General features: G+C 37.0%; 42 protein-coding genes and 3 pseudogenes (1 of these 45 only partly in view). 13 read left to right on the top strand and 32 right to left on the bottom strand.

What is annotated here, in order from left to right; all coding sequences use genetic code 11:
• From JOE23_RS06535 to JOE23_RS06550, 4 genes are all read right to left on the bottom strand, one after another.
• Positions 1-2329, bottom strand: the 5' portion of a protein-coding gene (locus JOE23_RS06535; RefSeq protein WP_204436763.1) for a beta-glucosidase family protein. Its footprint begins 134 nt before the window's first position; 2329 of the gene's 2463 nt are visible here — the first part of the coding sequence; the start codon lies at positions 2327-2329; its stop codon lies off the left edge, out of view.
• Positions 2330-2676: 347 nt separating this feature from the next.
• Positions 2677-5559 (bottom strand): glycoside hydrolase family 3 N-terminal domain-containing protein, encoded by a 2883-nt coding sequence (locus JOE23_RS06540; protein WP_204436765.1) that lies wholly within the window; start codon positions 5557-5559, stop codon positions 2677-2679.
• A 441-nt stretch (positions 5560-6000) separates the two neighbouring features.
• On the bottom strand, positions 6001-7314 hold the full coding sequence (locus JOE23_RS06545; protein WP_204436768.1) for an ATP-binding protein: 1314 nt from the start codon (positions 7312-7314) through the stop codon (positions 6001-6003).
• Positions 7311-8021, bottom strand: a complete 711-nt coding sequence (locus JOE23_RS06550; protein ID WP_204436770.1) for a LytR/AlgR family response regulator transcription factor — start codon at positions 8019-8021, stop codon at positions 7311-7313. The genes JOE23_RS06545 and JOE23_RS06550 overlap by 4 nt, the downstream gene beginning before the upstream one ends.
• 814 nt (positions 8022-8835) lie before the next feature.
• On the opposite strand from JOE23_RS06550, the gene glf reads away from it, so the two are divergent.
• From glf to JOE23_RS06565, 3 genes are all read left to right on the top strand, one after another.
• Positions 8836-9936 carry a UDP-galactopyranose mutase gene (gene glf / locus JOE23_RS06555; RefSeq protein ID WP_204436771.1) on the top strand — a complete coding sequence of 367 codons (1101 nt, stop codon included), beginning with the start codon at positions 8836-8838 and terminating at the stop codon, positions 9934-9936.
• Positions 9937-10020: 84 nt separating this feature from the next.
• Positions 10021-10860 (top strand): MFS transporter, encoded by an 840-nt coding sequence (locus JOE23_RS06560; RefSeq protein ID WP_338021897.1) that lies wholly within the window; start codon positions 10021-10023, stop codon positions 10858-10860.
• A 456-nt stretch (positions 10861-11316) separates the two neighbouring features.
• Positions 11317-12687: an alanine/glycine:cation symporter family protein gene (locus JOE23_RS06565; RefSeq protein ID WP_204436773.1), complete on the top strand. Its 1371-nt coding sequence runs from the start codon at positions 11317-11319 to the stop codon at positions 12685-12687.
• 141 nt (positions 12688-12828) lie between these two features.
• Here JOE23_RS06565 and JOE23_RS06570 read toward each other — a convergent pair whose 3' ends face one another.
• The 10 genes from JOE23_RS06570 to JOE23_RS06615 form a co-directional block, all read right to left on the bottom strand.
• Positions 12829-15111 (bottom strand): glycoside hydrolase family 2 protein, encoded by a 2283-nt coding sequence (locus tag JOE23_RS06570; RefSeq protein WP_204436774.1) that lies wholly within the window; start codon positions 15109-15111, stop codon positions 12829-12831.
• Positions 15112-15409: 298 nt separating this feature from the next.
• A complete protein-coding gene (locus JOE23_RS06575; RefSeq protein ID WP_204436781.1) occupies positions 15410-16687 on the bottom strand; it encodes a PTS sugar transporter subunit IIC in 1278 nt (425 codons plus the stop codon).
• 87 nt (positions 16688-16774) lie between these two features.
• Positions 16775-17080, bottom strand: coding sequence for a PTS sugar transporter subunit IIB (locus JOE23_RS06580; protein ID WP_204436783.1), 306 nt, complete (start codon positions 17078-17080; stop codon positions 16775-16777).
• A gap of 98 nt (positions 17081-17178) precedes the next feature.
• Positions 17179-17490, bottom strand: a complete 312-nt coding sequence (locus JOE23_RS06585; RefSeq protein WP_204436785.1) for a PTS lactose/cellobiose transporter subunit IIA — start codon at positions 17488-17490, stop codon at positions 17179-17181.
• A 187-nt stretch (positions 17491-17677) separates the two neighbouring features.
• A complete protein-coding gene (locus JOE23_RS06590; protein WP_204436787.1) occupies positions 17678-18532 on the bottom strand; it encodes an SDR family oxidoreductase in 855 nt (284 codons plus the stop codon).
• Positions 18522-19595: a mannonate dehydratase gene (gene uxuA, locus JOE23_RS06595; RefSeq protein WP_204436791.1), complete on the bottom strand. Its 1074-nt coding sequence runs from the start codon at positions 19593-19595 to the stop codon at positions 18522-18524. The genes JOE23_RS06590 and uxuA overlap by 11 nt, the downstream gene beginning before the upstream one ends.
• Positions 19596-19607: 12 nt before the next feature.
• Positions 19608-21014 (bottom strand): glucuronate isomerase, encoded by a 1407-nt coding sequence (gene uxaC, locus JOE23_RS06600; protein ID WP_204436797.1) that lies wholly within the window; start codon positions 21012-21014, stop codon positions 19608-19610.
• Positions 21015-21040: 26 nt separating this feature from the next.
• The gene (locus JOE23_RS06605; protein ID WP_204436799.1) at positions 21041-22060 is read right to left on the bottom strand and encodes a sugar kinase; all 1020 of its coding nucleotides are present in this window, start codon (positions 22058-22060) and stop codon (positions 21041-21043) included.
• A gap of 1 nt (position 22061) precedes the next feature.
• On the bottom strand, positions 22062-22703 hold the full coding sequence (locus JOE23_RS06610; protein WP_204436801.1) for a bifunctional 2-keto-4-hydroxyglutarate aldolase/2-keto-3-deoxy-6-phosphogluconate aldolase: 642 nt from the start codon (positions 22701-22703) through the stop codon (positions 22062-22064).
• 327 nt (positions 22704-23030) lie between these two features.
• Positions 23031-23753, bottom strand: a complete 723-nt coding sequence (locus tag JOE23_RS06615; protein WP_204436803.1) for a GntR family transcriptional regulator — start codon at positions 23751-23753, stop codon at positions 23031-23033.
• A 549-nt stretch (positions 23754-24302) separates the two neighbouring features.
• On the opposite strand from JOE23_RS06615, the gene JOE23_RS06620 reads away from it, so the two are divergent.
• The 4 genes and pseudogenes from JOE23_RS06620 to JOE23_RS06635 all read left to right on the top strand — a co-directional run bounded on the left by JOE23_RS06620 (position 24303) and on the right by JOE23_RS06635 (position 28069).
• Complete coding sequence (locus JOE23_RS06620; protein ID WP_204436805.1) at positions 24303-25019, top strand: YebC/PmpR family DNA-binding transcriptional regulator; 717 nt, start codon at positions 24303-24305, stop codon at positions 25017-25019.
• A gap of 45 nt (positions 25020-25064) precedes the next feature.
• Positions 25065-26873 carry a M3 family oligoendopeptidase gene (locus JOE23_RS06625; protein ID WP_204436807.1) on the top strand — a complete coding sequence of 603 codons (1809 nt, stop codon included), beginning with the start codon at positions 25065-25067 and terminating at the stop codon, positions 26871-26873.
• Between the two features lie 71 nt (positions 26874-26944).
• Positions 26945-27135: pseudogene (locus JOE23_RS17865) on the top strand (IS3 family transposase); the annotation flags it as partial.
• Between the two features lie 406 nt (positions 27136-27541).
• On the top strand, positions 27542-28069 hold the full coding sequence (locus JOE23_RS06635) for a hypothetical protein (RefSeq protein WP_204436809.1): 528 nt from the start codon (positions 27542-27544) through the stop codon (positions 28067-28069).
• A gap of 265 nt (positions 28070-28334) precedes the next feature.
• Here JOE23_RS06635 and JOE23_RS06640 read toward each other — a convergent pair whose 3' ends face one another.
• From JOE23_RS06640 to JOE23_RS06675, 8 genes are all read right to left on the bottom strand, one after another.
• Complete coding sequence (locus tag JOE23_RS06640; protein ID WP_204436811.1) at positions 28335-29243, bottom strand: ROK family protein; 909 nt, start codon at positions 29241-29243, stop codon at positions 28335-28337.
• A gap of 44 nt (positions 29244-29287) precedes the next feature.
• Positions 29288-29938, bottom strand: coding sequence for a DUF624 domain-containing protein (locus JOE23_RS06645; protein WP_204436814.1), 651 nt, complete (start codon positions 29936-29938; stop codon positions 29288-29290).
• A gap of 32 nt (positions 29939-29970) precedes the next feature.
• A complete protein-coding gene (locus JOE23_RS06650) occupies positions 29971-30798 on the bottom strand; it encodes a carbohydrate ABC transporter permease (RefSeq protein ID WP_204436815.1) in 828 nt (275 codons plus the stop codon).
• Positions 30795-31637 carry a carbohydrate ABC transporter permease gene (locus JOE23_RS06655; RefSeq protein ID WP_204436903.1) on the bottom strand — a complete coding sequence of 281 codons (843 nt, stop codon included), beginning with the start codon at positions 31635-31637 and terminating at the stop codon, positions 30795-30797. Before JOE23_RS06655 ends, JOE23_RS06650 begins: the two co-directional genes overlap by 4 nt.
• Positions 31638-31795: 158 nt before the next feature.
• Entirely contained in the window at positions 31796-33073 is a 1278-nt protein-coding gene (locus JOE23_RS06660; RefSeq protein WP_204436816.1) for an ABC transporter substrate-binding protein, read from the bottom strand.
• A gap of 60 nt (positions 33074-33133) precedes the next feature.
• The gene (locus tag JOE23_RS06665) at positions 33134-34219 is read right to left on the bottom strand and encodes a response regulator transcription factor (RefSeq protein WP_204436817.1); all 1086 of its coding nucleotides are present in this window, start codon (positions 34217-34219) and stop codon (positions 33134-33136) included.
• A gap of 2 nt (positions 34220-34221) precedes the next feature.
• Positions 34222-35961 carry a sensor histidine kinase gene (locus tag JOE23_RS06670; RefSeq protein ID WP_204436818.1) on the bottom strand — a complete coding sequence of 580 codons (1740 nt, stop codon included), beginning with the start codon at positions 35959-35961 and terminating at the stop codon, positions 34222-34224.
• A 136-nt stretch (positions 35962-36097) separates the two neighbouring features.
• Positions 36098-37432, bottom strand: coding sequence for a glycoside hydrolase family 30 protein (locus tag JOE23_RS06675; protein WP_204436821.1), 1335 nt, complete (start codon positions 37430-37432; stop codon positions 36098-36100).
• Between the two features lie 194 nt (positions 37433-37626).
• Between JOE23_RS06675 and JOE23_RS06680 the strand changes: the two genes are divergently transcribed.
• From JOE23_RS06680 to JOE23_RS06695, 4 genes are all read left to right on the top strand, one after another.
• The gene (locus JOE23_RS06680; RefSeq protein WP_204436823.1) at positions 37627-39639 is read left to right on the top strand and encodes a beta-galactosidase; all 2013 of its coding nucleotides are present in this window, start codon (positions 37627-37629) and stop codon (positions 39637-39639) included.
• Positions 39640-40072: 433 nt separating this feature from the next.
• Positions 40073-41056 carry a hypothetical protein gene (locus JOE23_RS06685; RefSeq protein WP_204436825.1) on the top strand — a complete coding sequence of 328 codons (984 nt, stop codon included), beginning with the start codon at positions 40073-40075 and terminating at the stop codon, positions 41054-41056.
• Between the two features lies 1 nt (position 41057).
• Complete coding sequence (locus JOE23_RS06690; RefSeq protein WP_204436827.1) at positions 41058-42110, top strand: hypothetical protein; 1053 nt, start codon at positions 41058-41060, stop codon at positions 42108-42110.
• A 1-nt stretch (position 42111) separates the two neighbouring features.
• Positions 42112-42795 carry an ABC transporter ATP-binding protein gene (locus JOE23_RS06695; protein ID WP_204436829.1) on the top strand — a complete coding sequence of 228 codons (684 nt, stop codon included), beginning with the start codon at positions 42112-42114 and terminating at the stop codon, positions 42793-42795.
• A gap of 213 nt (positions 42796-43008) precedes the next feature.
• On the opposite strand, the gene JOE23_RS06700 is transcribed toward JOE23_RS06695, so the two are convergent.
• The 5 genes from JOE23_RS06700 to JOE23_RS06720 all read right to left on the bottom strand — a co-directional run bounded on the left by JOE23_RS06700 (position 43009) and on the right by JOE23_RS06720 (position 47819).
• Positions 43009-44025, bottom strand: coding sequence for a Gfo/Idh/MocA family oxidoreductase (locus tag JOE23_RS06700; RefSeq protein ID WP_204436832.1), 1017 nt, complete (start codon positions 44023-44025; stop codon positions 43009-43011).
• 185 nt (positions 44026-44210) lie between these two features.
• Positions 44211-45122, bottom strand: coding sequence for a PTS system mannose/fructose/sorbose family transporter subunit IID (locus JOE23_RS06705; protein WP_204436835.1), 912 nt, complete (start codon positions 45120-45122; stop codon positions 44211-44213).
• 17 nt (positions 45123-45139) lie between these two features.
• Positions 45140-45940 carry a mannose/fructose/sorbose family PTS transporter subunit IIC gene (locus tag JOE23_RS06710; protein ID WP_239585313.1) on the bottom strand — a complete coding sequence of 267 codons (801 nt, stop codon included), beginning with the start codon at positions 45938-45940 and terminating at the stop codon, positions 45140-45142.
• 40 nt (positions 45941-45980) lie between these two features.
• Positions 45981-46949, bottom strand: coding sequence for a mannose/fructose/sorbose PTS transporter subunit IIA (locus JOE23_RS06715; protein WP_204436839.1), 969 nt, complete (start codon positions 46947-46949; stop codon positions 45981-45983).
• Between the two features lie 498 nt (positions 46950-47447).
• Positions 47448-47819 (bottom strand): DUF956 family protein, encoded by a 372-nt coding sequence (locus tag JOE23_RS06720; protein WP_204436841.1) that lies wholly within the window; start codon positions 47817-47819, stop codon positions 47448-47450.
• A 767-nt stretch (positions 47820-48586) separates the two neighbouring features.
• Here JOE23_RS06720 and JOE23_RS06725 point away from each other — a divergent pair.
• Together JOE23_RS06725 and JOE23_RS06730 are read left to right on the top strand one after the other, a co-directional pair.
• Entirely contained in the window at positions 48587-49303 is a 717-nt protein-coding gene (locus JOE23_RS06725) for a hypothetical protein (RefSeq protein WP_204436843.1), read from the top strand.
• Between the two features lie 216 nt (positions 49304-49519).
• Positions 49520-50072, top strand: a pseudogene (locus JOE23_RS06730) (flavodoxin family protein).
• A gap of 553 nt (positions 50073-50625) precedes the next feature.
• On the opposite strand, the gene JOE23_RS06735 reads toward JOE23_RS06730, so the two are convergent.
• The 5 genes and pseudogenes from JOE23_RS06735 to JOE23_RS06755 all read right to left on the bottom strand — a co-directional run.
• Complete coding sequence (locus JOE23_RS06735) at positions 50626-50970, bottom strand: DUF7957 family protein (protein ID WP_204436845.1); 345 nt, start codon at positions 50968-50970, stop codon at positions 50626-50628.
• Between the two features lie 60 nt (positions 50971-51030).
• Complete coding sequence (locus JOE23_RS06740; RefSeq protein ID WP_204436846.1) at positions 51031-51204, bottom strand: hypothetical protein; 174 nt, start codon at positions 51202-51204, stop codon at positions 51031-51033.
• A gap of 139 nt (positions 51205-51343) precedes the next feature.
• Positions 51344-51496: a hypothetical protein gene (locus tag JOE23_RS06745; protein WP_204436847.1), complete on the bottom strand. Its 153-nt coding sequence runs from the start codon at positions 51494-51496 to the stop codon at positions 51344-51346.
• A 137-nt stretch (positions 51497-51633) separates the two neighbouring features.
• The gene (locus tag JOE23_RS06750; RefSeq protein ID WP_204436848.1) at positions 51634-52110 is read right to left on the bottom strand and encodes a hypothetical protein; all 477 of its coding nucleotides are present in this window, start codon (positions 52108-52110) and stop codon (positions 51634-51636) included.
• Between the two features lie 17 nt (positions 52111-52127).
• Positions 52128-52616 (bottom strand): annotated as a pseudogene (locus tag JOE23_RS06755) (hypothetical protein); the annotation flags it as partial.

Here is a 52616-nt window from a genome sequence, read left to right on the forward strand (position 1 = left end):
CACCGTCAACCATCGGCATATTGATTACACCACCTGTCATTCGTGCATAACCACGAAATGGCATATGATAGACAGACATCATAATCAAGTTTGCTGTATCTCTTTTTCCTAACTTCCATAATAATTTATGAGAAAATTTAATCAGTCTAAATACAAATCGAGCAAACCGCCCCTTCGCATATTGACATTGCGCAATGGTATCGTTATAGTCAAGTGGCTTGGTCCTATCCCATTTAGGATTTGGCACCTTATGGCCAAGTAGTGCCTCAAACTCTTCAACACTAACTTGATTTGCTTTACCAGAATAATAGGTAGGCAGCGTATCTTTATTATAAGGAAGTGGCGCTTCGGTTCCTTCCACAAAAATAGTATCTTCTAACCGAATATCATCACTTGCTGCACCAATCATAATTTTATAATCAGCTGATTCGATCTCCCATTGGTTGGTTTTCACATTAAAATATCGAAACGTCTTATCATCAAATCGTATAGTTACTTTTTTTGTTTCACCAGCATTTAAGGCGACTTTTGTAAAGCCTTTTAATTCTTTTTCCGGCCTAAAGATCGCTCTCGACTGACAGCCCACATATAATTGAACCACTTCTTTACCGGCCACTTTACCTGTATTCGTAATGTTAAGGGTAACGCCGTCTTTAGACAGTTGCATATCTGAATACGCAAACGTTGTATAACTTAAACCATAACCGAACGGGAAAAGAACATCAACATCATCAGCTCTATCATAATAACGATAACCAATATATGGACCTTCCCTGTACTCCACACTGACTTCTTTACCAGGGAATTGATGATAGGCTGGCGTATCTTCATATTGAAGGGGATAAGTTTCCGCTAGCTTCCCTGAAGGATTGACTGCCCCTGTAATGATTCTTTGAACAGCTTTTGCCCCTGCCTGACCACTTAAATAGGCATGGACTAATCCTTTTACCTTAGTAATCCATGGCATTTCTACTGCTGCACCACAGGAAAGAACAACAACAATGTTTGAATTCACCTCATACAAAGCATCCAATAATTCGATCTGATTCGCAGGAATTTCCATACTTTGGCGATCTAAGCCTTCTGCCTCTGTCACTTCATCCAAACCGATATACAATAGCACAACATCAGCTTGTTTTGCTAATGCACAGGCTTTATTTATTTTTCTTGCACTTCGCTTTCCATAGCGATCAAATCCTTGCTCATAACCAATACTATTTAGTTCAGGTTCTTCTAACAAATCTAACGGATGATCTAAAAACGTTGGATTAACAATTGACGAACCTGCCCCTTGGTATCTTGTTTCTTTGGCAAAATCACCTATGATAGCGACTTTTTTATCCTGCTGAAGCGGGAGAATATTTGCTTCGTTTTTCAAAAGAATAATCGACTCTTCTGCGACAAGTTGTGCCATCTGATGATGTGCTGTTTTATCAACCATTTTGGGTTCTTGGTTAAATGCTTCCTCTGTTGTGAAAATTAAGTCTAGTAACCGATCAACACATTGATCTAATACGTCTTCTTTTATTTTCCCACGCTCAATAGCTGTGACGATTTCTTGATTGGTTTCACCAGCAGCTGTAGGCATTTCTAACTCATTCCCTGCAATTAAACCAGCAACCCGATCGTTACTTCCACCCCAGTCTGTAACAACAACCCCATCGTAATGCCACTCGTCACGCAAAATCTCTTTCATTAAATGAAGATTTTCGTTCGTATATTCACCGTTCAACATATTATAAGCTGACATAACAGCCTTTGTTTCACCCTCTTTAACAGCAATTTCAAATGCCGTTAAATAAATTTCCCTAAGGGTTCTTTCATCGACAATGGTATCAATCGACATCCGCCGTTCTTCTTGGTTGTTGACTGCAAAATGTTTGACACAAGCCGATATGCCTTGTGATTGGATCCCTTTAATCATTCCAGCCGCTAGTTTTCCAGCCAAATACGGATCCTCACTAAAATATTCAAAATTACGCCCCGCTAATGGACTTCTCTTCATGTTAATTCCTGGCCCTAATAGCACATTAACTTTTTGATCAACAGCCTCTTTTCCTAGGTGAACACCCATCTGCATGGCAAGCTTCTCATTCCAACTATTCGCTACCGTTGCAGCTGTTGGAAAACAAGTTGCCGGGATACTTTCATTAAGGCCTAAGTGATCCGCCGCTTCTGCCTGCTTTCGAATACCATGTGGACCATCGGCTAGAAAAATACTTGGAATCCCCAATCTTTCTATGTCCATCGTTTGCCAAAAATCTTTCCCGGACATCAAAGAGGCTTTTTCTTCTCGCGTCATCTCGCTAATTATATCTCTGTATTTCATAGACATCCCTCTTTTTTAGAAATTGGTGGCACGATGATTAAGTGCCACCAAACTCGTTTTTACTTTTGCTACACATTCGAACCTTCAATCAGTGGGCGGAGGGCTACAGGATGTAGGTTATGCAGACGTGGCCACAGGACGTGGCGGTCTTAGTCTGTAATCCTTCTTAAAGATGTGGTGATTTTAGCCTACGATCTTACCCGTCCACTGATGGTTAGTTGAGATATTAGCGTCCGTTATCACCCAACTCAATCGATTAACCTATTTTGAGGTGGGTAGTTGACAGACGATTATCTGTGATAAACTTCAAATTCGAGTTGTTGCAATATTTTACCTAGATAACACCTTTAAATCGTTGACGCATTCACTTCAACATTGCCAGCCTTATTTCTCTTACGAAAGATAAAGTAAAACCCAGCAACTATACCTAACACGAGAAGAATATCAACAACAATCGTAACCTTTATCCAGGTTGGCATGACACTACTCATAATGTTCTCCATACCATTACTATTAGCTACCGTATATAAGATGTTCTTAGAGGCATCTCGCATTGCCCATAACGTATCATTACTTTCTGTATTTACTTCAGGTGCCCCATGAGGCGCTGCACCCGTTAAATAAAGGTCATTGCCATTACGAATCCCTAAGTCATAGATCATATATGGATAGGAATTGATCATGTAGAAGTCAGTGATGACCATACCAGTGAAGCCCCATTCATTACGGAGCACTTCATTTAAAAGACCTGAACTTGCACCAGCCCATGTATGTCCGATGCTATTAAAGGATGACATGACACCAGCTGCTTCACCTTCTTTAACGGCAATTTCAAATGGTTTTAAATAGTTTTCACGAATGGTTTGCTCATTAGCCCATGTCAAAACACCAAGTGTCCGATTTGTTTCTTGGTCGTTTAATGCATAGTGTTTGATATATACATAGCCGCCATGGCTTTGAAATCCATTTGTAACAGCGGCACCCATTTTTCCTGATAAGAAAGCATCTTCAGAATAATATTCAAAGTTTCTACCAGAAAACGCTGTGCGATGAATGTTAACACCAGGGGCATACCAGCCAGTTACACCATATGCAACTGCTTCAGCAGCAACATGCGAACCCATTGCTTCTGCAAGTTCTAGATTCCATGTCGAAGCAATCATCACTTCAGTTGGAAATGCAATACCAGATTGTCCTTCAGCAGCCATATTCATATTATTAATGGCAGCAGGGCCGTCATAATCAAGGGTGGCTGGTTTCCCTACAGAATTAATTTCTACAGTCCTGTAACCACCCAGTGTCGTTAAATCCACGAGATCTTCGACTGTAAGTTGGTCGAGTAGCTCTTCCCAAGATGCATCATTATAATCAACACCAATGTAATCGTTAAGATCTTTGTTATTATTAGCACCAGTTACTGGTGCTTCATCATACGTCTCAGCAGGTACATCATATCTCATACTATTAATTGTGTTAACAAATTCAGCGCCAATTAATTTACCTTCTACTTCCTTAGTACCTTCATCAGTAGTTACTGTATACGTTTCAGTTGTATCAATTTCTTCTAAATTTTCGAATCCATTAGCTCTTGATAAATACGTTGTAAGGCTTCCTTCACCAGTAACCAGATCATCAAATTGATTGACTGGAATTTGTTCATCTGTAGAGCGTCCATCTTCAAAAACGACTAGCGAAAGGTTTTCCGAGCCGATATCAGCAATTTTTTCGTGAGAATTATGCATTAAATAAAGTTCATATTGTCCTGCTTCGAGCACATATGCACCGGATTCACTGTAAACTTTATCATAATCAAAAGCAGCCATATCTTCTATTTCAAAAGTAATGGTAACGGTTTCGGAATTACCCGGTTCAATGATATCTGTTTTGTCAAAAGCGGCTAAGTCTACCGCTGACCGTTCAATATTTCCGGTGTATGGTGCGGAGAAGTATATTTGCACGACTTCTTTACCCGCTACTGATCCTGTATTGGTTACGTTTACATCAAACGAGATCGTTTCTTCTCCCCAACTCAAACTGTCCGGAACAACTTCTTGTTCAAAGCTTGTGTAACTCAATCCATAGCCGAATGGATATATTACTTTTTCATCATAGTCGAGTGCACCTTCAATTGCCGCTGTTTCATAATATCGATAGCCTAAATAGATACCTTCTACATAATCTATATACTTTAACGGTACACCCTCAGCATCAACGGCTTGGGAGTATGTCTCATCACCGTTATCAAGGACATAGTCAAGGTCTCCATAACTTCTCATGGCAGGTGCATCCAAAAGATCTGTGGCGAATACGTTTACGGTTCTTCCAGAAGGATTAACATCACCAGCAATGATTTTTCCTAGAGATGCAAATCCATTTTGTCCCGGACCAGCAACATTGATGACACTCTTAATTTGGCTATAGTCTTGAACCCAACCTAGTTCAAATGTATTTGAAACGTTGACAACTAAAACAACTTTGTCAAAGTTTTCTGTAACAGCATCAATCATCCCTTGTTCTCTATTTGTTAATTCGAGGTAATGCTTGTTTGCATCCAGATCGTCTTCGTGTCCAAACTTTTGTCCTGCTCCACTAAATCCTTCTGTAGGATCAAATGTATCTGGACCATCCATGCTTCTTGGTAAATCGGCCCCCTCACCACCGGAGCGAGCGATGAAAATAACAGCGGTATCTGAGAATTCCTTTGCTTGTTCCATTCTTTCTGTTGTATAGAATTCTTCAGGCTTTGGTTCTGGAATCGACCAGTCTTGCCCATCCATCATTACAAGCGGTCTTTCTATACCCGTATCTACATAATCATTGTATAATTGCTCATTTATGACTAAACCAGCAGCTTCAAAGCCGGCCCTTGGGGTAACAGCAGAAGATGCATCAGATTCTCCTGATCCAGTCCCACCATATATAGGATTAGTAAAGCTCCACCCAAAAACATTCACCTTTACATCGTTATCATTTGTCGCATCAACCGGTAAAAAATCTTCATTATTTTGTAAAAGGATGATACCTTCATCGGCAATTAATTCAACAACTTCTGTTGAATTATTACGTGCCTCAACCGCTTCTGGACTCTCTAAATCGATCTCAGAGAAATATGCTGTAATAACATCAGAATAATAATATAACGCGATGTTCGCTGCAACTCCTAGGATTAATAAAAGTGATAGTAAAGAACTCATTATAATACGAAATTTTTTCTTGCTTTTACCTGACATTTTTCTACCTCCTAATAATCATTTTAGTGATTGCTTAATGCCTTTACTCCCTTTTTAAAGTGAGTAAAAACTTCAGGGGAAATTTAAAGAAAGCATTCAACTTACCTTTATCATCGCTACATACTCATTCTTTTTGTAAAGGCATTCATTTTTTTAGATCCTTTCTTTTCCCCATATATAATAAAAACTTAACATGGTATTCTCACACTTATATTCAGCTTACATAAATGGTAGGTTTTTTTGCATGAACAGTAAAACCCCCTAACTTATTAGGTAAGTGAGTTAGCCATTAAATGCTTCACTTTAGTCTGATCCGTTCTGTAAAAACAAGTGCACTAAAATAATCCGAAACGCATTTCCATTCTAACTAGGAGAATGTAAACACGCATTCGGATTACTTAGCAAGACAGCTGTAGTCTGTTTACTTTGTTTATTCATTTTCTAGCTAACTTTATTGGCGGGAATCAACACTTTCAACTCAAACCAATTATTTTCTTGATTTACATTGACCACACCATCGTACTTCTGTACAGTATAGCGGATACTCTTTAACCCATAGCCATGGCTATAAGTATCATTCTTTGTGGTTGGTGGTAAACCTCCCTCTAATGTAAGACCATCTCCTTCAAAGTAATTCTCAAATCGAATCATCAAAAACCCTTTTTGGGCAAAAACAGAAACATGAATTAATCTTTTTTCTTCATCTACTTGCTTCTCATATTCAATGGCATTGTCCAGTGCATTACCAAAAATCGTACATATGTCCATCACATCCATATCATTTAGCAACGTGCCATCAGCTACGCATGTTAACGTAATGTTATGGTTCATACAATACATATTTTTACTTGCAAGCAATGTATCTAACACCTGATTTCCTGTCTTATTCTGTGCTTCAAAAGCTTTGATCTCTTCTTCCATCTTTGTTAAAAAGGCATGCCTTTTCTTCGGATCCTCTTCAGCCCTTAGCGCAATAATTTGATGCTTTAAATCATGATATTTATAATTGATAATTTCAATACTCTCTTTTGATTGCTGATATTGCACATATTGATTTTTAAGGATGTTTTGAACCGCTTCTAATTCATGTTTTATTCTTATGTCGTTGATCTGTATATGGTAGGCATATAAGATAGCAAAACCACCCAAATCGACTAAGGTGCGAATATTAAGAATCTCTTGGGCATACTGACCACTAAACGGGGTTCGAGACGTGATAAAGCTTAAATTACTAATTCCGAAGACAGCAACACCTGTAATAACTGTTGCCCATAGTTCACGCTTTCGAATATTTAATTTCCCATCATCAGGTATATATCTTTTTTCGAGTAACCAGATTAATGAAAAAACACCGCCATACATAACCACTAATAATAAAACCTCAAGTAACTGAACACCCTGCTCCCCATATCCCAAATAAAATTGCACTTGCCAATGCAATGAAGCCACTAATTCTGCAGCAACAAATGCCTTGACCGTAAAATAACCTGCCTCAGTCGCCGTAATATGACAACTTATATAAATGAATAAAAACATCATTCCAATAGCTACAAGCATACTAGGAATCCAAAAACCAATAGGTAAGTCTCTTGTTACCACTAAAAAAACAGATTGCAGACAAAGTGCGAGTCCCGAGACAGCAACAAGTCTCCAACCTGTTAAATACTTCTTTAGTATCGAGATATAAACCAAACAAGCTAACCATTCCGCCAAGGCAGTATATAGCCTTGGAATATCAGGAAACACATCTGTCATTTTAACACCTCTCCCCAATGGTTAGAGACCGCTTCCATAAATGCTTTTCTTCTATTTCGACTGACAGGAATCTCTTCACCATTCACAATCGCACAGCTATCATTGACACCATCAACATGTTCTAAATTAATCAAAAAACCTTTATGTCCACGAAAGAAAGGCAGATCAGACAGTTCCTTCTCTAACTCTTTCATCGTCCCAATCGTCGTTAACGCTCCCTCTTTTGTAAAAAAAACAAGCTTATGCTTCTGACTTTCAACATAATAAATTTCTGAAATATTTAGGCGCCTTACACCACCCTTTATCCTAATCGTAACAAATCTAGCTTCTCTTTTTTTCATACGATTAATGGCGCGTTTCAACCGTTCTGAAAACGAAAAATATGAGATCGGTTTCAACACGTAATCTAGTGCATCAACGGCATAGCCTTTAATCGCATACTGCGTCATATTGGTTATAAAAATAATTACCACTTCTGAATCTATTTTTCTTATTTCTTCAGCTGTAGACATCCCGTCCATCAAAGGCATCTGTATATCCATTAAAATAAGATCAAATTGAGCTTTATAATGATTAATAAATGCATCACCATCTGAAAACGTCTCTATGTCAATCGATTCTTCCCTTTCCTGTTCAAATCGTTCAATATATTCAATCAACTGTTTTTGATAATTAATTTCATCTTCCACAACTGCAACGCGCATCATAAAAAAAGCCTCCTTTTGAAGCATTCTTAAGCTTCTTTTGTCATTAATTGTAACACGCGCACGTCTATTTCTCACGATGGATTTTCATCATAATATTTAAATGATAGCATTCAAATAAAGGTTCTATCAACTAGAATAACTTGCTTGTCCATAACACATCTTACCATTTGACAGTGTGACTTCCCACTTATTTCTCACCTATCAATCACTGATCTGATTATATTTTAATGATCAATCGTATTGCCAAACCTTTATTATTGTGAAAAAATTAAAAACGTGAGTCAATTTCATAATGCATATTTACACAGAAATCCACGAACATTAAAATTGACTGTTGGATTTTTGAACGTATTTCCCTGTAAGTAAACACATGTAAAAGAATCCATTAACGGGTGGCGTGTCGCATTGCAGAATGCTTAACGATGAGTAGGCTCATCCCTTCCTTTATTTGTATGAGCGTAGGTTGAAAGATTAAAACCTTTAAATATGTCTTAGGATTATCCATTGACAGCGCAGACACCTAATTAGACCTACATAATTGAGTGGAGGAAGCCAATGGGCGAGACTCCTGAAGGAACAGCATCAGTCGAAGATCCACTTGAGTAGCGTTTTTTGCTACGCAAGTTAGCTGAGGCGATGCCTTCGGAAAGCGAGCCCATTAGCTGTCGGAACGCATCAACGTTCTCGTTTTGATCGTTACCACGGTGATGGACTGTCGCTTTTTTAATATTCGGATTTTCATCTCTTATCAGTAATTATGAAATTGAATCACGTAATAAAACAATAATTAGAAGATTAATAAGGAGACCTATCAATGTACGATTACTTAATAGTTGGAGCCGGATTATTCGGATCTGTATTTGCATATGAGGCAAATAAAAGAGGCAAAAAGTGCCTCGTTATTGACAAACGTGGACACGTCGGTGGTAATGTTTATACAGAAGAAGTTGAAGGCATCCATGTTCATAAATATGGAGCCCATATTTTCCATACAAATAATAAACAAATTTGGGATTACGTTAATCAATTTGCTGAATTTAATAGATATACGAATGCTCCTGTGGCTAATTATAAAGGAGAAATCTATAATCTTCCATTTAATATGAACACATTTAATAAATTGTGGGGAGTGACGACACCAGAACAAGCTAAACAAAGAATTGATCAGCAAAGAATAGCAGCTAAAGTTGAAAATCCGACAAACCTAGAAGAACAAGCCATTTCTCTCGTTGGCACTGATATCTATGAAAAATTAATTAAAGGCTACACTGAAAAACAATGGGGAAGATCGGCAAAGCAATTGCCCGCTTTTATTATTAAACGACTCCCTGTTCGGTTTACTTATGACAATAATTATTTTAATGATCGTTATCAAGGGATTCCAATCGGTGGCTACACGGCAATTATTGAAAAAATGCTTGCAGGCATTGACGTTAGATTAAATGTCGACTTTTTTAAAGAAAGAGAGCAATTAGAATCGTTAGCAGATAAAGTGGTGTTCACTGGCATGATCGATCAATATTTCGATTACCAATTTGGTGTGCTCGATTACCGAAGTCTGCAATTTGAAACACAAGTGTTAAGCACCACTGATAACTTTCAAGGGAACGCGGTTGTAAATTATACCGATCGTGAGACCCCTTATACGAGAATCATAGAACATAAACATTTTGAGTTTGGCAAACAAGATCATACCGTCATTACTAAGGAATACCCTATCGAATGGGAGTACGGACTTGAACCGTACTACCCGATCAACAATGCTGAAAATAATGCTATATACAAGCAATATAAAACACTAGCTGAAAAAGAATCTACTGTTCTTTTTGGTGGAAGATTAGCTACCTATAAATATTATGATATGCACCAAGTGATTGGAGAAGCATTAACTACGGTTACCAAAGAATTTGAATAGTAAACGATTAAAAGCGTAGCACAAAACTATGAGTAAACTTTTGTGCTACGCTTTCGTATATATACCATACATTTCTTATAACGAGTGGTTGTCTTTATCCTTGACCTTTCCGAATTGCGCCTTGTAAACCATCAACACAAGCATGTTAATCATCGTTATTTCCGTTTAATATTTTCCATTATAATCCGACTTTTTGGGATGCTTGGCATGTCCACCTTTACCCTAATTGGAGATCATACAAAAGCAAACAAGGCCGGCAAGGCGATGGCTTTCTCTGGTGCGACCATCGGTTTATCAGCCCTTATTGGGCCAGCATTCGGTGGTGCAATGGCTGCTCGCGCGCAAATTGAGACCGTCTTTATGATTGTCGCTGGTTTATTTGCTCTTACTGGGGTATTGTCCATTTGGTTCGTCAGTGAATCTTACAAAAAAAGCGAACGTGGCCAAGTACAGCTAAAAGACCTTTCGCGGTTATTAAGAAATCGTCCGCTTATTCAAGCATCTATTGCTGCGTTTAGCTTAATGATGAGTAATGGCACTCTATCTTTTCCACTCCCACTTCACCTAGAATCAGTCGGTTTTACTACATCAATCACTGGTGGATTAATGAGTTTATTTGCAGGTGTTGCGTTAATTATTTTTTTAACACCGCTTAATAAAATCTATAATAAGCATGATCCGATGTCATTAGTCACCACTGGCTTGCTGTTCATTACGATAGCCTTATTGTTTCTAAGTCAGGTAGCTACATTAACCTACCTAGGATTAGCGATGGTCATTTATGGGATTGGCTTTGCCTTTGTCTTTCCATCAATGAACCAACTGGTAACATTAATTTCTACGCAGAAAGAACGCGGCAAAGCTTATGGCATTTTTTACGCTCCATTCTCTCTTGGGGCTGTCGCTGGATCCAGCTTAGCTTGACTTACAACCCATTGGGTGCCCAACCCTTTTTTAGTTAGCATCCTTACACTCACCGCGTCCATTATTACATTAAAGGCAATTGAATTGCCTATTCGACCTTATTATCAAAATAAAGAAACACGATTCTTTTTCAAAAATTTTTAGTATTTACAAATCAAACATATAACAGCTAACAACCATACATTACATCAAATTTTAACGTTCCCTCACTAAATTTTTTAAAATACGTTCACTAAATGCTCACCATTTAACATGTTTTTTGTTTAATAATCTTCCAAATCACATGATTTTGTGCTAATTTATTGTAAGAAGTTTCTGTATATTCCGCCTTTTTATTAATTATGTGTCCTTATACAATCAGCATTGACTTTGTTTTGCTAAGCCACTCGCCAATAAACGATCATTTGATTGGGTATTATAATTAAGAAACTTTTAGAAAATTTAAAGGAGAAATAAATGGATTTTATCAAGATTATTGAAGATATTAACAGTATTTTATGGGGACCGATTATGTTATTTCTTTTAGTTGGGACAGGTGTCTTGTTCACCTATCGACTAAAAGCAATACAAATCAGAAAGTTCAAACAAGCTTGGAGGGAAACTTTCGGCGGTCTGTTTAAGAAGAATAATAACGACAATAAAGATGGAATATCGTCGTTTCAAGCCTTAACGACCGCCATTGCTGCACAAGTGGGTACAGGCAACTTAGCAGGTGTCGCAACAGCCGTTGCAGCCGGGGGGCCTGGTGCTATCTTTTGGATGTGGGTGAGTGGTTTTTTTGGAATGGGGACGATCTTCGCCGAGGCGATACTCGCTCAGCTCCATACTGAACGGTTAGATGGTGAAATCACCGGTGGTCCGGCTTACTATATTAAAAAAGGATTAGGTAGTAAGTTTCTTGCTGGCTTCTTTGCCATCTCGATCATACTAGCACTTGGTTTAATGGGAAATATGGTTCAATCAAGTTCAATTGCTGAATCCGCTCAAGTTGCCTTTAACATTCCAAATATAATTACCGGTTTTATTATTGCTTTGCTTGTCGGTTTAATTATTATTGGTGGGATTAAACGGATTGCCTCTTTCACAGAAAAAATCGTTCCTATCATGGCCGGCTTTTATATCGTTGGTGCACTAATTATTATTTTTATGCATGCTGACATGATTTTGCCTTCATTTCGAATGATTTTCCATGGGGCTTTTAATCCATCAGCAGCGACTGGTGGCATTATTGGTGTATCGATCAAAGAAAGTTTTCGATATGGTATTGCCCGTGGGTTATTTTCGAATGAAGCAGGGATGGGTTCCACCCCACATGCCCATGCTGTAGCTAGGGTCAACCACCCGGCGCAACAAGGTCTTGTTTCATTTATGGGTGTTATTGTCGATACAGGCGTTGTTTGTACCTTGACAGCGCTCGTTATTTTAACAACTGGCTCTTTCTCAACAGGTCTATTTGGTGCACAACTTACACAAGAAGGCTTTACGATTGGATTTGGAAACTTCGGCTCGACGTTTATTGCAATTTGTCTCTTCTTCTTCTCTTTATCAACAATTATCAGTTGGTATTACTTTGGCGAGGCGAATGTCAAGTTTCTGACGGGTAAAAAAGGCATTACTTTCTATCGAGGGATCGTGCTCATTTTTATCGTTATTGGCACAACGATTAATGCTGAAGTAATTTGGGAGCTTGCCGACATCTTTAACGGGCTGATGGTCATCCCAAACTTGATCGCACTCCTTGGCTTAGCCTCACTCGTTATTAAAGTAGCTAATGATTACGAGGATCGTTTTATTAAAGATAAACCATCTAAATATCGCCGAGATTAATAGATCGTTAGCACCATTAGCCCACATCTCTTTCAGATGCGGGCTAATTCACGTTCAATTATTTATTCAACTTTATCGACAAAAAACAGATGAAGCAAATACAAATGCTTACCTATCGTTATATTGTCCGTCCTCGTTCATTTAATTGCTGTCATCATTTAGTGGAATAACATTTAATTCACTATTGATGACGCCAAGCAATTCTTTTGGAATCTTAAAACGTGAACGTTTTGACATACTTTCAATGGTCATCAATCCGGTCATTAAGCGCATGGTGTCATTCTCCATTATGTCCCCAAAATACTTTTTAAAGACAGCTTTCGCCTTTTGATTTTTATATAAATCTTCTATAGTGTCAAAAATCGAATAATAGCCTTCTTTTACATTGACTTCTTGTACTTCTTTTAAGTCAAATTTTTCAAACCAGTTCGTTACATTACTTTTTTCTTCCGCCTGAACAAAGGTATAGCCTTTGTCTTGTTCCTTAACGTGATGAATTCGCATGTCATCTTGATACTGATTCCCATCTTGATCATAGCCGTTTACTAGGATGACATTCTCCCCTAATGTTAATGCGATATCCTTAATCGTTTCCATAGGTTTGGTCACCGCTTGCTCAGCAACTTTGCTACCGTTAACCAGTAACTCCACTCGGGACAGGTTTGATAAAATAACGATGTCATTATTTTTTCTATGGCGATTTACAAACCTACTCCCCGCTAATTTTACAAATGGATCACCTGACCAATAGGCTTTACACAAATAAAAAGCATCTTTTTTTGTTTGTCTATCAATGGTGACGAGCCCCTTTTGGTTAATGCCCTTCGCTCCACCCTCGTTTCTAATTTCACTGCCAAAATCAAACATAGCCCATACATAACCACCAAGAACATAAGGCCGTTCTTCAAAAGTTCGTAAAGCGTTATCTTGAAATAACAATTGGTACTCTTCTGTATAATCTTTTACCTCTGGATGATAGCTATGGAATTTAGGGTTTGTATCAACCCCATATTCTGAAACGAGGACAGGTATATTTGGTCTATCTTTGTTAAACGCATCGAGCCTTTCACCTAGGCCACCCATCTCACCATAATACCAGCCATAATAAAGATTATAGCCAACTATATCTGTTAACCCATTTAAGTAACTCTTGTTATTGACGGAGTGAATATTAGCTTGGGCAATGATTCGGGTTGAATCCAAATGTCGAGCCAAATCAACAAGCTCTTCCACTAACTCATAAATTCTCTCATTTTCCACGGCGATAGTTATTTCATTTTGCACACCCCAACAGTAGATTGACGTGTGATTGTATGCTTGTTTAATCAGCCTTTCAAGCTGTTCTTTTGCATTTTGATTTTCTTCGTCAGTTGTAGTTGGGACACTAATAAAAGGGATTTCTGCCCAGACCAATAAACCAGCTTCATCACAAAGTGTGTAAAAATAGTCATGATGTTGATAATGGGCCAATCTAACTGAATTTGCACCTACCTCTTTTATTAAAGCAAGGTCCCTTTCCATATGCTCTTTCGTTAAAGCATTGCCTATTTGAGAAAAATCTTGATGGCGACTAACACCATTTAACTTAAGTGGCTCTCCATTTAATAAAATACCTTGATCAGCGGTTACTTCTATTGTTCTAAATCCAATTGATAGCTGTCTCTTATCGATAAGATTGCCATCGGTATATAAGCTTACTTGTAGTTGATAGAGATAAGGGTCTTTTACCCCTTGCCAAAGATGAGGACTTTCAATCTGTTCAGTGAATTTGAAACTTAATTCATCTTTACACTGATCGAGTTTCTCCCTTTTCAAAGTACAATTATTCTCACGATCAAATAATTCAATTGCAATGACGACGTCATCAGATGCGTGTCGTTCATTGATAATCGTTCCTGTTATTGATAGTTCAAAAGCGTCTCCATTTAATGCTTTCTGAGCAACATAGATCCCGTCTTTTCCATTATCCATCAAATCAAAGTGCACGTGGTCTACTTCAATTAATTTAACATCCCTATATAATCCACCATAAAATGAGAAATCCGCCATTAAAGGATACACATCATCATGTTTGGCGTTATCAACAAAAATAGTGATGGTATTTTCACCCTTAACCAAATACGGCGTTAGATGCACTCTAAACATAGAAAATCCACACCGATTGAGACATACGTAGTGATCGTTCACATAAACCTCGGCAACTAAACTTGCTGCACCTACCTCAAGAAAATAGTAATTAGAAATCTGGTTTAAGGTTATTTTCCTTTGATAACGACACTTCCCTTTAAACATGCCTTCTCCACTCTGACCATCTTTAGCATTAAAGCAGTGTGGTAAATCCACACGTGTTTCCTTATGATCAGCTGAACTTTCATATGCTTCAGTAAATAACCAATCTTGATTTAGTTCTTTAACATTTATCATACAATCCCCCTCTACTAAAACATCTACTAACGTTTATCACAGATAACCGTCCGTCAAAACCCCACCTTAAAATAGAAAACAGCGGTCAATCGATTAAGGTGGGTGATAACGAACACTCATGTTTGGATTCACTCAATGAACCTGCAAGCAGTGGGTGAAGAACGAACACGCCCACTGCTTACAGATTCGTTTTATACTTCCGTGATTTTATGTCTTTATTTAAATCGTTTGATTAACAATATATTGATGAAACGATAGCTTTTATCACGGTTTAAATACAATATCATAGTCTTGTTGATTAGACCGTTTCTGCTGCCAATTCCTCATCTTGCTCTTTTTTAAAGGCCGCCCGGTCTGCCTTTTTAAAGAATGGATACCATACCAAGACTTGCAAGGCAACTAACCCTATTTGTAAAGCAGCAATTCGCCAACTTCCTCCTATAAAGCCTCCGATAACAATCGGCATTCCTGTTATCGGTGCAATTCCATTAACTCTTGGTATCAATTCGATAAAGGTTAGAAAATAGGCAACAGATATACTAATAGCATTCATAAAAACAAAAGGAATTACAAATTTAAAATTGAATACTAAAGGAACACCAAATACTAAAGGCTCCGAAATACCGAAAAGGGCTGGAATCGTTGTCAATTTTCCTAAAGCTTTATATTGCTTACTCTTTGCCACAAATAACATCAATAGAGTCAAACCGATGGCACTAGCAGACATTGTATACGTACTAATAAATGCACGTCCAACAATATTTGGTAATGGGTCACCCGCAGCATATGCTGATAGTTGAGCTGCATCCATTGCTGTGAAAATTGGTAATACCACCGAATAAACAACCAAGGTTCCATGAATCCCAAAAAACCATAATAGCTGTGCAATTGTCCACAAAATAATAACAGAGAATACGTTCGCACCTAGTCCTTCAAGCGGAATCTGCAGAAATGTATAGATTAAATCATGAAGTGAACCTAATGGTGTTGCTTCAAAAATGACCGATACGACAGCAAAAAACATAACAGCGATAATACCAGGTATTAAACTACTAAAGCTATTTGAAACAACTGGTGGTACACTAGAAGGCATCTTAATCGTTATTCCTTTTTGTTTTATTACTACATATATTTTAGTTGCCACCAATGCAACAATAATCCCCGTAAAGATACCAAAACCGCCTAGCCAGTGCATAGGAATAGCTATCCCCTCTGCGTCTATTACTGGTGTGACAATAAAGAAACTCATCAAGGTTATTAGACTTGCAATAACACCGTCCTCACCAAGTTGTTTAGCATAATTACTTGCAATCGCGACCGCAAAAATGACAGCTAAGAAATCAGTAGAAAACATAATAACAACTTCTAATACAGAACGGATACCACTCGTATCAATGAAACTTTGCCAAAATCCTAATGGTAAATTAATAAATAGAGCCGCAAACGCACCGACCAGCGTAATAGGCAAGGCACCCATCATACCATTTGTTATCCCATTTACGATTTTACTTTTTTGAATTTTATTAACTTTTTTTGATAGCTTCTTCGAAAACTCTTGTGAATTAAACTTTCCCATTATAACCCTCCTCCAATTATTTAACCCTTATTATGTGTAGTCTGCTCAAGCTTCTAAACATGATTAACCCTTAATGGGGACAGTTGATTAGTCCATTAATGCAATGGCTTCACGCAAAACCTTTTCTCCATTCATCATTCCATAATCGGACATGTTAATTACGTTTACTTTCATTCCTTGTGGTTCGTATTTTTCCTTTAGTTCATCCTCAAGATAAGAAATTTGTGGACCGAGCAACAGAATATCCGTTTTCTCTGTATACTCTTCAAATTGAGTTTCTGACATCGCAATAATTTTTGCATCAATATTTTGCTTTTTTGCACTTTCTTTCATCTTCGCCATTAACATAGATGTCGACATCCCTGCTGCACAAACTAATGTAATATGAATCATATAATCACCCTTTTTCATTATTTTTATTTTTCTCAAATCCACTAACTATTTAGGAAACGCATTAAAATCAAACTGCCCCGCAAAAATGCTATCTCTTTTTACATTGCTTCTAATTTTTCACTTAGTTTAATCACATATTTGGCTAGATCCCTTACCGTTATAGCATTCATAAGATGATCTTGCGCATGAACCATTAAAAGCGATAGTTCTGTTTGCTCACCTCTTGATTCAGCCTGAATTAAATTAGTCTGAATTTTATGGGCTTTATTCAACTCTTCATTTGCCTCAGAAACTAACTTGTTTGACTCTACTAATTCATTTTCTTCCGCTTTCTGTAAAGCCTTCATCGTTAGGCTTTTAGCATTTCCAGCATGCATTATAATGCCCATAATAAATTCTTGATTTACCATACGTGATGCCCCCCTCATTTTCGAATGCGCTTTCTTCGATGCAAGTATACTTACATATTTTTATTTCAAATTTCTCTTATAAATAAATTTTGTGTCTGAGTAAATGGTTAATAATTTTACGTTACATTTGCAATCATAGCTTAAATCATTTTCTTAATAATAGAATTAACCAGTCACATCGCGCTCACTAAACACCCGAGTAGCTAGAAAAACCACCATCCACCGGAACGACCACTCCAGTCACAAAACTTGATAACCGGTCATCTGCAAGGAATAGTACCGCTCCCACTAATTCTTCAGGCTCTCCAAAACGCCCCATAGGTGTAGCGCTTAAAATCTTCTCCGCGCGTAACGTATAACCCCCCTCTTCATTTTTTAATAACTTCTCATTCTGTGTCGTAATTAAAAACCCTGGGGCAATAGCATTTACGCGTACGCCCACTTTAGACATATAGGTAGCCAACCACTGCGTAAAGTTACTAATAGCTGCTTTTGCACCACTGTATGCCGGGATCTTCGTTAAAGGCGTGAAAGCATTCATCGATGAAACGTTAATGATCGTTGCACCCTCTCTTTTGGCCATACTTTCACCGAAAACCTGTGAAGGTAGTATGGTTCCCATCACATTCAAATCCATAACAAAACCCATGCCTTTTGGATCTAAATCAAAAAAAGTCTTTACATTCTGGTTTTGCTTATTAGCATCGACACTGTAAAATTCATCATCCGTTGTACCGTTAGGATGATTTCCTCCAGCACCATTTATGAGAATATCGATCTCACCTAACTCGCTTTCAATGATCGCTTTTGCTTCCTTCAAGTTATCGATGTCTAAAACATTTGAAGCAACACCTAATGCTGTACCTCCTTCCTTAATAACTTCATCCGCAATTTTTTGAGCGGATTCCTGTGATAGATCGACTACGGCTATTTTCGCCCCTACTTTTGCTAAAGCTTTGCAAAAATAGCTACCTAATACACCTCCACCTCCTGTTACAACAGCAACCTTTCCTGTTAGATCAAAACCATAGTTATTCAGCATTTTTATCCTCCTTTTGAATGAAACGGCTTTTGACTTCAGCTTCCCATAATCCATTTAAATATGTTGCTCCTAACGCACGATCAAATAGGCCATAACCTGGTTTTCCTGTTTCCCCCCAAATCATCCTTCCGTGGTCTGGACGAATCGGCCCTTGGTAATCAAAGTCACTTAAGGCACGAATAACTTGGTACATATCAATTGAACCTTCTTTTGATAGATGAGCCGATTCTTGGAAAGAATATTGGCCCGAACGTTTAATATTTCGAGCATGTACAAAATTCACACGCCCTTTCTTTCCAAAATAACGAAGCATTTCATAAAAATCATTGGTTGATACAGCACCAAGTGAACCACTACACATCGTTAATCCATTATAAGGACTGTCATAGAGATTAATAAAACGCTCTAAATTGTCTTTATTCGTTATAATTCTAGGTAAACCAAAAATATCAAATGGTGGATCATCAGGATGAATGGCCATCTTCACATCTGCATCCTCTGCGACAGGCAAGATTGCCTTGATAAAATACTCAAGATTTTCCCACAGTTTCTCATGATCAACCTTTTTATAATGACTAAATAGTTGACTCAATTCATCTTTCTCATAGCTAGCATCCCACCCCGGCAATGATAGCTCTCCACTTAATGGATCCATCTTTTTCACAATGTCTTCCTCAAAGATCAATGTTCTAGAACCATCAGCTAACTCATGATCAAGTGACGTTCTGGTCCAATCAAAGACAGGCATAAAATTATAACAAACAACTGGAATCCCACATTTACCTAAATTAATAAGGGTTTGCTTGTAATTTTCAATGTACTTATCTCGTGTTGGCAAACCTATTTTAATGTCTTCATGCACGGGTACACTCTCAATTACTGATAAGCTTAAACCATGCTTTTCAACTTCCTGCTTTAACGCTTCTATTTTATCTAAAGGCCATACCTCTCCAACTGGGACATCATAAATTGCCGAAACAATCCCCCTCATACCAGGTATTTGACGAATATATTCTAATTTAACCGGGTCACTATTCCCGTACCAGCGAAATGTCAATTCCAATTAAAATTCCCCCTAATCGCATTTAAAATATCTTTTTGCATTATAGTAGCTTATATTTTCGACTAATCTTTTTAGTAGATTTTCATTATTCGGAAGTTCACCTTCCTCTACCCACTGTCCGATTAAATTGGCAAGTATACGTCGAAAGTACTCATGCCTACTAAATGAAAGAAAGCTACGTGAGTCAGTTAACATACCAACAAAGTGCATTAATAAGCCGTGATCAGCTAATGTCGTTAGCTGTCTCTCCATCCCTTGTTTTGTATCATTAAACCACCACCCAGAGCCAAGTTGGACTTTCATCTTTATTCCGGGTTCAGTTTGAAAGTTCTGAATCGTACTTCCTACAAGATCGTTATAAGTAGGATTTAAGTTATATAAAATCGTTTGCGGTAAGCCATCGTTTTTCTCACACTGATCCAATAAACCATTTAGTGAAGCCCCAAGATCTGGTTGATCAGAAATAGAATCAAAACCGGCATCTTTACCGACTCTTCTAAACATTTTCGTATTATTGTTTCTAATCGCTCCAAAATGAAGTTGCATCGTCCAACCTTTTTCTTTATATTTTCTTGCAAGCGCAATCATCATAGCCGTTTTAAACTTACGCTCTTCTTCACTTGAGATAGATTCACCTACTAGCGATTTTTTGAAAATAGCTTCAATCTCTGTATCTGTAAAGTTTGAAAAAGGCACTTCAGCTAACCCATGGTCCGAGAGTTTACAGCCCATCTCATCGAAGTAATCGATTCTTTCTTCTAAAGCTTCAATATAACTTTGATATGTTTGAATGGAGCGATTGGTAATAGTAGATAGTTTATCAATAAAATGATGAAAAACAGATTTGGTTATTGCCACGCCATCATCAGGTCGAAAAGTTGGTAGCACCTTAACGTTAAAGTTATCCTGTGCTTTGATCTGCTTATGATAGTCTAAGTGATCGACAGGCGAATCCGTTGTACAAATGCTCTCAACATTTGAACGTTCAATTAATTTTTGTACGGAGAAATCTGACTGTGCTAGTTTTTCATTTGCCCTTAACCAAACATCTTCCCAATTATGTTCATCCAATAAAACATTAATATCGAAGTACTTTTTAAGCTCTAAATGTGTCCAGTGATACAATGGATTCCCAATCGTATTTGGCACGGTTTGAGCCCAAGCTCTAAACTTATCTTTAGCGCTTGCATCTCCAGTAATATAACGCTCATCAACACCATTCGCTCGCATCGCTCTCCATTTGTAATGATCACCTTCAAGCCAAATTTCAGTAAGATTTTTAAATTGGCGATTTTCAGCAATATCTTTAGGCGATAAATGACAATGATAATCAATAATAGGAAGGTTCTTTATATAGCCATACAATGTTTTAGCGGTTTCATTTTTCAACATAAACGTTTCATTAATAAATCCCCTCACAGTAAAGACCTCCTTGTTTAAGTGGATTAGCGAATAATAGATAAGGGATGGTCTGCGTTCATAAAATGCAGTATGTCACTTAAATCTAAGATGTTCGCATCGCCTTCAATGGTATGTTTCAATGCAAAGCTTGCCGTAGCAAAATCTATTGTTTTTTGCATGGAATCAAATTGGAGCAAGCCATAAATCATACCAGCGGCGAAAGCATCTCCTGTTCCTACTCGATCAACAATCTGAACATCAACTGTTTTTGATTTTAAAAAACCTTGATCGTCCAAAACGATCGCACTAATTTCGTTCTCATTGACTGATTTCTCTCTCCGGAAAGTATGAACAATTTCGGTAAATTGATACATTTCTTTTAATTTAGACATAATTTTTTTAATCATTTCCTCAGAAAAGGGCTTTTCACATATATCTTTATAATCTTGGTCATCATGTGTTGGCAACTCGAGTGGTTCAATTCCAAAGCACACATCAATATTTTTCATTAACATGGACATCTTTGCTCGAGCCGATTTAAATGACCACAGTGATTTCCGATAATTCAAGTCACAACTCGTTTTTACGCCTTTCTTTTGGGCTATTTCTAAAGCGGCTAGACTAATCTCAAACAATTCTTCAGATAGAGCAGGTGTGATACCACCTAGATGAAACCAATCTACATTTTCAAAAATCGTATCGAAGTCATAGTCATCAATTTTCGAGCAGGCAAAGCTTGATTGCTCACGATCATAAATAACACGTGTCGGTCTAATAGAGTAGCCTTTTTCTAAAAAATAAAGTCCCAATCGTTGCTCATCGTACACGACATAATCTGTTTTAACACCGTAATAATTGAGGAATTGCATGGCAGACCTACCCAGGGCATGTTTAGGAACCTTAGATACAAAATTTACATTAAAGCCATATTGAGCAAGCGCCATCGCTACATTAGCCTCACCCCCACCAAATACACCATCAAACGATTGCGACTGTTTAATTGTCTGGTAACCAGGTGTAGTCAATCGAAGCAAAATTTCGCCAAACGTTACAACATTCTTCATATCATCCCCCCCTAATTCGCGCCAGTTCTTGTGTGAATGCTTTTGAAACTTCTGAAATGGATTCATATCCACTTTCCTTCACCTGCTTCGTTAAAGCGCTGCCAATTCCTACTGCAAATGCCCCCCTATTAAACCACTCTTTCAGATTGGTAATATTAACACCTCCAGAAGGCATCAGTTCAGCATTTGGAATCGGACCTTTAATATCATTTATAAAAGCTGGACCAAATAAACTACCTGGGAACAGCTTTACAATATCAACACCTACTGATAACGCTGTCACTATTTCTGTAACAGACCCACAGCCAGGTAAATACGGGATAGAATAACGGTTACATATTGTCGCTATCGCTGGATCTAAGTGCGGACTTACCACATATTTTGCTCCATTCAAGATAGCAATTCTCGCTGTTTCTGCATCTAATACTGTACCCGCCCCAACAATCACACGCTCATCACTCCATGTGGAAAGCTCTTTAATAACTTGATCCGCCTGTGGTGTAGAAAAAGTAATCTCTAAAGTAAAGATCCCCCCCTCATAAGCTTTCTCAGCTATTTGTACAGCTTCAAAGTTTGTGTCACCTCTTATAACTGCAACGAGATAGTTTTGATGAATAGCTCTCAATATTTCATACTTTTGCAATGTTTTCTCACCCCATTTTATTCTTCTATACTTGTATACTAGCATTTCAATATTTGAATTTCAATTGTTTTTTACAAATTTCTTGATTTTTTTCAAAACTGAATTTATATTTACCTAAATAAATGCAAACCCTGTCGATATTTATAAAACAAAAAAAGAGCGTTGCATCTATTCGATGAACACTCAAAATTTGTATATCTTTTTAAATTACTATTAGATATTTTTGTCACAGGCTAAGCTTGTCCATTCCGTTTCTTACCGCTTTTAGTATCATTAAAAACAGCAAAAAGAAACGTAATATAACAATATTTCTTGATTAAATCTCAATTAATCTAAATTAAAGACAGAAGTTGAAAGCGCTCGCTCAAAATAATCTGAAAACGGACTATCTTCTTGATAAAGATCTTTCCAAACTTCCATTGGTTTCAATATATGTTCATTTATAATTAATTGGACTTGATTAACTGCTTTTGTTTCAATCACATCTATAATTCTTTTATGTTGAATAACTGCATCTTCAAAACTAAATTCTAGTTCCGATAATAAACGAATCCGATTATAGTGCGTACTAAGTCTTGTAATAGCATTCCATACATTTTCTTTATTATTACCCTTAAAAATCATGTAATGGAACTGCTTGTCCAATTCGTGGAATTGTTGATTTGACTTATTTTGTTTTAGAAGCTTTTCTTGCTTCATGACATTGTGCTTTAATTCGAATAGAAGATCGTTTGGAAAATGCTCACAAGATAACTTTAATATCTCTTTCTCCAAGGTTACTCGCGTAAACACCGCTTCTTCCACCAACTGTGGTTTAATTCTAGTTACATATGTTCCTACTTGAGGCTTCACCTCTACTAAATTTTCTTCTTTTAATCTTGCAATAACTTCCCGTATCGGGGTGCGTGATACATCAAGCCTTTTTGCGATTTCAACTTCACTTATGATTTGACCCGGTTTCAGTTCAAGTGTCATTATTGCATTTTTAATAACACGATAAGCATAGTCTCGATTTCTTTCATTTGGCAATCTATCAAGGACAGCAATCATAACTCCACTCCACATTTTTTATAAATTTTGTTCATTGACTTGCGCATTAATTACTTCCCACTAATTTGAAAGTATATTTTTTATATACGACCCTTCAATCAGTAGACAATTTTGTTTCGCCATTGATCGATAGTTAAGTGAATCAGGACATTAGCGTCCGTTATTTCACACTTAATCAGATGATATCTACACTTTATTTTGAGGGGGGGTTTAGGGAAGTTTATCTGTGACAAATAGCTGATATACACTTCACAAAACCACTGACATACTTGTATTTTAATGTTTTCTAATTAAATTATCAATGCTTTTTCTGTTAATTTTTGCATTTCACAGTTAAAATGCTTCTTTATGTAATAAACCTAGACAAAAGAATAGGTGGTTATTAATAAAGATAACTACCTCTCTTCGAACAAAACTAAAATAATACTGCACAACTGCCTATTAATTCTTAAGATCTATCCCCTATTTCATTCCAGTTCTATCAAAATCGTGTATAATAGAAAAGCAAAGCAGTCTAACAAAATTATAAATAGGAAGTGAGCTTGAACAATGGGACGTAAATGGAACAATATTAAAGAAAAGAAAGCCAACAAAGACAAAAACACGAGCCGCATTTATGCCAAATTCGGGCGAGAAATTTATGTAGCGGCGAAACAAGGCGAACCAACCCCCGAGTCAAATCAAGCGTTAAAATTTGTTTTGGAACGCGCGAAGACATATAGTGTTCCCAAACATATTATTGACCGTGCGATTGAGAAAGCAAAGGGGGGCGGTGATGAGAATTATGATGAGTTGCGTTACGAAGGGTTCGGTCCCCATGGGTCAATGGTGATCGTTGACACGTTAACGAATAACGTTAACCGTACCGCTGCAGAAGTACGTGCCGCCTTTAACAAAAACGGAGGCAATATGGGGACAAGCGGTTCAGCGGCTTACATGTTTGATGCTACCGCTGTACTGGGCGTTGAAAACCAAACGGTTGACGACATCTTAGAAATGCTATTGGAAGCTGACGTTGATGTCCGTGATTTGGTTGAGGAAGATAGTGCTGTGATTATTTATGCTGAACCTGATCAATTTCATGCCGTGCAAGAAGCATTAAAGCAACAAGGTATTCAGGATTTTACTGTCGCAGAATTAACAATGCTTCCGCAAAACGAGCTTCACTTAAGCGGTGATGACTTCATTCAATTCGAAAAACTAATTGATGCATTAGAAGACTTAGAAGACGTGCAGCAGGTTTATCATAACGTTGAAAACGATTGATAATTTTCGAAAATATTAAATATATTCAATGAAAGGACGGATTCGGTGGCCAAGAAATATAACGATACGTGGAATCTTGATAACATATTTGTTGGAGGAACAAAGTCAGCTACGCTTCAAACTAAATTAGAGGGTGTTAGTCAACTAATTAATAACTATCAAACTTCACTTCACAATTGGAAGAACACCACACCTCATACAGATGTATTTATTGACTTACTGACACAACAAGAAGCCATTGAAAAAGCGCTAGGACAAGTGGCTACATTTATTAATATGTGCCATGATGCTTATACCAATGATACCCATGCCATTGTAGTCAAGGGGCAAGTCATGACACAATACAGTGAATTGAAAAAACTTTTAAACCAGTTTACCAAGAAAGTTGTAGCCATCCCAGCACCAGATTGGCATATGCTTTTAAAACATAACAAACTGGCAAAAATCGCATTTCCATTAAATGAATTACGTAGCAAAGGATCTCGCTTGCGATCAGAGGCCGAAGAAGCATTGATAGCAGAATTACATAAAGACGGTCTATCTGGATGGAGTGACCTTTATGCTACTGTCGTTTCGACCATGACAATCCCGTTTACCGACAAACAAGGCGAAACAGAGACGCTTTCTGTTGGTCAAGCCATGAACCGGATGTATGCCGATCCTGATCCAGCAGTTAGACAACAATTGTTTAACAATTGGGAAAACGCTTGGCAAAAGCAAGCCCCAATTTTTACTGATATATTAAACCACCTAGACGGCTATCGTATCACACTACAAAATAAGCACGATTACAAAGATCATCTAGAAGAACCACTGGAATATAATCGCATGACGAAAGCAACCTTAGACGCCATGTGGCAGGCAATCGACAAACATAAACAGCCGTTTATTGATTTTCTTAATAAAAAAGCCGAGCTATTTGGTATGGAGAAGTTAGGCTGGCAAGATGTTGAAGCCCCGTTAGCTCTCGATGATGATCAAGCAAAATCGTTTAGCTATGATCAAGCGTGCGACTTTATAATTGAACATTTCAGCTCTTTCGGTTCTGAATTGACCGATTTTGCAAAGCACGCTTTGACCAACCAATGGGTTGAAGCTGAGGATCGACCAAATAAGCGCCCTGGTGGTTATTGCGCAAGTTTACCCGAATTTAATGAATCACGTATTTTTATGACCTTTACCGGATCGGCATCGGACACGGGCACACTTGCACATGAGCTAGGACATGCTTTCCACAGTCATGTCTTAAAGGATGCCCCCTACTTGAATCGGCACTATGCCATGAATGTAGCTGAAACAGCAAGTACCTTTGCGGAAACGATTATCGCCAATGCAACCGTGCAACAAGCACAATCAAAACAAGAGAAATTAGTGTTACTAAATACGAAATTGGAAAACGCAACAGCGATGTTTATGAACATTCATGCGCGCTTCTTATTTGAAGATGCCTTTTATAAAGAACGAGCCGATGGCGTAGTCTCTACCGAACGTTTAAACACATTAATGATTAATGCCCAAAAAGAAGCATTTGGTGATGCACTTTCTAGTTACCACCCACACTTTTGGTGCAGTAAACTGCACTTCTTTATTGATGATATACCGTTTTATAACTTCCCCTATACGTTTGGTTTTTTATTTAGCCTAGGTGTGTACGCCAAATACTTAGAAAGCCCAGAAGGATTTGAAGCAAAGTATATCGCTTTACTTAAAGATACTGGTGCAATGACGGTAGAAGATTTAGCGAAAAAACACTTAGACGTCGACTTAACTGATCAATCATTTTGGACAAATGGGATACAGTTAATGGTAAAAGATGTAGAATCCTTTATAGAACTTGCTGATCAACTCGCCTAACACATACGAATTAAATCTATTAAAAAGATACTAATCAAAACCACCAGTGCGAACTGGTGGTTTACAATATACCTAATAGCGCTGCCGTTGAGGGAACTATATTTAAGACCATCAAAATAGCGTTCGCTAAAGGGGCTCATTTTACTAACCAACGCAAACTTGATCTTGGATTTTTAATTATGTTCACTGGTTCAATCACCTTCGCATTCACGGATCTCTAAATTATTTAACATTGACTGAATACAAGTTAATCCACCTTTAGAATTTTGTTCGATTTAGTCTTGACATACTACATGTCTAAATTTAAAAGAGTCACGCCACAGAGAGATTATCTTTTCAAGGAACAAGGATTAAATATCTACTACTTTAACAAAAAGAAGCAATTCCGCTTAAGGTAGTCTGAGAAGATAGTTAACTAATAGATTACCTCTATATATCTTTCCAAATCGCTCTGTGTATAAGTTGAAAAAGGATCTCGAGCAAAGAAGCTCGTTATGTCTATGAGTTATGCATGAAACTTTATTTAAGCGATTGGTTACAAAACAGTACGAAATTTTGCGCGCGAAATAGCAGAGAAAAGTAACGAAGTGTTTACATTTTAAATTTACAACATTTTCATGTTAAAATATTTATTATGAAATTAGTTTTTAAGAAGGAGATGCTGATTTTTGGACATTTATTATAAAGTGAATATGAGTGACTTAGAAGCATTTCAGAAAGATACTGTTGATACATTACCTTATTATAGGAAAAAGAAAATTGTATTTTCATTAGTCTACGCTGTTATATATTTTTTAATTACAAACTTATTTGTAGAAAATAATTGGATTTTGAAACTTATTGGAACACTCTTTGTTTATTTTATGTGTTACCGTTTTGCAATTAAATATTCTATGATTATAGAAGTTAAGAGATTGATTAAGAAGAATCCAGATTATTTAGAACATGAACATAAGTTAACAATCAGTCCAGATGGATTGATTAGAGAATTTTACGGAACCATACAACAAGAAAACTGGAAATCGATACACTATGCAAATGAGGATGAGGAAAGATATTTCTTGTATATTTCGGAAATCAAAAAGTTTCTTATAAAAAAACACCCTCATCATTTAAACGAAGCTGAAACATTAGAATATAATAATAAAATCCGCAAATATCTAAACGATGCAGGAGTAAATGTAAAAGAAGTGTAAATAAGACCACACTTCTTTTATTTTATCATCAATTCAGCTGGAAACAAAGCTATTAAGGCTGCAAATCCCCCGGCAATTATCCCTGCTGGAGCTGTGAGAATAAATACTACTAAAACAGCTAGAGCTAAGATTGATAATCCTGCTATTACTATAAGGAGTTCAAGCTCACTATCGGGCTGTTCAAACGGGCTTTAACGAATGGTGTAAGTAAGAACTACCTCTAGACTGACCGTACCGCCACTTAAAAGACTTCACCTAAGTGTATTCAATCTTTTTCTGCCATCACTAATCCTTGATATTCAAGGAGATGTTGATATAATGCGCCAACTAAATTAGCTTTGTTTTTAAATTTACATGGTATTACTTTTGGATTTGCTATTGAGAACTCAGATGCTTGCTTGACCACTTCAATTTGTTTAATAATTTCTTCAATAAATATCGGTTGTTCACTGATTCCGCCGCCGATCGCAATAATATTTGGATCGAGAATATATTGTAAATTAAGGATTTGAACGGCAATATGACTACAGTAGATTTTAAACAATTCAAGCGCTTCATGATCACCCTTATTAATATAATCAAACACCATTTCACCAGCATTTTCAGGCAACCCTTTTTGCATGGCAATTTGATTAACCATTTGGGTGGCAGAACAAGACCGGCCAACCATTCGAGCCCTTTTCTCATTATGTGGATAGCGATCGACAACAAAGCTTAGTTCCCCTGCACCCAAGTGGGCACCTCTTAATAATCTATCATTGACAATAATTCCTCCACCAACACCCGTTCCAAACACGAGTACGATACTATCTGAATAACCGGCGGTTGCCCCTTGCCAGTACTCAGCTAAGGCAGCACATTTACCATCGTTCTCAATTGATACATGTGTAGCTAATCGCTCAGCTAAATCGTTTTTCATATTTTGCTTATGAAGATATGGCAATGCACCACCATAAAAAATCTGTCCCGCTTTCGTATCCACCGTTCCTGGCACACTTATTGCTAATCCTTTAATTTGTACATTTAGACCATTGTAGATCGCTACAATCTGTTCAATAAGCGCCTGATAGTTTGCTTTTGGTGTTTTCACTTTACTATGTTGGACAATCTCACCGTCAATGGTGGCTAAACCGTATTTTAAATACGTCCCACCTATATCAATAACTAAAAACATCCGGTCCCCTCCTTGTGCTCAGAACTATTAACGACTTTAACGAGCTAAGTAACACTTGTTAAATAAATCCGATAAAATAACGCAAACAACAAGTAACTGTATAGACTACTCGAGAAAGCAAGATAAAAGATCCCACTATACTGACCAATCATAATAAATATGCTTGTCAATATAATAACACGCACACTAAATTTCAAATGCAATAAAAGCAAAAGCGCTTTTTTAAAATACGCGTTTAACTTAAAGTCATAATGAACAAACGTTATCAATAAGCAAAGAGCATAGAGCGCAAAAGCAAAGGCAACAAACAAAAATAAATAAAACAATGCCGTTTGATTTTCTTTAAAATAAACAATGTCAACGATTAAAATCCCTGTAGCAATTGTGATAAATAGGCCAATGATTAAGCTCTGTTTATATGTCTTTTTCAAATAGTAAAAATACCCTTGATCTATATTATCTTGCTGATTATGAATGACCCAGCGTCTAACAACAGAAAACAGAGCAATGGTTGCCGGAATCAAACTGAAGGCTAGCAGGAAGAACAAAGTTAAAAGAAAGAAAGGTCTATCAATGGGATTAGCCATTAACAAATGAGACAAAATGAACCAAACAGGTACTGTGGCAACTAACCATTTAACACTTAAGCTAAAGAATTTCATAAAATAAACACAAAACTTATAAACAGCTTCCATCACCCGCTTCACCTCTTTTATTTATGATTGGCTTAACCTTTTACTGCCCCTTCAGCAATACCGTCTAAAATGTATTTTTGTAAAAAGACATAGGCTGTAATTAATGGAATTGTCGTAATGACCAATGATGCTAAGATCTTCGGCCAATCGTTGTTGTATTCACCGAACAATGTATTCACAGATAAAATAATCGTATAATCATTAACATTAGTTAACATAAGAAGAGGTAATAAGAAATCATTCCAAATCCACAGTAAATTTAAAATCCCAATCGTGACAAGTATTGGCGATAAAAGTGGGAAAATCACCTTAATAAATGTTTGCATTTCATTTGCTCCATCTATTTTAGCCGCTTCTTCTAATTCTTTTGGTATCGTTTTGACAAAGCCTGCTGTTAGAAAGATCGACATGCTCACCCCTAAGCCAATATAGATAATCCCTAATCCTACCGTCGACCCTTGAATACCAATTGTGTTTGCCATGCGCGTTAATGTGATCATAATGGAGTGAAAGGGAATAAGCATGGACGACATAAAGAAGAGAAAAATGATCTGACTTAATTTCCCTGGTGTCCGTGCCAATTTATAGCCTGCCATGGAGCCAAATAAGACAATGCCAGCAATCCCAATCCCTGTCACAGTAAGTGAATTCCATAGTGCTTGAACAATATTAATCTGTGAGAATGCTTCGGTATAGTTGGTAAAATGTAATGTTGTTGGGAGTTGTAGGACACTGTTAAAAATTTGATCTTGGCTTTTAAATGAGTTGATAACGACCATATAAATAGGAAAAAACGATAGTGCACCAAATGCGATCAATATAACCAGGTTAAAAATTGAAGATAATCTGGTTTTTTTCATGATTCCACCTCCTTCCCTTTCATTACATAGACTTGAACAATTGTGATTATTAAAATAATGACAAATAAAATCATTGACTTCGCATTCGCATAACCATATCTAAAATTACCAGAAAAAGCTTCTTCAAATATATTCAAAGCCACAACTTGTGTACTACGACCTGGTCCTCCCCCCGTTAATCCATAGACCACATCGAATACTTTAAAAGCTTCATTTAAAGTTAAAAACACACATATTGTTATGGCGTGCATGATCATGGGTATCGTAACATGGATAAAATTTTGGAATGAAGAGGCACCATCTATAATAGCAGCTTCTTTTAAATGGACAGGTACACCTTGCAAGGCAGCGATATAAATAATCATCATATAACCGGTTCCTCGCCAAATCGCCACGATAATAATTGAATAGAAAGCAACGTCTGGATTCCCAAGCCAGCCTTGATCCAGAAGCGATAAGCCATACTCCGAAAGCTGAGGTAAGACAATAGTGAAAATAAACGACCACATAAAGGCACTGATGATCAAGCTAACCATGTTCGGCATAAAAAATACGGTGCGAAATAAATTTCGCGTTCTGTTTCGATACTCAATTAATAAAGCAATCAACAAAGCTAAAACATTCTGAACAATGACAACAATTGCTGTATACTTAATCGTCAACAACATCGACTCTTTAAAATATGGATCATTTGTAAAGGCTTCAATATAATTTGACAATCCAACAAACCGCGTCGCTTGTGAAGCCGCATTCCAATTAGTAAAGCTATAATAAACTGCACCAATTAATGGAATGAGCATAAACAATGCATAAAATAAAAAGGCTGGTGTTAAAAACATTAAAAACGATAAGCACTTTTTCTTTTTAGCTTTATTAAATCGAAACGTGTTGGATTTGGTTTTTGCAGTTGCAAGCTCTGTATCCATATCAATAACCTCCTTCGCTATTTAAAAGTTAATAGGCAACAGTATCAGGTTGCCTATTAACTTTTTTCACTTTAATCTAACGCTAATGATTGTTCCCATGTCCGATCTAACGCTTCTAATACATCATCTTGACTGTCTGACCCTGCTAAATAGGTTTGGAAAACACGCTCTGATTCTGATTTAACCGCATTAGGAATTGGTGGATCTTGATAAGATCGTCCTGCCTCCACATATTCCATTGCTTCATCTAACCATGGAAAGGGTTCGAAGTCATGCTTCGTTGACACCGGATTAAAGAGTAAGTCTTGGAATAAAGCATTTGATGCTTCACTTTCTAAGAAATAGTTCACTAGATCCTTCGCTATCTCTTTATGATCACTGTCCTTAGATACAGCGAGTGATGTTGATACGCTCGCATTAATTAGTGTTGCCTCTGGATTATCATTAATAGGTAATGGCGCTACTCTAAAATTAAGTGCTTCATTTGAAGCTAGAATAGACTCTGCATACCATGGCCCTTGTACCCACATCGCAGCTTCTTCATTGGCAAACATGTTACTACCTTGTGCACCATCAATTTCAAACGGTCGATCTGTACCATGTTCATTTTGAATATCCATCATGTCGAAGAAACCTTCGAATTCCTTGAGTGATGCATCATTATTATCCATCCGCTCAAAGAAGTCGGGATTTTCTGTTTCCGCAAGCGCTCCTACTACTAATGGTAAAAACAATTGTGGAATGTTGCGTTCCTGGAATGAGCGAATAAACGGTGTCACATCATTTTCACTTAACGTTTCCACCACCGTTTCCATCTCACTGATCGTTTCTGGTACTTCTAAATCATACGCTTCAAAAATATCGACATTATACAAATAGCCCCAATATAATGTTTCTAAAGGTGCGGCTAAAACTTTCTCATCTCTCGTTACCGCATTTAATGGCGCATCCAATAAATTTTCTACAAATGGCAAATCAGACAAATCTTCTAAGTAACCCGCGTTATCATAGACAGGTATATTGTTTAAAGCATGTAGAGTAAAAACATCGGGACTATCATTTGAAGACAGGCGCGTTTGTAAAATTTGAGCTGCTTCATTTGGACCCGGCATTTCAAGTTGGAATCGAACGGTTATACCGTTTTCCTCTTCGTAATACTCAGTAAAGCCATCTAAAAAGTCCTCATAGTACGTTTTAAATCGCGGTTGATCAATAAATACTTTTAACTCCACATCATCTGAAGCATTCGTACCCTCATCTGTGGTTTCTGAAGTGTCTGCATCGTTCCCACATGCAACGATTAAGACAAGGGTGGTAATCACAAATAAAATCATGAATAACTTTTTCATCACTTATTCCCCTTTCTTTTTTGAATGCGCTTTCATTATAAGGGTATTAAGTACAGATTATTATTGATTATCTTGATTTGCTTTTTTGGACATTATTAATTCTTTAGGGGTGCACCGAAAATACTTTTTCCATACACGGTAAAAATAAGAGAGGTCACCATAGCCAACTTGTTCTGCGGCATGCTTAATCTTGACTGCATCGCTAACGATTAATGCTTCTGCCTTCTTCATCTTCAATTCAATGATATATTCTGTTAAATTGTTGCCGTATCTTTGTTTAAATACCCGGCTTAAATACTCTCTCGTTACATGAAATTCATCAGCAATCTTACTTAATGATATATCTGGATCACTGTAGTTTCGATCAATATAATCTCTTACATCGATTAAATTTAAAGCATTATTGCCGATTTCGAGTTTCTTATTTATCAGCATAGCGAAAATATCATGATAAACCTTAGTCAATGCAACCAAATCTGATTGTGCATCTATTCGATTTAGACAACTAATCGATAACTGATCCAATTTTAAGTTATAAGTGTATAAAATGTCTTCAATTGACTTATTCAACTCTCTTAAAAATTTATTCAAAAGTGGCTTGTCATAATAGATTGCTTCACCTTGATCTTCAAGGGAATATGCAATAAGTTGATCTATCTGGTCTAAATGATTGTTTTCAAATCTAGCTCTAACATTGAATACGATATCCTTGAGACGTTGCATTTTCTTCGCATCTATATCTTGAAGCCATTGGTTATTTGTTAAAGAACGTGCTAATTCAATTTCGACCTTTTCTAAAGCTTGATTTAATTCTTTTTTGTTAATTGGCTTTAATAGATAATCGATTGAATGTGCCTGAATCGCTTGCTTAACATAGTCAAAGTAATCATAACCACTAATGACTAATGTCTGTGCAGAAATATGCTTCATTTTTAAATAGTTAAGTAATTCAACCCCTGACAAACCTGGCATCTCCATATCTGTAATAATAAGATCAACTTGATGACGCTCTAAATGTTGAATAACGTGTTGGGCAGCATCAAACATACCGACTACTTCCATATTATAAACATCCCACTGACCCAACTGTTTAATTGTTGCGATCGTAGTTGGCTCGTCATCGACAATAATTACTTTGTACGTCATTACTATCTCGCCTCCATTACAATGGGTAATCGAATCTCAATCTCAAATCCTTTTTTAAAATCACTTTTAATAAACAAACCATAATCATGTCCATACATATATTTAATCCGTGCATTTACGTTTTTTAAGCCAATATGATAATGATGATTAACACCTTGCTCATCATTCTTTTCCAACTCTGTTTGGAGTTCAGCGAACCGTTGCTCTGTTACACCAATACCATTATCTATGATTCGGATCTCTACATCATCAAATACTTGCTCTGCTGATATAGACAAGTGCCAATTAACTTGCTTATAAGCAAAACCATGCTGAAAAACATTTTCTATTAAAGGTTGAAGCATTAAGATCGGAACCTGCACATCCTTGATCGCTTCATCAATGTATAAATCTATAGTTAAGCGATCTTTGAAACGTTCCTGTTGAATGAATAGATAATATTCAATGTGTTGGACTTCCTCAGCTAACGTTACACTATAGCCCCCTGTTCGAAGGGTATATTTAAACATTGCTCCCAATGCCTCAATCAAGCGATACACGGTATCACCATCCTCCTGTAGCGCACTATTCCCGATCGTTTGTAACGTGTTATGCAAGAAGTGGGGATTGATTTTGTTTTGTAACATTTTAAACTGAGCATCTTTTTTTGCCAACTCACTGCGATATTGTGTTTCAATAAGATATTTAATTTGATTAATCATCTTAATAAAATTATTATTAAGTACGCCTATTTCATCCTTCCTAAATTGATATGGCTGATGATCAAGTGACCAATCCCCTTGCTCAATTTCTCTCATATTATTGGCGAGGGTCTTAATCGGTTTAATTACAGAATAATAAAAATAAGTGATAAAAATGAGGTAAAGGCATATCGATGAAAAACCGATCACCATACTAACTTCCAACAATGATTGGCTAAACCTAAATACACTTGTCTCTTCAACCACTTTGTTGACTTGCATGTAGTCACCGATTGCGCTCGTAAAGAGGTGCAATCGATCAACATTATAATGGTGGGTACCCTGAGTAGTGTTCACCATTAAATCAGTGTGGTTAGCTAATAGGCTGGCAGTTTGATCCGTATTTGAATAAACAAGATCGCCTTGTCGATCGGTAATAAAAACATAATCAGTGTTCGTGGCAAGGAGGTCAAAGGCGGTGTCCATTATAGACCAATCCAAAACAATGGATACTAAAGCAATGCGCTCTCTTGTATTGAAATCATTAACCTCTCGAGTTAACATAAAACCACTATCATGAAAACGAATTGTTTGGTGAATGACATCTTGATTTGGGATATAGTCATAGTTAATATAGCGGTCTGTTGCCAAATAAACATGACGCTGATTCCAATAGGTATAGACTTCAACACCTTGAATCACTTCTGTATTTAGATTGTGGATGTTGATCATTTTCGATTCAATATAATTTTGTGCTGCAAAGTTCAATCGTTCACTCCCATGATCTGTCAAACTGGAAATAAACTGCTCATCAAACAGCATTGAATACAAAATGTCATCATATCGCGTAATCTGTTCTTCAAAGTAATTCGTTGCTGTATCCATACTAGCTAAATTCACGTCTAACATTTCATTTCGAATCTCTCGCGAGGATATTGCATAGAATGCTATTGCAATAATCGCAATTAAAATGATGATAAACAGTGAACCAAAAAAGAAAATACGATAATGCAGTTTTTGCTTGTAGTTTTTTACCAAATATGACTTATTCAAGACATCCAAATCTATCAACCCCTTCACCTGTTATCCAGTATCTCGTGATGAGAACCCCTTGTACTTTTGCACTGAAAACAGTGGAAACAGACAAAACTTAGATTGCGACCTTTCCAGCCCGAACAACCTAAGTTCTGAATATGACTTATAGTCCTTTATATACAATCGTATTAAATGATTCTGCTTTTAACTCGAATTGATATGGGCGATTTTCTATCATTAAATGCAATGGACGCGTGTCTTGAAATGGGTTCGATATGATGACAACAATCTCCCCATCGGGATTCACAAATGCTAATGCGTTACCCGTCCATGGCCCCGTAAGCATTAACCGTTTTGCACCGGGTTGAATCACATGTGAGAAATGCTTCATCACATAATATTCAGGATTAGGCTTATATTCCTGCTTGACGGGGTCTATGGTTAACATACTATTTTGTTTCCACCCCCATGTACTCTCACCATTTGGTTCCAAAATCATATTCCAATAGAAATAATTGTTTACACCGTTAGAGAAATAGTGATGATAGAGGTTAAAAACATAGCGAGCATAGTCCCAACTGTTCTTACCGTCGCCGCATTCATTTTCTGTTTGTGAATAGTTTAATTCTGGATAACTTTGCACCGTCCGCTGCAGCGCATATTTACCTGCCCATTGATAACCAACACCCTGAATATACTTATAGGCTTCTGGATCACTTAGAACGAGGTTGGCATAGACATCATAATCGGACGTTTTCTTATGAATCAACTCATCTAATGGTTCAGGCGCATTGATTGTACCTAACCATATTCCTGTTTTGATCTTATATTTCTCAAAGGCTGGGCCTAAATAATCGCGAATGAACACTTTTAATTGCTCACCTGACCAAACACATGAAGGAAACTTCTGATCTGCAACAACTTCATTTTGGACATGAATATGATCAATGATAATTCCCTCTTTTTCATACGCTTGAATAAATTTTACAAAATACAAAGCATAGGCGTGTAAAATATCTTCTTCCCATCTTAACGTTCCATAATTATAAGCCTTCGGTGACTTCATCCAAGTTGGCGGACTCCATGGTGATGCAAAGCATTTCAAATCCGGATTTTGTACAAGTGCCTTCTTAATATATGGGATTAAAAATTTCTTGTCACGTTCAATGGAAAAATGCTCCATTGAAAAATCATTTTCTACTTCATTTAAGCTGTACCATTCCATCGCGTAGTCACTTGCTCCAATTGGCAAACGGCACATCGTAAACTTATGGTCCCCTTCAGGATGAAACAGATCATACATTAGTTGATCCTGTTTTTCTTGAGGTAACTTTGATAATGCTTCAAACCCTAATTCATTAAAACAACCTCCAAAATGTCTTACCTCCTGAGCCGTTACTTCAGTCACCGTTAAATTCGCTCGTTCAGCTTGTCCATGATCCACGTTGCGAAGTTCCCAAGCTTTGTCCTTTGTTGTTGAATACCATTGAATAGTCATAGAAATCCCTCCTAATATAAAGCGCTTACATGTCATTTTACTAAATCCTTTACAAGATTCTATTGACTATTTTATAGATCAATATTGCACTATATTAATATGTTACAATATTGATCTATAAAATAATACATAAACTTTTGTTTGTAAGGGGTTACAATTGAGGTGAATCCGTTATCGAGAAGGGAGCTATTATGATGAATAAGCTGTACTATGGCGTCGCCTATTATGATGAATATATGCCTTATGACCGCCTCCACACAGATATTCAGTTAATGAAAAAAGCAGGTATTAACGTTGTCCGGATTGCTGAATCGACCTGGAGTACCCACGAGCCCCAGCCTGGCACTTTTGATTTTTCATCAGTTGATCGTGTCTTAGATGCAATGTACGAGGCACAGATCGATGTCATCGTTGGGACGCCTACTTATGCCATTCCGACTTGGATGGTCAAAGCACACCCTGACGTTTTGGCAGTCACAAAAGCAGGTCAAGGGAAATATGGTGCGCGTCAAATCATGGATATCACCAACCCCACTTACTTATTTTATGCTGAACGCATCATTCGGAAGTTAGTCGCTCATGTCAAGGACCATCCAGCCGTGATTGGCTATCAAACAGATAATGAAACAAAGCACTACGGTACAGTGGGTGACAATGTTCAACAGCAGTTTATCAAATACCTGAAGGAACAATTCACTAGTTTAGATGAACTAAATGAGAAATTCGGCCTTGCTTATTGGAGCAATCGCATTAATACTTGGGAGGACTTCCCCAGTGTGGTGGGAACAATCAATGGTAGCTTAGGAACAGCTTTTGAAAAATTCCAACGGCAACTCGTGACGGATTTTCTGAAGTGGCAAGTCGATCTTGTTAACATCTACAAACGAAGCGATCAATTTGTTACCCAGAATTTTGACTTTGAATGGCGCAATTATTCATATGGCATCCAACCTGATGTCGACCATTTTAAAGCATCCGAACCATTCGATATAACAGGTGTAGATATTTATCATCCATCACAAGATGAGTTAACAGGCATCGAAATCTCCTTCGGTGGCGATGTCGCGCGTTCAACTAAGCAAACAAACTACCTGGTACTTGAAACACAAGCACAAGCGTTTACCCATTGGACCCCATACCCCGGACAATTAAAGTTGCAAGCGTTTAGCCATATTGCCTCGGGAGCGGCGATGGTATCTTATTGGCACTGGCATTCGATTCATCATTCATTTGAAACGTATTGGAAAGGGCTATTGTCCCATGATTTTAAACCGAACTATATTTTCGATGAAGCGGAGACCATTGGTGAAGCGTTCAAGCGCTTATCACCTGAGCTTACAGGCTTAAAAAAACAAAATGAAGTCGCCTTTCTAATTAGCAACGAGGCATTGTCGGCTCTCGAATGGTTTAAACTCGGTTTAAATAGTGACGTCAATTATAACGATATTGTCCGTCGCTATTACGATGAACTTTATAAATTAAATATCGAGTGCGACATGCTAAGTACAACAAACGCGAACGATTTTTCACAGTATAAATTAATCATTGTTCCCGCACTATATACAGCTTCGCAACCTTTACTTGAGCAACTCAATGCTTATACTGAGCAAGGAGGCCATGTCCTCTATACATTTAAGACTGGCTTTACCGATGAGCATGTCAAAGTCCGTCATAGCGAACAACCAGGCGTCATAGCACAAGCTTGCGGTATTTACTACAATGCATTTGTCGAGCCGAAACACGTCCAGCTCCGGAGCAATGACTTAGCATTGCCTGATACAACGGAGGTAACTGACTGGATGGAACTGATTACACCTATCGGCGCTGAAGTGTTAGCTTATTATCACCATCCCCACTGGGGAAAATACGCAGCGATAACAACCAATCGCTATGGCGAGGGAAGAGCCACTTACGTTGGGGCGTTTCTTAATCAAGCATCGACACGGGTTGTGTTACAATGCGTTCTTGAGTATGCTAACATAACCGATTATAGTCATAATCACTACTTCCCTATCATTATTAAGCGCGCCCGCAACACGCTCGGTGATGACATTTATTTTTATTTTAACTATTCAAACGAGGCACAGACCATTAAGCTTCCTTGTAAAGAAGTAACCGAGTTGTTGTCTGAGCAACAAATTGCATCTAGACAAGAACAGTCCATTGAGGCTTGGGGCGTAAGGATATTTAAAGTTGATAACAAATAACTATACTTAAAAATGGCGATTGTAAACCACCAGTTATTATGCACTGGTGGTTTGCTTTTGTAATTATGTAACTTTTATTTCAGACGGGTTTCAACATATATGGCCGCATCCTTTATTGTGTATTCTTGTCGATAGTCTTATTTTAAACATTTCAAGTGAAATTAATAAATCTTTTTACATTAAATAACCTGTTTTTTATTTTAGTGGTATTATTATACATATAAATTCACTTTAGTTACATGAAGCGATTAAATGAAGAGGAGAGAAGGATAATGAAAGCAACCACTTTATATAAACTAGGTGGTTGTTCAAGGCTTGTATTCATACTATTTACTAATCCTATGAATATAAATTTAAGACTATTAAAGTGACTTTATTACTTTCATTTCCCTCGATTACAATGAAGATAATTAAAAAAAATAGTTTGTTCATAATGCTAGCATTACTTACGAATGTTTGTCTTTTGTTTACGGCAAATTATGCAGTAGCCTCAATCATAAATGAAGAGCTTGTGCCGTATGAACTTAGCCAAAACTATGTTAAATTGACCAGAATTAAAAAAACAACTGCTCAAGCACAGGACATCATTGATTTTAACGACTATGATCAGCTTATTATCATTGCAGAAATCAACGATTCACACGTCGTTGGGTTGCTCGATCTTCAAATGAAATTTTACAACCAATCTACCAAAGCCATTGCTCCACATATGTACCGGTACTTTTCCGAAGACGACTATACGAGTGGTGCACCGGTTGGGTTTGTCGTTAATTCTTGTGATTTTGTGGATGTCGAAGCTGTTAAGACTAGTAAAACCACCTATCAATTAGACGAAGTGATCAATTGTTTATATTCTGAGGTTTGGGACGAGCACGCCATTAACATGGTACAAAATATGTATTCAATTGATTTTACTAAAGTGACGCGCGTGTTTATTGATTCAACTGATAGTCAAGAAGTTACGATGGCTAAAAGGAAACTTATCGATCATGGGTTTGCTAGCGTCGATAAAGATTATAACCTTTCGGTTGTAAACATCTTCTTAGACTCCCTTTCCCGTGGAAAACATGAACAATTTCTCACGGTAGCCAGTCTTTCAGTGTTTATCCTTTACGTCTCAATGGCATTTCTGTTTTTTCACAGATATACAAAATACATCCGTGTCAGTAGGATGGTCGGTGGCAACTTTAAAAGGATGCTGCTATTCACATCTACTGTGACAGCTGTCATTAGCTTAATCCTTTCCAACATAGCTTATTTGGTCCTCTTCTACTTTAAATTTATTGATGTTTATTATATAAATTTTGAGATTTTTTTAAAAATACAATTGTTCATGCTTTTATGCAATTTAATCCTTGCAACGGTTAATCTGAGTTTATATTACAAGCGTACCGAAAACTTAGCAAGGAGATCTTAATATGATGGATGCATTAATGCTCGGTTTTAAAGATTTATTTAAAAACAAACGGTTGTTTTTCATATTTGAAGCTTGTCTGTTGATGGTTTGTGTGATCATTATGTCCGTATCATTCGCTTTAATCTGGGAGCTCGACCAACGTTCAATTGATAGGACATCATCAGAAGCGTACACGGTTATTCCCACTTCTAATGATATGACATCCAATTCACAACTTATTAGTAAAGTAAATCCATTACTAAATAAAGGTGGGAGATCTTTCTTCCACTCAGAGTACTTAACCAGTCAAATGGGCCTTACTACCGTCATCGTGATTGATAGTAGCCTGAATGACTTACTCTATAGCGATGAAGAGATGAATCAAACATCATATGCTAAGATTTTTACAAAGGCTGATCTTGACCAAACGCTGATGACCATCGATTTTCCAGAACCAACGACATTTGGATCAACTGATGTCAGTCGATTTGATGAAAGAATATTTGATTCTTTTTTTGATGATGAGGTCATTATCGTACTTCTCCATACTAACGAATTGGGCAAATGGATGGAGAGCACGTATGGCTCAGAAATATTTGACTTAGTAGATAATGTACAATTCACTGCATCAGATAAGCAAAATGGGTTAGTAGCTGCGTTTGAAGCCATCTTTGATGATAGCTTTTTGACTTTGCAACCGAGCAGCTATCAAAATGATGAACTAAGGTTTATTTTACTTTATGTCTTTCCAACTATTGCATTTGTTATTGCAGCCTTACTTGTGGCATTAACCATTATGTATATCAGTCTATTAAAGAAACTTTATCGTGAGTATACGATACACTTAATATCTGGGGCGACACTAAAAGCTATTTATGCACGTAATTCTGTCTTTATCATCATACTCATTGCCTTTTGCCTTTTGGGGGTGTCCGTTTTAAATGGGTTTGAACTGAATGATATATTCGGTATCATTTCTGTTATTCTATTACTGATATTTTTCACCTTTGAACTTCTGCTGTATGTCGTCCTTAAGAAAAGAAATATTTCGATAACCTTAAAAGGAGTTGATTGACATGCGTTTACTTGCTTTAGAAAATCTATCAAAAGTCTATAATAAAAATACGCGATCAGAAACTCGCGTGCTCCAAAATTGTTCTTTTATATTAAATAAAGGAGATTTTCTTATTATTTCCGGAGAATCCGGGTCTGGGAAATCAACATTCTTAAATATTGCTGGATTATTGGATAAAGAATATGATGGAGAATATACCATTCGGGGTCAGGCTGTCGAAAAACACAATAGCAATCAACTTGCTATATTGCGAAATGAGATGTTTGGCATTGTTTTTCAGGACTATGTATTAGTTGAAGATGCGTCAGCTTATGAAAATATCATCATTCCACTCTATTATTCAAAAAAATACAAGCGAAAAGAACGGCGAAATCGAATCCATGAAATCACCCAAACACTTAAAATTGAGGATATCCTAAACAAAAGTGTCAGTCAATTATCAGGTGGACAAAGACAACGTGTTGCCATTGCAAGAGCCTTAATTAATGACCCTGATGTGCTACTATTGGATGAACCGACTTCTGCTTTAAACCAAGATTTAGCTCAAGGTATATTGCAATTTATTCTATCATTTGGACAAAAGCACCACAAAACCATTGTCCTCGTTACACATGATACGCAAAACATACCAAACGTTTTCAACAAGCACTATCAATTAGCTGATGGTAAAATGACGTTATGTTAATTGAAAATGTTTAATATTAAATATATAGGATACAGCGAAAAGGCTCTGGTTAAAGAAGTTATGCAAAACGGTTAAAACCACCAGTTAATCTTGATGGTTTTAACCATGCTTCATGCTGTTAGCTATACTTACAATACAAACAACACAACAACTACTTTATTTACCATGGCAAGCAACATTGACGCTATTAACTCATGTTACTCTCCTACCTTATTACTTCAAGTGTTTAACACCCGTCTCTAGCATCTCCATTTGCCACAACGTTTCTTGATCGGTAATTGCTTTCTCTTTTCCATTTATCACAGCTTCATATAAATCATCATATACTCTACCATAATCGCCATTGACCGACTTCACCGTTTCTTCGTGCACGGTACCTTCTTCATCGATAGAAGTCAATACGCCATAGTGTTCCAACGTATCCACACCAAAATCATCATGATCAGGCATGTGGAATAGCTTTAAATGTTCTTCCTGCCGATCTTTTGTTTGCTTTACAAAACAACCCTTGGTGCCATAAACAACAAAACTAGGTCTCGATTTCAGCCTAAAATAACTCGATTTGACTGATACTTTTAACTTGCCGTAATATAAGTCTAAATCAAAGTAATCATTCATCCTGCCTGGTCCTAATAATTGTCGTACATCATAGTAGACATGATCCGGCTTGCCAAAATAGCTAACGACTTGATCGAGTGTATGACAGCCGTGTTCATATAAAAAGGACGCAGCAGCATTGAAAGAATTTACGGACTCAGGTACATGAGGACGATAGTAATCAAAGTGCATCTCCACTTCCAGCAACTCTCCAACTTTCCCCTCTTCAATCACTTTTTGAACGGTTAGAAAATCACTATCAAAACGTCTATTTTGATAGGCTTGAATAATTAACCCCTTCTCTTTGGCTAATGCAAAGATTTCTTTTGCTTGTTCTGAAGTTTCCATGAATGGTTTCTCAACCAAGCAATGTTTATCATGTGCTAAAACTTGTTTCGCGTACTCGTAATGGCTATCGTATCTGGTGCAAATGACAATAAGCTGGATTTCCTTGTCCTGTAACAGTTCTTCTAGATCGGTCGTATAATGCACCCCTTCCATCTTATCCCACTGATCACGTTCAGGACTTCTTCGGTAAATCGTTTTTACTTTAATATGATCGCGTTGTTGCACGAAAGGTAAATGATACCTGTTCGTACTTTTTCCATTTCCAATATAACCAATAGTAAGCATTATGGCCTCCTAAAATATCTTGATCTGTTATTGTATTATTATAAAATTAAAAAACGAGGTTTCATCACTTTAAGCGTATCAAAAAGCACCTCCTAATGGTGACATCTATCATACTAGGAGGTACTTCTCAATTGTGATACAACAGGGTATCATGGCTTGAAAAATTTAATTAATTAGCACCCGTCTTACATAATTCCTAAGACGTGGAAGACGATACCGACTACGAATAAGCCAAGGATCATCGTGATTGGAGAAACTTTCTTTCTTAATAACCACATACAAAGAAGCGTGATTAATAGTCCTGATAAACCTGGAATAAAACCATCTAAGTTATCTTGTAGGGTGGTGACATCGTATTGGGACAATGAGAGACCCGCTGCTTGCTGTTCCAGTGCCGTTCTAATTCCATCCGCTCCAGCAGGCAAGCTGTCCCAGTCGATATAAGCACCCTCATCAAGTTGCACTCTAGAAACAACAGGCGTAAACGCTACATTTACCCATCGGTTAACTAGTGAACCAAGAACAAACATCCCGAGAATTGATGCCCCTTTAGTAACATCTTGTAGCAAGCCACCAGACATGTCGTCGGTAATTTTCGCACCAGCTTTGTAGCCGAGTTCTTGTGTATACCATTTGAAGCCCATCCGGATAAGATTCCACAAAACAAAATAAAGAATTGGACCCATAATATTCCCAGTTAAGGCGAGCGAGGCGCCTAATGCCCCAAGAATTGGCCTTACAGTAAACCAAAAAGTTGGATCCCCAATACCGGCTAACGGACCCATCATACCGACTTTTACACCTTGGATTGCCGCATCATCAACTGGCGCACCACTTGAACGTTCTTCTTCCAACGCTAAAGTTACACCAATTATCGGCGATGCCACATAGGGGTGGGTATTAAAGAATTCTAAATGCCGTTCAAGTGCGGCTGCACGGTCTTCTTTTGATTTATATAAACGTTTGATGGCTGGAATCATTGCGTATGCCCAACCACCGTTTTGCATACGTTCATAGTTCCATGAACCTTGAATAAAAGTAGATCGCCACCAAATAGCAATACGATCTCTTTTTGTTATTTTCATTTCTTGTGCCATGTTATCTCCTCCTCCTTTTAATAGTCTTCTATAATGTCGCCTAACGGATCACCGGTGTTTCCACCACCACCATTACCTGAACCGCCTTGCTTTGAAAGTGCCAAATAAATAAGGGCAAGTGCTACACCGATACCACCAAAACCTAAAAGGGTAATCGATGGAATCGTCGCTAATACGAAACCAATTGCAAAGAATGGCCAGACTTCTTTTGTTGCCATCATATTAATAACCATGGCAAAACCAACGGCTACAACCATTCCCCCACCAACAGCTAAACCATCTGTTAACCAAGCTGGCATCGCTTGAAGCAACTCTCTCACTGGACCCGCACCAATCGCCATAATTAGCGCAGCTGGGATCGCAATACGTAACCCTTGCAAAACAATCGCAATCACATGCCAAAATTCAATCGCTCTAAGATTGCCTTCTTTAGCGGCTTTATCCATCAAATGGACCAACCCTGTTGCGATTGTACGCACAATAATCGTAAGTAATAAACCAGCTACTGCAAGTGGAATAGCAATCGCAATTGCTGCATCAACACCCGCTTCGCCTTGACCACTTAACACGAGAATAATTGCAGAAGCAACGGAGGCCAAAGCAGCATCTGGTGCCACCGCAGCTCCGATATTTGCCCATCCTAAAGCAAGTAATTGGAGCGTCCCACCCAAGATAAGGCATGGGATTAAGTTTCCTGTCACCAAACCGATTAATGTACAAGCCAAGATCGGTTGATGGAATTGAAATTCATCTAAAATGCCTTCAATACCGGCTAAGAAAGCTATAAGAACAACTAATATTATTTGAATAATTGTCAAATCCATAATGATTTATCCTCCTTTTTATCTAATAATTGGACTACTTTTGTTTATCTAACTCTGCTTGTGCTCTTCTAAGAATTTCATCCATATTCCCTTTCGAATCGCTTGGCACTTTGCGTACATCGAAGTTCACACCAAACGCTTTTAACTTCTTAAATGTATCAATATCGTCTTGATCAAATGCCAATACTTTATTCGGCTGAACCTTACCCAGTGAGTGTGCCATTGAACCGACATTAATGGTCTCTAATGGAACGCCACCCTCTACTGCGCGCAGTACATCTTGTGGGTTCTCGAAAAGAAGCAAGGCGCGTTGACCACCAAAGTGTTGATCGTCTTTTGCAAGTTCAATCATTTTGGCAATCGGAACAACGTGTGCCTTTACTCCTGATGGTGCAGCCTGTTGAATTAATTTCTTACGAAGTTCATCTTTGGCTACTACATCAGATACAACGATAATTCGTGTTGGCAATGTATTCTTCGTCCATGCTGTCGCTACTTGACCATGGAGCAGACGAGAATCAACACGTGCTAACACGTATTCAAATTGACCCGGCGCACCCGTCGTTGAAGGTCCAGCAGCAACTGTATCTGTTGTAGCTGGCTCTAATTGTTCAGGTTTTACTTTAACTGCTTCTTTAGCTGTACCTATAATTTGTGCAGCAATTTCATGCGCTGTTTCCATCGATAAGCGAGATGCATAAGCCTCGATCAACATCGCTAAATTCATCCCAGCAACGATTGCCCAGCTATCTTTGTGTGCTTCAATTAAGCTGTTGGCTTGATTGAAAGGGGTTCCACCCCAAAGATCAACTAAGAATAATACTTGATCTTGGTTGTCAAAAGTGGCAATTGCTTGTTCCATTTTTGCTTTTACATCATCAGGTCCTTCACTGGGCTGCAGCGTAACTGCTTTTACATTTTCCTGCTCTCCAAAGATCATCGCTCCAGATTGCAACAGGCCATTAGCAAATTCACCGTGACTTGCAATGATAATCCCTACCATCTTTTTACCTCCCTGTTTTTAATATTAATGCTTAGTAAACTCCTTAAAGTAATCAATTTATTAAACAGAGGAAACGGTTTCATTTCCAATTTAATAATTTGAAAACAAAAAAGAGTAAAAAGAAGATTAAATGAAGACATAGGTACACTAGGTACTTATCTTTCATTTTAATCAAACTTTTTACTCATGCCTGATCGAATCAGTAACACGCAAAAGTGATTGCGTTCATTATTAAATTATTAAAATGTTATTATTACCTTAATAATAGATGGTTTTCATCTACTTTAAAGAGTTTACACAGAAATTATAGCACAGCTTGAATACCCTTTCAAGAAGATTTTTATTTTAAATCTTCCACATTTTATTAGGGCTCATATTAACAATGAAAAATGTATTAAAGGAATGATACAAGGTTTACAAAAGCTTTATACGACAAAAATGTCCTCACTCGTTAATTATAGCAATGTTGTGTGCCATAAACACACAAAAAGCTCCTGATTACTTCTTAAATTTACGCTTTAAACCACGTTTGATGACATCAAAGAAACCAAGTGACTGAACCATATTATTCGGATCGATATATTCACGCATACCCCGAAGCACCTTTTTTGGATTTTTAGACGAAAAGGTATAGGTACCATTACGTTTCGTTTTGATTGCATAACGCGGAATCCACTTCCCCTTAAACAAAACAGAAGCAATAACGCAATCCACTTCTTCCCACGGAATCTGAATAAATTTCCGTTTATCTCGCTTGTTGAAAAATTCAAACCCCTTGTCGCCAATCATAATCTGACCATAATCCGATGCTCTAATATGTGAGGTAGCATCAATTACTAAATCGACTTTTGTATTGATTGATTGGACCATTTGATCACTCCTCTTTCCTACTTTAGTCACCATTATTATACACGCTTTACTACTTTAAGCAAAAAATATTAGGGTTTGTTTAACTTCCTGTTCAATAAACTAAACGCCCTCTTTAACATAAAAGGTGTTATTAAAATACTTGTTCACTCACGGAAATAAAAGCGTTCTAATCTAAGATTTCAGCAGATTTAGTGAGATTTAGTACGCGACTTGGAAAGCAGTCAATTATTTAGTGCTTAATGTGCCACTCACGTTATATTAGCTATCGTTATCTATCCGCTATTGAAAAAACGCATTAGCATAAAATCCACTCAGAAACTCTAACATAGCAGAAAGCGAACTAATTGTGACAAAAATGTTACATTGAAACCCATTTTTAAAAATTTATAACGAAAAAGCAGGATATCTAACCTTTTATATCGAATGTTAAATTATTACTAAAAAAGGATAGTTTTTATGTAAACATATTGACCCTATTTATCGGAATTAACTGCAAACCTATTTAATGTTTTTTCTTAATAAATGAGCCTAAAATACTAATATTGCATGAGCCTTTTAATGGCCTTAATATTGACAGAATAAATTTAATAAAAAATATCCCCTAACTGACTTGAGAAAAAAAGGTATCTGTATAATATTCACAAGCCACTCTCTATCAGAGCTTGAAGACTTTGTTTCTAGTGTTGTATTTATGCTAGAACACATAAAGAAAGAATATGCTGGAGGTCTTCAGGCGTATTATCAAATAAAAAAGGAAGAATTAAAAAATGAAAAAAAATTATAGCTTTGAAGTTTCTCAGCTTAAGAAGTATAGATTAGTTATTTTTTCAATAACTTTTTTTACGCAGCTCTTGTTCCTTTATTTTTTCACTGTCGTTGGCCGGTTTGATAGCGCTGAATCGGATGATATACTAAGGAATTACATAAGCCTATCAGGCTTGGCTTCTACTATTTCGATGTGTATGCTCGTTGTTTACGGAACGGTTATTGTCAATCGGTTTCTCGTAAAAAATTATATTGGTGAAAATAAAGCAAGATTATACGCATATCCAGTCGGACGTTCACAACTATTCCATACTAAAGTCACAGCTTTTCTCAGTACATTTTTTATCTTTCAATTGTTAGGCATAAGTCTATCTAATATTCTATTTCTAATCATAGAAACACTATTCCCGATCCTTGATACTGCACAACCGGCTGTAGTGTATCTCATTGAATTTTTTGTCACTGCAATCGCAACGGTCGTACTCACTATTTCGATCATCTTTCTTTCAAGTATAGTTGGCATTCATTTAAATTCCACCGTAGCCACTATGGTTACAGGCATCATCTTGATTGTCATCTTTGGTAATATCCTAGCAATGGCGTTTGTAAGTAATTTACTTATTACCTTAAGCTCTGCGATTTTAATTGCAGTTATCACTGGTATTGCTATCAAAATAACCGGAACGAAAATTGATAAAGAAGATGTACTTACACGATAAGGCGTACTTTTAATGCCCTTCTCCTTTATATTTGCAGAAGAAAAGAGGGACCTGAAACGCAAGAGCGAGGCACCCTCTTTTTTGTTGCCTATATCATCTACAACAAATACCGCCATCGCTCTTCTCGATCGTAACCATTCAAATCATCCGTTTTACAGCCCCTGGTTACTACGATAGTATTTTTATAAAGAGAAATTTTATGAAGAGGTGGTTCAAATGAAACTTGGCGTTATTTATGGAAGCACAAGAGTTCAAGGAAATACCGCACGATTAACAGAAGAAGTAATTAAAAACATACCAAACGTCGTTAAAATAGATCTAAGAAACTATCATTTTAAAGACATTATTGATCAAAGGCATAAACGGGTTCTCTCCAGTCAAAGATCAATATAATCAAATAATAGAGCTTATCTTGGATTGTGAGATTTTAATATTTGCTACCCCGATTTATTGGTACAGCATGTCAAGTATGATGAAACGATTTGTCGATCGCTGGTCACAAACGTTAAAAGATCAAAACTATCCAAACTTTAAGACACAAATGAGTCAAAAACAAGCCTATATCATTGCCGTTGGCGGAGATAACCCTAGAGTAAAAGGATGTCCTCTCATTGACCAATTTAAGTATATTTTCCAATTCATTGGGTTGGACTTTCAAGGTTATCTATTAGGAGAAGGATTAAAGCCCAATGACATTTTACAGGACAAACAAGCTTTAGAAGATGCTAATAAACTTGGTGAACGATTAAAGCAACAGCTACAACTTTAAAAATTGGATTGACAAATCGAGCGAAGAAGAAGGGAAAGTTTGTACTTGTATCTGGAATACCGGCACTTACCTATTTCAAATTCAAACGCAAAAATAGTCCACACTACGGCAAGCTAGACTAAAAACCCTCCGGTGTGGACTATTTTTTCGTAATTGAAGCTTGAAGACCAAAATTCACTTGAATGCTTCCGTTAACTTTGCCTTAAATCCATTTCACCCCATATTTTTGATCGGATAAATGATTAAATATTCAATAACAATGGCGATCTTAATACTAACAAGTGTTCAAACAAAGACTTTGGCTGTATCTATAATACGTGCTAAGCTAACGAAAAACCAATCCCACTATCAGCACCCAAAAGTTCTGCCATAATCGTTATTCTAAGCATGCCACCAGATTCAGCTTCACCAATAGATCGGTGGACAAGCTGTCAAAGGTTTTCACGATGGTCAGGTGAAAGGTGCGCACGTAACACACTAAATACGTATAAAAAACAACGAATAGGTATAAATGCTTATTCGATAAACTTTTTATTACGCTGAAATATTATTCTTATTTTACAATATCCATTTTTTCTGGTTTACCACTTATTTTATTAACTTGATATCTTCTTCCACTAAAATCTGTTGCATAAAAATACCCTTCTTTTATATTAATAAGAGTGTATATATCGTCATCTCCTACTTCCCTTTGACCAATTTGCCATTTCTTTTCTCCGTTATTTGAAAAAGCATAAACATTATGGAAATCATCAAAATTATAATTACTTTTTGCGGGGATATCTAATAATATATAAACCGTATCCTTGTCTTTCCTCAAGGTTTGTATAGGATATTCCAAAGTAACTTTTCTTTCTGTAAAAAACAATTCATTATTATCATATCTAATCATTGACATTATTTTTTGCTCCATTCTGTTATTTTCCAAGTTCTTTGTATTCCCCTATATACTGACCTTTCAAATCAAATTGAATTCCCCCACCTTTATATCCAAAATTCTCTCCACAATACCCATTCTTAAAGTGCTTCCTCTAGGTATTGTAACTTCTCCAACGCAAACAGGCTCTGCAGGTAATGCAAATTTTTCTTGAATTTGTTTTGGGCTCATACCACTAATATCGTTTTCTTTCATAATCCATCCACCCTTCAAACCAGAACCTTCTCCATCATAAACTCTAACAAACTTTGTGTTTTCATTTAAAGTAAAATCTTGAACAACAGTTTTTTTATTGTATGGTGGGTTTTTATAACCTTTTTCACCTTTCTACCAATTATTTATATTTTTTTGCATATTTATACTTTTTAACTGTAACTTTATCTCTTAAATTCCCTAATTGACCATCTAAGTGTTCATATCCCCTCAAATTAAAACCGCCTGTTCCTTCTTCGTTTAAAAAGCACCAAAGCGCCGCTATTTTTTTCAAACATATAAAAACTGCTTGTTAGAAAGCAGCTTTTTACTGGGTCATTGTTAGCTATTGGCACCTTAATTAGTTAGCGACTGCTGACTAGTCAAGGCTCTACCTCTTGTATGCTATCTAGTTGTGGAGGGCTTTTTTATTTAACTTAAATTATATTCTTCTAAATCTTTAGATACTGAAATGTATATTTCAGAAAATTTATCAATAATATTTTTACTTTTTGATTTAACTAATAGTGCTGTCCCATCCCATGAGATAATTTCCGTATCTCCTAATCGATGAATTATTTCTATGTTTGGACTCCAGAGAGTTTTATTCCCATCAGCAATTGGTAGAGAAGAAGCTAAAACCTTTTCAAGACTAACATTTTTGGGGAAACTCGTGAATACACCCCAAATAAACATTATCTCCTCCTTACTAATGAGTTCTTTTAATTCAGTGCCTTTTATCCAAACATAATCCTTATCTATTGGTATCTGTTCAAATGGATAAACATTACATTCATAGTTACTTATCAGCCACATCTTTTCAAGTTCTTCTTGCGGAAGTATAGCAAAGATTTCGGCCATATTTGCAATATAGCCAGATTTTAGTTCACTAATTATTAATCCTTTCATAACAAACTCCTATCCTATTATTTTGATGGTTTTGGCTTATTTGGATCTGACCAGTCCCAATGATGTTTGTGTGGAACTTTGGGATGCATTTTTGGATTACCATGATCAGTATAATGGATGTCTGTGATTACCTTTCCTACGTCATCAAAAATTCTCTCACTAATTAAATTTCCATTACTATTCACTCGTCTTATTACACTATTAGGTTTGTGTACTGTGGGTATTTTACTATTTGTAGTAGTTTCCACAGTTAGTTTAGCTCCACTAACCTGCTTCCCACCATTCAAAACAACCTGTTCCTTCTTCACATAACTTTTAAAATTCGAAGACTGACGCGCACGTTTACTCAGCTCAACATTCTGTTGTATCTCCTGCCATAGTGACAACCTTTGTGGGTTGCCACCACTTCCGATTAGCTGCTTCCCTGTTGGACCTGGCTTAATCGGCGTATTAAGCGTCGTGATTGGCTTGACTGTCGCCACACCTCCGACCTGCTTAACCGCTGC

Origin of the sequence: Amphibacillus cookii (genome assembly GCF_016908375.1) — a bacterium.
Classification (GTDB): domain Bacteria; phylum Bacillota; class Bacilli; order Bacillales; family Amphibacillaceae; genus Amphibacillus_C; species Amphibacillus_C cookii.

Excerpts from the sequence above, each read along its gene's own strand:
- JOE23_RS06540 (WP_204436765.1), bottom strand. The coding sequence starts at position 5,559 with ATGTCAGGTAAAAGCAAGAAAAAATTTCGTATTATAATGAGTTCTTTA.
- JOE23_RS06545 (WP_204436768.1), bottom strand. The coding sequence starts at position 7,314 with ATGACAGATGTGTTTCCTGATATTCCAAGGCTATATACTGCCTTGGCG.
- JOE23_RS06550 (WP_204436770.1), bottom strand. The coding sequence starts at position 8,021 with ATGATGCGCGTTGCAGTTGTGGAAGATGAAATTAATTATCAAAAACAG.
- glf (WP_204436771.1), top strand. The coding sequence starts at position 8,836 with ATGTACGATTACTTAATAGTTGGAGCCGGATTATTCGGATCTGTATTT.
- JOE23_RS06565 (WP_204436773.1), top strand. The coding sequence starts at position 11,317 with ATGGATTTTATCAAGATTATTGAAGATATTAACAGTATTTTATGGGGA.
- JOE23_RS06570 (WP_204436774.1), bottom strand. The coding sequence starts at position 15,111 with ATGATAAATGTTAAAGAACTAAATCAAGATTGGTTATTTACTGAAGCA.
- JOE23_RS06575 (WP_204436781.1), bottom strand. The coding sequence starts at position 16,687 with ATGGGAAAGTTTAATTCACAAGAGTTTTCGAAGAAGCTATCAAAAAAA.
- JOE23_RS06580 (WP_204436783.1), bottom strand. The coding sequence starts at position 17,080 with ATGATTCATATTACATTAGTTTGTGCAGCAGGGATGTCGACATCTATG.
- JOE23_RS06585 (WP_204436785.1), bottom strand. The coding sequence starts at position 17,490 with ATGGTAAATCAAGAATTTATTATGGGCATTATAATGCATGCTGGAAAT.
- JOE23_RS06590 (WP_204436787.1), bottom strand. The coding sequence starts at position 18,532 with ATGCTGAATAACTATGGTTTTGATCTAACAGGAAAGGTTGCTGTTGTA.
- JOE23_RS06605 (WP_204436799.1), bottom strand. The coding sequence starts at position 22,060 with ATGAAGAATGTTGTAACGTTTGGCGAAATTTTGCTTCGATTGACTACA.
- JOE23_RS06615 (WP_204436803.1), bottom strand. The coding sequence starts at position 23,753 with ATGATTGCTGTCCTTGATAGATTGCCAAATGAAAGAAATCGAGACTAT.
- JOE23_RS06620 (WP_204436805.1), top strand. The coding sequence starts at position 24,303 with ATGGGACGTAAATGGAACAATATTAAAGAAAAGAAAGCCAACAAAGAC.
- JOE23_RS06640 (WP_204436811.1), bottom strand. The coding sequence starts at position 29,243 with ATGTTTTTAGTTATTGATATAGGTGGGACGTATTTAAAATACGGTTTA.
- JOE23_RS06645 (WP_204436814.1), bottom strand. The coding sequence starts at position 29,938 with ATGGAAGCTGTTTATAAGTTTTGTGTTTATTTTATGAAATTCTTTAGC.
- JOE23_RS06650 (WP_204436815.1), bottom strand. The coding sequence starts at position 30,798 with ATGAAAAAAACCAGATTATCTTCAATTTTTAACCTGGTTATATTGATC.
- JOE23_RS06655 (WP_204436903.1), bottom strand. The coding sequence starts at position 31,637 with ATGTTTTTAACACCAGCCTTTTTATTTTATGCATTGTTTATGCTCATT.
- JOE23_RS06660 (WP_204436816.1), bottom strand. The coding sequence starts at position 33,073 with ATGAAAAAGTTATTCATGATTTTATTTGTGATTACCACCCTTGTCTTA.
- JOE23_RS06665 (WP_204436817.1), bottom strand. The coding sequence starts at position 34,219 with ATGACGTACAAAGTAATTATTGTCGATGACGAGCCAACTACGATCGCA.
- JOE23_RS06675 (WP_204436821.1), bottom strand. The coding sequence starts at position 37,432 with ATGACTATTCAATGGTATTCAACAACAAAGGACAAAGCTTGGGAACTT.
- JOE23_RS06680 (WP_204436823.1), top strand. The coding sequence starts at position 37,627 with ATGAATAAGCTGTACTATGGCGTCGCCTATTATGATGAATATATGCCT.
- JOE23_RS06685 (WP_204436825.1), top strand. The coding sequence starts at position 40,073 with ATGCTAGCATTACTTACGAATGTTTGTCTTTTGTTTACGGCAAATTAT.
- JOE23_RS06690 (WP_204436827.1), top strand. The coding sequence starts at position 41,058 with ATGATGGATGCATTAATGCTCGGTTTTAAAGATTTATTTAAAAACAAA.
- JOE23_RS06695 (WP_204436829.1), top strand. The coding sequence starts at position 42,112 with ATGCGTTTACTTGCTTTAGAAAATCTATCAAAAGTCTATAATAAAAAT.
- JOE23_RS06700 (WP_204436832.1), bottom strand. The coding sequence starts at position 44,025 with ATGCTTACTATTGGTTATATTGGAAATGGAAAAAGTACGAACAGGTAT.
- JOE23_RS06705 (WP_204436835.1), bottom strand. The coding sequence starts at position 45,122 with ATGGCACAAGAAATGAAAATAACAAAAAGAGATCGTATTGCTATTTGG.
- JOE23_RS06715 (WP_204436839.1), bottom strand. The coding sequence starts at position 46,949 with ATGGTAGGGATTATCATTGCAAGTCACGGTGAATTTGCTAATGGCCTG.
- JOE23_RS06720 (WP_204436841.1), bottom strand. The coding sequence starts at position 47,819 with ATGGTCCAATCAATCAATACAAAAGTCGATTTAGTAATTGATGCTACC.
- JOE23_RS06725 (WP_204436843.1), top strand. The coding sequence starts at position 48,587 with ATGAAAAAAAATTATAGCTTTGAAGTTTCTCAGCTTAAGAAGTATAGA.
- JOE23_RS06735 (WP_204436845.1), bottom strand. The coding sequence starts at position 50,970 with ATGTCAATGATTAGATATGATAATAATGAATTGTTTTTTACAGAAAGA.
- JOE23_RS06740 (WP_204436846.1), bottom strand. The coding sequence starts at position 51,204 with ATGAAAGAAAACGATATTAGTGGTATGAGCCCAAAACAAATTCAAGAA.
- JOE23_RS06750 (WP_204436848.1), bottom strand. The coding sequence starts at position 52,110 with ATGAAAGGATTAATAATTAGTGAACTAAAATCTGGCTATATTGCAAAT.